Origin of the sequence: Gordonia sp. CPCC 205333, assembly GCF_048537885.1 — a bacterium.
GTDB lineage: Bacteria > Actinomycetota > Actinomycetes > Mycobacteriales > Mycobacteriaceae > Gordonia.
Genome location: NZ_JBCLVI010000003.1, coordinates 863787 through 921457, shown reverse-complemented (window position 1 = coordinate 921457; position 57671 = coordinate 863787). Strand labels below are relative to the sequence as shown.

Below are 57671 nucleotides of genomic sequence, written 5' to 3'. Positions count from 1 at the left end.
ACGAAGGTGATCAACTGCGTGATCAAGTGGCAGAGTTGATACGTGGTCGTGCACTGGCCGAATGGCTGGCATTCGCGGCGGCACATCGGGTATCCATCGGGCCGGCGAATCAGTCGATTGATCAATTGCTGGCCGACGACCAGTTGATCGGCCGCAACGTGTTCTGTGAAACAGAACATCCGAGGGCCGGACCATTCACCGCGGTGGGATCGCCGGCGGTTGTCGACGGGTACCACTTCGCGGTCCGCAGGCACGCACCCGACCTTGGCGAGCACAATGCCGAGTTGGCCAACGGCTGGTAGCTGGCGAACCATCGTCGGAGCTGTGCGACAACGGAATTGGCGTCGCTGAAATCGTCGGGAGTCGAACCGGTGCCGAGTGCCCGGCGGGACGGTAGCGTGAATCGGTGGCGACCGATCGTGGATCGCTCGACGGCCAGACAGGAGTGAGTGGATGCCACGCGAAGGTGAACCGTTGCACAAGCTCGGCTTTTTGACGATCGGCCGATTCAATGCGGACGATCCCCGAGCCGGGCATCTCGAGACACTTCGCATCATCGAACGCGCGGAGCAACTCGGCTACGACAGTGTCTGGTTGCGTGATCGTCACCTCCAATTCGGTATCTCATCGCCGGTCGCGATGCTGGCGGCCGCTGCGGTGCGGACGAGCCGAATCGAGCTGGGGACCGCGGTGATTCCGTTGGGCTTGGAGAATCCGCTGCGGCTGGCCGAGGATCTGGCCACCGTCGACGTGCTGAGCGGCGGACGGCTCAATCCCGGTGTGTCCGTGGGTACTCCGATGCGATACGACGACTACAAGACCGCGTTGTATCCGGATTCGCATGACGTCGAAGACTTCTCCAAGCGGCGCGTGACTAGGCTGCTCGATTGTCTGCGTGGCGAGCCGGTCAGCGCCTTCGAGGGCAGGGTGGGGATCGAAGTCTTCTCCCGCAGGGTGCAACCGCATTCGCGCGGACTTGCCGATCGGGTGTGGTATGGCGGAGGTCGTGAGTCGGCAATCTGGGCCGCTGAGAATGGGCTCAATTACCTGACGTCGTCGGTGGTGAGCATCGAAGGCACTGATTCGCGCGATTTCGCGACAATCCAAGCGGGACATATCGATGCCTACCTGGAACATGTGCCGGATCCGACGTCGGCGCGAGTGTCCCAGGGGTTGGTGGTGATTCCGACCGACTCGGCGACACCGGATCAAATCCGACGATACGAGGCGTATGCGCGAGCACGATTCGACCGGACACTTGAGCCACAGGGACCACGCGGGATGATGTTCGCGCCCGACCTGGTGGGTCGATCGGATGAACTCGCCGAACGGTTATTCGCGCACGCGGGATTCCAGCGCGCTAACGAGGTCGCGTTCGCATTGCCCTTCAGTTTCGAACCGCACGATTATGAACAGATCATCGAGGATCTGGCAGGAAAGCTGGGGCCAGCGTTGGGATGGTCGCCGGCCCACAGCTGAATCATTCAGGGCCACAAGGCTTTAAGTCAGACAGTCAGCAGTACCTTGGTGGCGCGACGCTGGTCCATCGCCGCATATGCTTCGGCAGCCTCTTCCAGTGGCAACGTCAAATCGAAGACGGGTCCCGGGTCGATAGTGCCGGCCATGATCAACTCGATCAGCTCGGGAAGATACTGACGAACTGGCGCGGGGCCGCCGTGCAGGTGAACGGTTGCCGCGAACAACCCGCGACCGTCGATCTCTACGCCATGATTCACCCCGACGAAACCGATATAACCGCCGGGCCGGGTCGCGCCGATCGCCTGTTTCATCGACTCATCGGTGCCGACAGCTTCGATGACCGAAGGCGCGCCGAGGCCGTCGGTCAATTCCTTAATGCGCGCGATGCCCGCGTCGCCGCGCTCTTCGACGATGTCGGTTGCGCCGAATCGTCGGGCGAGTTCCTGGCGGTCGGCGTGGCGACTCATAGCGATGATCCGCTCGGCGCCGAGATGGCTGGCGGCGAGAATTCCGAGCAGTCCGACCGCACCATCGCCGACAACTGCGACGGTCTTACCCGGGCCCGCTTGCGCGGCGATCGCCGCGAACCAGCCGGTGCCCAGCACGTCGGATGCGGCGAGTAGTGCGGGAATCTGCGCCTCGGTCGGCTGGGTCGACGTGGCGACCAGCGTGCCGTCGGCGAGTGGAATACGCGCGAAGGTCGCCTGCGTGCCAATCGCGCCCATCGGGTGCACGTTCACACATCGACTTTGATAGCCGGAGCGGCAGATCTCGCACGTGTTGTCTGAAGCCATGAACGATCCGACGACGAAGTCGCCGATGGCGAGGGTTGCGACGTCGGAGCCGATCTCGGTGACGACCCCGACATACTCGTGGCCCATCGGGGCGTCGGCGGGGAATTTCTGAATTCCGCGGTAGGGCCACAGATCCGATCCGCATACACAGGTCGCGGCCACCCGAATGATCGCGTCGGTGGGTGCGACGATCACCGGATCGTCGCGATCTTCGACGCTGATATCGCCGGGTCCATGCAATATGACTCCACGCATTGGGTGTCTCTCCTTCGCTGGTCGGTCTGGCGGCGTTGTCTCAAACAAAGGTAGGACTCGAACAACGTAAGACTACGCAGTCCGCCCACGTAGTTCCCGACTGTAACTGCTGTACAAACGCGGCGATGATCGACGAACATCTGACCAAGGGGGAAGTGATAACCGTGGATCTCAATCTCTTCGAAGCACTCATGTTCTGGGTAGCAATACTCGCGATATGGACGGTGTGGATCTGGCTGCCTGCTGGCGTCCTCGTGCTGGGCTGGGTTTCCCTAAAGCGATATCGCAACCGAAAGTCGCTCGATCACGACACGGACGCTCGATTCGCCTGCCTTGCCGCGACCAAATCACTGTGGTGCTGGTTGGTGGTCGTCGTGATGACGACGCTGTTCGGCAACGATCAGTTCGGATTGTTGGTGTGGATCTCATGCGCGGTGATGGCGGCCGGTTCGTTAGTGGCGGGAACACTGTTAATCGTCTCGAGGTGGTCGACGCGCTCGGTTGGGCTGACGGTCGTCATGCTCGGGTTGGTGCAAGCGACACGGACCTATTTCTACTTCGTTGCACCGACGCTTGCGACCGATGATGTGTCGCCCCCGATTATCGACAGTTTAACGGTCGTATTGCTATGCCTCGCCACGGCAATACTCATGGTGACCGAACCGCCGTGGCCTGTGCGGGCTGGCGCTCTTCGCGTTGGCGGGCAGCGAGTCGCTGAAGCGTCAGACGGACCCAACGAGGGCATGTGAAATCGACTCGGTTGCCCGACGCAGCGCGGGGATGACGCGTTGCGCGAAATCGTCGTCGACCCGGGGGACCGGGCCGGAGACTCCGATCGCCATCGGTGTCGGTGCGCCGGGAACCGACATCGCGTAGCAGCGGACGCCCAGTTCCTGTTCCTGGTCATCGAGCGCGTACCCCTGGTTGCGGATGCGTTCAACCTCGGCGAATACCGCGGACAAACTGGTCAGCGTATTCGGGGTGGCGGCGGGCAGCCCGGCTTGAGTCAGCAGTCGCGCGATACGCGGGTCGTCGAGTGCGGCGAGTACCGCTTTGCCGACGCCGCTGTTATGCATGTTCACCCGCCGCCCCACTTCGGTATTGGTACGCATCGTGTGGGGTGACGGAACTTGCCCGGTGTAAATGACCATGTCACCGTCGAGAACGGCAAGGCTGGCCGATTCGGATAACTCGTCGACGAGCGAATGCAGCACGGGCGCCGCGAGTGCTCCCAGTTGGCGATTGGCGACTTCGCCGAGTCGGATCAGCCGGGGTCCCAGGGAGTAACGGCGATTCGACAGTTGGCGTACATAGCCGATCCCGACGAGAGTGCGCAGCAGACGATGAATAGTGGGTACGGGAACCGGCGAGTATTCGGCGATTTCGCTCAGTGAGCACTCGCCGCCGGCCCGTCCGATGATCTCGAGAATCTCGAAGGCGCGCTCGACGGACTGGACGCCGGAACTCGACTTCGATTGCGCGGGCATGGGTCTCCTTGTCATTGACTGCGACGGTCCACTGAATGCTGCGAAATCACCCGTCTTTGAAAGAGCATACTTCCGTATCGTGGAATTAGCGAAGCTCGCGTCCACGTCGGCATTGTTGCTTCGAGTGAGTTGACCGGACTAGACTCCACAATGCGGAAAGAAGTTTCCATCATTTTCTCATCGCTGGAGGTTCAGTGTCGTCGACATCAATAAATGTGACTCTGTGCCCGGCTGAGTACCAGACCGTCGACAGCGCGCTGGCCACCTGGGATGCCACTCTGGCGAAAAACTACCCCGGTGACGACGGCCGTCGACAACCAGTGCAAACGACATACGTGTCGGCTGATCGCTTTACTCCAGGGCTCGCCGCCGAATGGGGAACGGCCGCGATGTCGGCTGCTGAAGTGGCCGGTGGACTCGCGGCGGTGGCTCGCGAGGTCGGGCTGGGCGATGGCGACGTCGAGATGCTGGCCGAACTCGTCGCACGGAAACTGTCCACCGAACCGATCGAAGACCTGCGGCTGGACTTCGAAGACGGTTATGGCAACCGTGACGACGAGATAGAAGACGCCGATGTGGCGCGGGCCGTCGAGCGAGTCGTGGAAGCCCAAACCGCGCGAACCGCACCGCCATTCATCGGCATCCGATTCAAATGTTTTGAGGCGCCGACCCGAGCGCGCGGTCTGCGCACCCTGGATCTCTTCGTCAGCGGGTTACTCGCAGCGGGGGAGTTGCCTGCCGGCCTGGTGCTGACCTTGCCGAAGGTGACATCGGTCGCGCAGGTCGAAGCGATGGCAGACGTCGTCGGACGGCTCGAGTCCGCGCATGGCCTGCCGTCGGGACGGTTGCGGTTCGAAGTGCAAGTTGAGACACCGCAGTTGATTCTCGGACCCGACGGTTTTGCGCCGGTCGCCCGAGTTGTCCACGCCGCGCCGGGCCGCGTCTCGGCATTGCACTACGGCACCTACGACTATTCGGCATCGATGGGTATCGCGGCGGCGTACCAGTCGATGGACCACCCCGTCGCCGACCACGCGAAGAATGTCATGCAACTCGCAGTCGCGGGCACCGGAGTACACCTCTCGGACGGGTCGACGAATATTCTGCCGATCGGTGACGCCGAACATGTCGCGTCGGCGTGGCGACTGCACGCTCGCCTCGTACGGCGGCACTTGGAACGCGGAATCTACCAGGGGTGGGATCTGCATCCGGCTCAGTTGGTGACCCGCTACCTCGCGACCTACGCCTTTTATCGCGATGGATTCGATTCTGCCGCAACACGATTGAGAAACTACGTGCAACGGATCGACTCGGCGATCATGGACGAGCCGGCCACCGCGAAAGCGCTGGCGTCGTTCATCCATCGCGGCGTCGTATGTGGCGCGCTGACTGCCGCCGACGTGCTGCGCTCGGCCGACCTTGACGTGCAGACGGTACGCGACATCGCTCTCAACCGGCCGCCTACCTGACTTCCAGCCCGCTTGAGAGGACTCCGGATGACTCGAACCCGATTGCCCGCGACCAGCGCGCCGTATTACGCACCGCACGGTGGACTGCCGACGCAGACGGACCTACTCACCGATCGCGCGATCGTCACCGAGGCGTACACGGTGATCCCGCGCGGCGTCCTGAGCGACATCGTGACCTCGGTCTTTCCGGGCTGGACTGACACCCGCGCCTGGGTACTCAACCGTCCCGTGGCCGGTGGCGCGACGACATTCGCGCAGTCGATCGTGGAGGTCGCGCCGGGTGGCGGTTCGTCGACACCCGAACCGCAAACCGAGGTCGAAGGCTTCGTATTCGTCCTCGACGGCGAGTTAACAGTCACCACCGCCGGGACGGAACACACGCTGACGCCGGGCGGATTCGCGTACGCACCCGCCGGCATCGAGTGGAGCGTCGGAAATAGCGGCGCGCAGCCATCGCGATTTCAGTGGATCCGGAAACGATACGAGCCGTTGGCAGGATTCACCCCGAACGTCGTCGTCGGAAACGAGCGGGACATCGAGCCGACTGCCATGCCCGGCACCGACGGTAAGTGGCGGACCACCCGGATGCTCGATCCGCAGGACCTCGCCTACGACATGCACGTCAATATCGTCACCTTCGAGCCCGGCGCGGTAATCCCGTTCGCCGAGACGCATGTGATGGAACACGGGCTGTACATGCTCGAAGGTAAGGCGGTATACCGACTCAACGACGACTGGGTCGAAGTCGAAGCGGGTGACTATCTGTCGCTACGCGCCTTCTGTCCGCAGGCTTGTTACGCGGGCGGGCCGTCGAATTTTCGGTATCTGCTCTACAAAGACGTGAATCGGCAGATCTTGTTGTAGTTGTGTGTTGCGTTTCTGCACGGCATCTAGCTGTTGGCTACCCGATCTGACTTTGTTAGGTGTGTGTGCAGCTGGCTTGCATTCTTAGCTGTTGAGCGGCCAGCCGGTGATCTTTTTGGGCCGCGGGGTGGCGTAGGTGCGGATCTTCGACGTTGTCAGACGCATTCTTACCAGGCCTTCGGCGATGGTTACCGCGGCGCGCACACCGTCGACTATTGGAACGCCGGTCGCCGTTGCGACCGATTCTTCCAATTCGGCCATGCCCCCACAGCCCAGGCAGATCACCTCGGCGCGGTCGTTCTCGACCGCTTCACGCGACTGGGCGACGATCGCCGCGACCGCGCGCTCGGGATCGGACTCCAATTCGAGCACGCTCATCCCCGAGGCTCGCACAGACGCACAGCGCGCGTCGAGTCCGGCGAGTTTGAGCCGGTCCTCAATCAACGGCACGGTTCGATCGAGGGTGGTCACCACCGAGTACTTGTGGCCGAGATACATCGCGGTCGACGCTGCGGCCTCGGTGATGTCGACGACTGGGACCGCGAGTAGTTCTTGGAGGCCTTCGCGGCCGTGCTCGCCATAACCCGCCTGGATCACGGCGTCGAATGGTTCGGAGTACGAGGTGATCGCGTCCATCACCGCGATGGCCGCCAGATATGACTCGAAGTTGCCTTCGCAGGATTCGGCACCGAATCGTGGTGTGACACCGATGATTTCGGTTCCTTTCGACGCCACCGATCGCGCCGATTCGGCGATGGCCGCAGTCATCGACTCAGTTGTGTTCACATTTGCCACAAGAATGCGCATGAGTTCCTAGTGTTTGCTTGGCACGGCGATCGGCTCTCCCGAGACGTCGCTGAAGGTGCGGTTGCGGTCGGCAACTAGCAGATAGATGATTGCGCCCAGGCCCGCGCCGATGAACCAGGAGAAGGACGACGTTGACTCGAACGCCGGAACGAATGCCAGCAGCAGCGCGACCGTAGCGGTGGGGATGAGTGCGATGATCGCGCGGGGGTTAACTCCCGACGAGTAGTGATAGTCGGCATCCGGTGTTGCCTTGTACAAGTCGGGCACATTGACGCGCGCGCGTCTGACCAGCCAATAGTCAGCCATGATAATGCCGAACAGGGGCCCGAGTATCGCGCCGAGTCCGCCGAGAAAATACGTGATCACCGTCGGAGAGTTGTAGAGATTCCACGGCAGGATGACCAGGCCGATCACCCCGGATACAACGCCTGCGCGCCGGAAGTTCAACTTGGTGGGGAACAGATTGGTTAGGGCGTAAATCGGCGCGACGAAATTGGCCATCAGATTGACCGCGATGGTCAAGATGAGCAGCGCCAGACAGGACAGAACCAGAAGGAGGGTATTGGGCACGGTTTGCACGATGTCGGCGGGGGATTCGATGACTCGCCCGTCGATCTTGAATTGCGCGCCGGCGAGCACGACGACAATGGCTCCGAAAACCAGCATGTTGATCGGGATACCGAAGAAGTTGCCGCGGACAATCGCACGACGCGAGGTGGCGCTGCGGGTGAAGTCGCAGAAGTTGAGTACGAAGGTGCCATAGATGGCGACCCACAGTCCGGCATCGCCGATGATCTTGAGCCACATGTCAATTCCGGTTTTGGAATCCGGCGTCGACCAGGCGATCGAACCGCCCGCTCGGATGAACATCCAGATCGCGAGACTGGCCATCGTGACGAGAATGATGGGTCCGGCGAAGGCCTCGTATTTCCGAATCGTCTCCATGCCGTAGCTCACGATGACCATCTGAACAACCCACAGGATAGTGAAGGCGATCCAACCGAGAGTGGATAGACCGAGGATGCGATTGTCGTCCAGTGTGGCAGCGCTGGGGGCAACTGCCACGATCATCACCCGGAAGACAACCGATGCCAGATAGGTCTGGATGCCGAACCACGCGATTGCGACCGCCCCGCGGATGAGCGCGGGGATCTGTGCGCCTCGGGTGCCAAAGGAAATGCGGCTCATCACCGGGAATGGCACGCCGGTCTTCTCGCCCATGAATCCGGAGAGGTTGAGCAGCAGGAACAAAAACAGTCCGCCAAGTCCGAGTGCGACAAGGATTTGCCAGCCACCAAGGCCGAGAGCGAATAGACCGATCGCGAACGCGTAGTTGCCCAGACTGTGTACGTCGTTGGCCCACAAGGTGAAAATGTTGTACGAACGCCAGGTACGGCCCGCGCGCATCGTCGGGGCAAGGTCCTCGTTGTAAAGCTGGGGGGACAGCCCGGCCGCAGTCGCGGGAGTGGAGTCGGCAGGCGACGCCTTCGTGGTGGCCATCGTGGCATTCTCGGAGGTGCTCATGGGCCATCTTTCATCGATCAGGCCCGAGGGCCGGTACTTATTCCGCATAGTGGAAGTCTGATTCCGTTGTGCTGATTCCAAGTAACCACCATGACCCGGCCAACTGTCAAGCGTTCTCGTATGATGGAAATTCTAAGCCAATATGTGAAAGTTACCGCCATCGACAGCGGTTCCGAGTGGTACCTAGATTTTTCGCATTGAGGAAACTAGATTCCACTTCGGGGCAACGAAGGAGTGATCAGCCGATGAGTGACGAGCGGCGTCAAAACGGTGCGCGACCAGCCGGTGACAACACAAGCATGGACGACACAGGCATGGGCAACACAGCCGGATACGACCTCGTCGTCCGCGGCGAACGGATTCTGACGACGGCAGGTATCGTCGCGCGTGAGATCGGTATCTGGGATGGCCGGATCGTTGCCATCGAACCTCTCGGCAATAACCTCCGGGCGAATGAGGTCATCGAACTTGACGATTCGCAGGTAATGATTCCTGGGCTGGTCGATACTCACGTCCACGTCAACGAACCGGGACGCACCGAGTGGGAGGGATTCGACTCCGCGACCCGCGCGGCCGCGGCAGGGGGCGTAACCACGTTGATCGACATGCCGCTCAACTCCATTCCGCCGACGGTCAACGTCGAGGCGCTCGCGCTCAAACGTGCCGCGGCGCAGAAGAAGTCCTATATCGACGTCGGATTCTGGGGTGGTGCGATTCCCGGAAACAAGGATGACCTGCGTGGGCTCCACGACGACGGCGTCTTCGGATTCAAATGCTTCCTTCTGCATTCCGGCGTCGACGAATTCCCCCATCTCACCGCCGACGAGATGGAAGAGGATATGGCCGAGTTGGCCTCCTTTGATTCGCTGATGATCGTGCACGCCGAGGATTCGCGAGCCATTGATCGAGCGCCGCATGCCGAGGGCGATCAATACGCGCGGTTTCTCGCGTCGCGTCCGCGAGGTGCGGAGAACGTTGCGATCGCCGAAGTCATCGAGCGGGCGCGTTGGACCGGGGTGCGCGCACACATTCTGCACCTGTCGTCGTCGGACGCGTTGCCGATGATCGCGTCGGCCAGACGTGACGGCGTCAAACTCACGGTCGAAACGTGTCCGCATTATCTGACGCTGCTGGCCGAGGAAATTCCTAATGGCGCAACGGCTTTCAAGTGCTGTCCGCCGATTCGCGAAGCGTCCAACAGAGAATTGTTATGGAAGGGGCTGCTCGATGGGACTATTGACTGCATCGTCTCCGACCACTCGCCGTCAACAGTCGATCTCAAGGATGTCGAGAATGGTGACTTCGGTGTCGCGTGGGGTGGCGTGGCGTCACTGCAACTCGGGTTGTCATTGATCTGGACGGAGGCGCGTAAGCGTGGAATCTCGTTGGAGCAGGTAATCGAGTGGATGGCGGTTAGACCAGCACAACTGGCCGGGATGACACGTAAAGGGCGAATAGCTCTCGGATGTGATGCGGATTTCGCGATCTTCGCACCCGAGGAGGGGCAGATAGTCGAGGTCGAGAAACTTCATCACCGCAACCCGATCTCGCCATATGACGGCCGGGCGCTGGCCGGAGTGGTGTCGGGCACGTGGGTGCGCGGACGCAAGGTCGACTTCGCGACTCCACACGGCCGGTTGATACGGAGGGGAGAGGCGTAGCCAACGGTCCCAGTTGCCTGGACCTTTACGTCGACAGTCGTTGTACCGGCATACTCGACGGGTGAACACGCATCGAGTTCGACGCCGCGCGGTCGGTCTCGGGATACTCCTACTGTCGGTGCTGGGAATTATCGCCGGATCTCCATCAGCGGTTGCCCATCCGTCAACGACGCCCATCCAACAAGTCGACACCAGGCTCGCGGTGGGCACAGGTGGTCTCACCCCGACATTGGCCCGCGCGTACACGCGGGCATATAACGAGGCCCGACGACAAGGCGTGACAATGTGGATCACGTCCGGCAAGCGTTCGGTGAGTGAACAACGCGCGTTGTGGCGCGACGGCATCGCGAGATATGGCAGTCCGGCGGCGGCCCGGCGCTGGGTGCTGCCGCCCAACGAATCGACCCATGTCACCGGAGCCGCGATCGACGTCGGTCCGCGCGCCGGTGCGGCTTGGTTACAAGTCAACGGTCGGCGGTGGGGGTTGTGCCGCACCTTCGACAACGAATGGTGGCATTTCGAGCACGCGACGCTGCCGGGACTGCCTTGCCCTCGGCGTGTACCCGACGCGAGTTCGCGCTGATCGGCGAGCACAAACTCGATTGACGGCCGAGGCGAGATTCGAGAACCTCGACCAATGGACGTGACATTCACCAAGCTGGATCGGCGCTACGAGGTGACTATCGAACGGTCGGTATTGCCGGCTCTCGCGCCACGTGTCGGCCCGGGTTTTCACAACTGGGTGCCGCATGATGCCGCACATTTGTTCGTCGAACTGGAAGCCGGGCTGCGCGGCGCCGTATTCGGAAGGCTCGCAACGGGATCCGATGATGGGCTGTTCTGGCCGGCGACGACACGGGATCGTAAGCGGCCCCGTCGTAGTGCGGTCACCGCACAAGACCGGGCCGATGTGGTTCGTTCGGAGAAACTCGCGGGCGTGACCGTGCCGCTGTGGGAGGTCGAGCGAGGCTTGACCGAGAATGACCCGACCTGGCCGGGTACGGCCCGCGACAACGACATCGACCCGCGACTGCTGAATTCGATCTACGCGCGGTATGACGAATTCGCCGGACGGTGGCACGAGTCACGGATCGGCGAATCGATAACCGTCGTGTGGCCCTCGCACCACCGATAGTGTTGAGCCCATGACACTTTCGGTAGCCATGATCACCGTCGACACCACCGATCCACTACCGCTGGCACGATGGTGGGCCGAGCAGACCGGCGGAACGATCCTCGCGGAGAACGATGGATGGTTCGTCACCGTCAAGGTGACGGACGCGGGACCGTTACTCGCGTTCCAGAAGACGTCTGACCCAACACCGGGAAAGAACCGCATCCACCTCGACTTCGTCGCACCGAATCGCACTGCGACGATCGAGCAATTGATCGCGGCGGGCGCGACTCATATCGCCGATCATGAGATGTCCGGTTTCGGCTGGACGATACTCGCCGATCCTGACGGCAATCAGTTCTGCGTGGCGCAGCACGACAACTGATAGCGATGGGGTTCACGCGCGAGCAGCTCGAGTCATTCGCCGGCCGTAGCGTCGATGATTTGATCGGTCCGCAATGCGAACTGCTATTCGTGGGCATCAATCCGGGGCTCTGGACCGCCGCGACTGGCGCACACTTCGCCCGGCCGGGTAATCGCTTCTATCCCGCATTGTTTCGTGCCGGAATCACCCGGATTGAGATCGACGCGTCACGCGGGATGAGCGTCGCCGATCGGGATCACTTGCTGGCACGCGGCATCGGTATCACGAATGTCGTCGAGCGGGCATCTGCCAAGGCGTCGGACTTGAGTGCCGACGAACTTCGTGAGGGCGGACGTCGACTCGTCCGTACCGTCGAGCGAGTTGCGCCGAATGTCGTTGCGATAGCGGGCATCACGGCCTACCGGAGCGCATTCGGCCGACGTGATGCACAAGCCGGGCGGCAAGATGCCCGATTGGGTGACGCGGCGAACACGCAAGTGTGGGTGGTGCCCAACCCCAGCGGACTGAATGCGCATGAGACGGTTGATTCGTTGGCAGCGGCCTACGGCGGTGCCGCGCGGGCGGCCGGCATAGTGCTGTTCTGACCCGCCGCGGTGACGAGGCCCTAGCATTGCGGTCATGCCCATTCTGAACAAAGACATGTCGCTCTGTATCTCGCTGTCCGGGCGGCCATCGAATATCGGAACCCGCTTTCACAACTATCTGTACGACGAACTCGGCGTGAACATGATCTACAAGGCATTCAGCACGGCAGATATCGCCGCCGCGATCGGCGGTGTGCGGGCGTTGGGTATCCGGGGATGTTCGGTCTCGATGCCGTTCAAGGAAGCGGTTATCCCGCTGGTAGATGAGATCGAAGAATCCGCAGCGGCGATCGAATCGGTGAATACGATCGTCAACGAGGACGGGCGGCTGGTGGCGTCGAACACCGACTACGAGGCGATCGCGGCGTTGATCGCCGCGCACCAGCTCGATCCGGCAACGCCGGCTATCGTCCGCGGTTCGGGTGGGATGGCTAAGGCGGTCGTCGCAGCATTCCGGGGCGCCGGGTTCGACGATCTGACGGTGATCGCGCGCAATGCCGAAACCGGCGGCGCGCTGGCCGCCAAATACGGCTACCGACATGTCGTCGCCGAGCCGGCGCCGGGTCCGGCCATCTTGGTCAATGTCACACCGCTGGGAATGGCCGGGGCCGATGAAGACGCGCTGGCATTCTCCCCCGAACAAGTGGCCGCGGCGACGGTCGCGTTCGACGTGGTCGCTTTTCCGGCCGACACACCATTCATCCGGGCCGCCCGCGCCGCGGGCAAACCGACAATCACCGGGGCCGAAGTGATCGCCTTACAGGCGGCGCGGCAATTCGAGCGATACACCGGAATTGCCCTCAGTCCTGACCAGGTAAATCGAGCGTCGGAGTTCTCCCGCGCGGTTTAGGCTTGCGCCAGAGTCGAATTCGACTCGATCGCACCGTGACCGGCCAGTGCCGGGCGCTCAGCACTCACACCGGCTCGACACTCGGCCAGACCGGTTGGTGGACGAAACGGTGTTGTTCGGTAGGGTCGTGCGGGTGAATTCGAGCGCACCCGCGAAGTCTGTCGTTACCCGTCTAGCCGACGAATTATCGGTCGCGGAGCGCCAGGTGGCGGCGGCCGTGCAACTTCTCGACGACGGTTCTACGGTGCCGTTCATCGCGCGGTATCGCAAAGAGGCAACCGGCGGCCTCGACGACGCGCAATTACGCCTCCTCGAGGAACGACTACGGTATCTGCGCGAACTCGATGAGCGACGGGCCGCGGTCATCGCCTCGATCGAGGAACAGGGCAAGCTCACTGATCAGTTGCGATCGGATCTTCTTGCGGCTGAGACGAAGTCGCGTGTCGAGGATATCTACCTGCCGTACAAGCCGAAGCGTCGGACTAAAGCGCAGATCGCTCGCGAGGCCGGTCTCGAGCCGCTTGCGGATCGGTTGCTGGGCGACCCATCACTCGACCCGACGGCCAGCGCTCAGGAGTTCGTCACTAACGGAGTCGTTGACACCGCCGCGGCTCTGGATGGTGCGCGGCAGATCCTGATCGAGCGGGCAGCCGAGGATGCCGGGTTGGTCGGTGCGATCCGCGAGAAGTTCTGGAACGATGCCTCGCTGCGCACGACTCCGCGTTCCGAACAGGTTGCGAATACGGCTGTCGCACAGAAGTTCCGCGATTACTTCGACTACTCGGAGTCGCTGGAGACGATGCCATCGCACCGAGTGCTGGCGGTGCTGCGCGGTGAGAAAGAAGAAGCACTGTCCCTCAGCTTCGACGGGGGCGAGGACGAGGCATATCAGGCCCTGGTCTTAGCCACTTTGGGGATCGACGCAGCGCGCGAGGGGCCGACGACGAAGTGGCTGACCGACACCGCACGGTGGGCGTGGCGAACCAAACTGATGATCATGGCCACCGTCGATGCCCGGATGAAACTCCGCCAGCGCGCGGAAGAGGAGGCCGCAGCGGTATTCGCAACCAATCTCAAGGATCTGCTACTCGCCGCACCCGCCGGAACCCGTACCACCCTGGGGCTCGACCCAGGGTTTCGTACCGGAGTCAAAGTCGCGGTGGTCGATGACACCGGCAAAGTTCTCGACACCTCCGTGATCTATCCGCACCAGCCGCAGAATCAGTGGGCTAAGTCGAAAGCGGCGCTCGCCCAACTCGTTTCCCGGCATAAGGTGCAGCTCGTCGCGATCGGAAACGGGACGGCGTCGCGTGAAACAGATGCTCTAGCAACCGAACTCATCGCCGAGATGGCCAAGGCGGGTGCCGGCACGCCGGCTAAAGCCGTGGTCAGTGAAGCCGGAGCCTCCGTTTATTCGGCATCCGAGTACGCCTCTCGGGAGCTGCCCGACATGGATGTCTCGTTGCGCGGCGCGGTGTCGATCGCTCGCCGCCTGCAAGATCCGCTCGCCGAACTCGTCAAGATCGATCCTAAGTCGATCGGGGTGGGGCAGTACCAACACGACATCACTCCGGGAACTCTCGCTCGAAGTCTCGACGCTGTCGTCGAGGATGCGGTGAACTCGGTCGGTGTCGACTTGAATACCGCGTCAATCCCGTTGCTGGCGAGGGTGTCTGGAGTAACCTCCACCCTCGCGTCGGCAATCGTCGCCTATCGAGACAGTGTGGGTGCGTTCCGGAGCCGCCACGATCTCCTCAACGTCCCGCGCCTAGGGCCCAAGGCATTCGAACAATGTGCTGGCTTCTTACGAATCCGTGACGGAGACGATCCACTCGACTCCTCGGGTGTGCACCCCGAGGCGTATCCGGTGGTCCGCCGTATCCTCGATCATTCCGGATCGAATATCACCGGGCTGATCGGGGATTCCAAGACGCTGAAATCGTTGCGGCCCAGCGATTTCGCCGATGATCGTTTCGGGATCCCGACGATCACCGACATTTTGGCCGAACTCGAGAAACCCGGTCGCGATCCGCGTCCGGCATTCGCGACCGCGACCTTCGCGGCCGGGGTTGAGAAGGTGTCGGATCTGAAACCCGGAATGGTTCTCGAGGGTGTCGTCACCAACGTCGCGGCATTCGGCGCGTTCGTCGACGTCGGGGTGCACCAGGACGGACTCGTCCACGTGTCGGCGATGGCTGATCGTTTCATCTCCGATCCGCACGCGGTGGTGCGGTCGGGGCAGGTCGTTCGGGTGAAGGTGATGGAAGTCGACGTCGATCGTCAACGTATCGGACTCTCCTTGCGCCTGAACGACGAAGTGGGCGGCGATAACCGACGGCCGTCCCGCAGCGGCGATCGTACGGAGTCGAAAGACCAACGCCGCAGCAACGATAGCAGCCGGGGCGATAGTGGTCGCGGCCGAAATCCCCGGGGAAACAACCAGTCTCGCGGTGATCGTAGTGGCACCCGTCAGCCGTCGGGATCGATGGCACAGGCGCTGCGCGAGGCCGGATTCGGTAAGTAGCGAGCCTTATCCGGGCCGAATTCAGGCGTTCGCAGATGTCGGTGCGACGGGGACGTACGCCTGCGCTGATTTCGGCTTCGCGGATCCGATCTGACCCGAATCCGCTAGGAAGGCAACCAGATCGGCGAGGGTCTGCTCAGAGCTACGTGGCTGGTATCCGAGTTCGGCGGTCGCTTTGGAAATATCCACCACCGGATGTGCCTCCAGCGCGCTGATCGACGCCTTGGACACCAAGTCCGACCCGAAGAGCTGGCTGATCGGCTCGATTAACGGGACCACCATCTTGAGCACGCTCAACGGGATGGCGAACAGGGGCCGTGGACGCCCGCAAAGCTCTGCCGCCCGTCGCATCGCGTCGAATAGTCTGACGGGAGCGCCGCCGAGGAGGTAATTCTCGCCGGTCACCCCGCGCTCACCGGCCGCGATCAATCCCAGGACCACGTCACGAACGTCGACCAGGTCGAATGTGCCGTCGACGAATAGTGGCACACGCCCGCGCGCTGCATCACTGAGCATTCCGTTGATTCTGGATAAGCCGTGATCGACGGGGCCGTATACGCCGGTCGGGTTGCAGATCACGGCGTCGAGCCCTTCTGCGACGACGGCTCGCAATTCCTGTTCCCCGGCCCACTTAGACCGGTCGTATACCGGTAGCGCCGCGTCCGTCGACCGAGCTGATGTCTCGTCGACCGTGCCGCTGTCGGTGTACTGGTCGAACGAATGGATCGAACTGCAATGCACAAAACGTCGTACCCCGGCGGCCAGCGCCGCTCGTGCCACCGAAGCGACACCTTCGGTATTGACGCGCCAGGCCAACTCGTCGCGCTGTTTGAGGGTAATCATGGCGACCAGGTGATACACGGTGTCGACACCGTCGAAGGCAGTGGTCATCGCTTCGAAATCGAAAATATCCGTCTGTATCCACGTCGCCGATGTCGCTGAATCAGGCTCGGGCACAACACGATCGATGGCTACTACCGTATGTCCGTCGGCGAGCAACTGGTTGACCAGGTTTGTCCCGACGAAACCGGCCGCACCGGTGACAGCGACTTTCATCTATTTCTTACCTCCGCGGAGCAACGCGAGAATTAGAACACGTTCTAGTAGTCCAACTGTAGCACGCGATCGTCGCAGCCCTCCTCCAGGGAAGGCTGAGGGCAGGAGCGCCGAGAGCTGAGCACATCGCCGGTCCGCGCCGAGGGCGCTCTCTGGCACCGATAGACTCTGCACCGCTGCAAGCCCTACCCGAACGCGGTTAAGGAGACCACTCGTGCGCAACTATGACCCAGCCGATCCCGAGGTTCATATGCATTCGCTGCTCAACGCGGTTGTGCTGCCCCGGCCGATCGCCTGGGTTGGTTCGCGCACTGTCGATGGTGTCGACAATGTCGCCCCGCACTCGTATTTCACCATCTCTTCACTCAATCCGCCGATCGTCCAATTTACGTCGATCGGCACCAAAGACACGCTCCGCAATGTGCGACAAACGCGTGAGTTCACCGTCAGCCTGGCCAACCGCGAATTGATGGCGCAGATCAACATCTCCTCAGCCCCGGTGCCACCGCAAGTCAGTGAATTCGACATCACCGGTCTCACCAGACGGTCAAGTGTGAAGGTCGACGCCCCGTCGGTTGCGGAGTCGCCGGTGTCGATCGAGTGTCAGCTCTTCGACACCATGGAATTCGCCGGGGGAGATGTGGTTGTGTTCGGTGAGGTGGTGTGGGTACGCGTCGACGAAGACTGTCTCATCGACGGCTATCCAGATGTCGAACTTCTCGCGCCGCTATCCCGTCTGGGCGGCCCGTTCTGGGGTGATGTCGGAACCATTTCGACAATGACCCGCCCCACGGCCGAGGAAGCGATGCACACCGGCGGCACCTAACCCAATCAGTGCGAAATAATCAGGGGCACAAGCTGTTCAGCGGGTGTCCACGCACCGTGGTGGCCAGCCATCGTCGATTCGACGGGTTCGGAGACGCCGCGCGTCAAGATCGTATGGCCACGAGCTACCGCTATGACATCGCCGATTCGCGCCGCGACGCCAGCTTCGACGCGGTCGCCGAACCATCCCTCGTCGATCGCCCGACCCCGGGTCACCACGTGGGCGTGGTCGCCGAGTGTCGCGGTCCACGCGTCGTGTACTGCCCCGGCCGCTCCGGGGGTGGCATAAACGTGCCGTACCCGTGCCTCGCCGGCCACCGTGGCAACACCCGCGAGCAGTTCAGGGGTGGACTCGACGTCAATGACGTGACCGGCCGGCACCATCCCGTGATCGCCGGTCACCACCAGGGTGCACGACGACGGCAAACCATCTGCTACCTCGGCTACCAGCGCATCGACTTCGGCCAAAGTCGCCTTCCATTCTGGTGACCCAGGTCCGTGGATATGGCCCCGCAGATCCAACTCGCCGTAGTACGCGTAAACGAAACGCTGTACACCGTCGAGTCGGCTCACTATCTCACGCACTGCGTCTCGAATCTGGCCGGGCGTCGATGCGGGGTGATGAACACCGCGTTCGCGAAACACCGCTCGCGTCAAGGGGGAGTCGCGTTGGTAAGCGGGTGTCACGTAGTTGATCTCGACGCCGGACTCGGAAAGGCTTTGCAGGATAGTGGTATTGGACTGAATCGACTCGGGCGGGTAAATGTGTGCCGCGGTAGGTCCGGCTGCGGTATCCAGGGTCCACCGCAGCGAATTGAGTACCCGACTGCCCGCCGTCGATGCGACTGCTGCATCGGGTACAAAGCTGTAGCCGACGACGCCGTGTACTCCGCACGGCGCCCCGACCGAAAGGCTCGTCAGACTTGTCGCGGTCGTCGCGGGGAAACCCGCACGTAGCGTGGTTGCCGTGAATTCAGTGAGAGTCGGTGCCAGATCCGCATGTGCCGCAAGCAGCTCGGCGCCAAGTCCGTCGATGAGGAGTAGCACCACGGAACTGTCGACCGGAATGCTCACCCCGGTGCGCGACTCACCGGGCAGCCCAAACCCGGCGGCTACCGTGGGTAGTACGTCCGCAATCGACCCGGCCGGCAACGAATCCAATGGATTGGCGATGTAGTTCATTGGGCATCCTCGACGGGCTTCATCACGACGGCGGACAATTGATGGACCAGGGTTATCGCGGTGACCGCGCTGGCAGCCATAATCGAGGCCAGCACGATGATTTGGAATCGACCGGCCTCAACGGGAGACGCACCGCCGAATAATGCTCCGACGAATGCGCCGGGCAGTGTCACCAGGCCGGTAGTCTTCGTCTGGTCGGTTGAGGGAATCAGCGCCTGCCGCACTGTCTTTCGGGCCAGCCTCGAAGTAGCCTGGCGAGCATCGGCGCCGATCGACAGCCATCCCTCGACCTCATCCCAACTGGCCGCGGTGATCGCGACGAAATGTTGTGAGGTCAGTGTCGCGATAGTCATCGTCGCCCCGATCACGATTCCACCTGCGGCGAGCACGTACCGACCTTCGAAACTCAGTGCGCCGCTGGCGAATACGGTCGTCAGAGCGACGCCCGCGCCGGCTCCCATCGACAATCCGGTAACCAGCAAGTGCGGATACGACCAACCCACCCGGCGGGTCGCCGTCACCACGGCCACTGAGAACATCGCGGCCAGAGCGACTCCCACCAACACCCCGTTGGTCAGCACGCCGGACAGGATTAGGCTGAGCGCAACCAACTGTGCCGCACCGCGCGCCAGCGCGACGACCTGATACCAGGGCGCCCGAACTCGATAGGAACGCAGAATCACAACCGTGATCATGGCGAGCACGAGCAGACAGATTCCCGTCCGCATCCAGGTCGAGTCGAGGATCATCGGCACCGACAATCGTTGTCAGACAACGCGACTGCCTTCGGAACGTAGTTCGGCCACGGCTCGTATCTCGGTAAGGTTCGCGCAGATCAATCCCGATTCGACCATGACCATCTCATCTCGCCGGAGGAGCTTTCCTCGACACTAACGCACGCGTGGCACTCGGAACCTGCTCGACAGTCGGTTCGGGTAGATCCGTTCGGCCAACTGCCGTTTGCGCTCGATATTGACGTCGCGAGCGTCTTCGGGAAATCCGCCAGCGGTAGGTTTCGACGGCAGCTGCCCGGGATCGGTGATCAGACTCCACCGAGATCCGGCGTCGACAAGCGACTGATGTTTCGTTGCGTAATAGTCAGGATGCGGAACAATGGCGACTCCGCTGTCACCGGCAGCGGCGGCGAGCAGGTGTGGATGAAACCGGGTGCTGATCCAGGTATTGCCGACGCCGACAGGTAGACCCTCTCGCCATACGTCGAGGAATGGCACCACCGTCGCGCCGTCGAGCCGATCACCCATGAGTTTGGGCACCGTGTAATCGATACCGGGAATGCACTCGATGACGGTGATCTGCGAGCCGGCCACTTCCCAGTCGTCGAGCAATGCGGTGACCAGCGCGGCGATGGCACCGACCCCGGTCTTGCCACGCGCGGCGAAATCGTCGGTCAAGTCAGACTGAAGGCACAGCACAATGCCGCCCGATGGCGGCGCATCCGGTCCTCTGGCCGGCACCGATAGCCACGCATCGTCACCGGAGTGGCTGGGTTCGATGCCGGCGAATGCCGCGGCCGACGCCGAGTCGCGCACGTCGACCACGGTGAACCGACTCAACGCCTCGGTCAAGGTGTCCGCGCGTGGCCCGGTCATGGTCGGCGTCAGTCCCTGCCCGGTCGCGTACGTCGGAGCGCCGCTCCGTTCACCGACGGCGGCGATTGCGGTCGCCAACGAAAGGTGTTGCGGCCATATGTTATTCACATATCCGCCGCCGAGTAGGTGGATTGACGAGGCGCGCAGCAGCAGGTCAACACCCACGTCGAGATGGGATGCGACGCCGAGATTACTGGCGGCGCGCGTGACCCATTCCCACCCTCGGTCTGGATCCAGGCCATCCGGCCGCTCGATGTCGTGCCGCTCGGTGCCCGCGGCGAACAGCGTCAAGCGCCACAGGGTGTCAACGAATAGCACGCGAGGGTGGCTGCGGCGCAACATGATTGACGCCTGACCGGGGGAGTGGCAGTCCAGTACGACAAGAGCGCGTGGTCGCACGCGGGCCAGATACTCCAACCAAGTTTTCGCGATTAACTCATCGCCGAAGTTGGGATTGCCCGATGGCGCGACCAGATAGATGATTTCGTCACGAGTGAGGCGGTTGCGTACCCGCGCGGGAAACTCCGTTAGCTGCACCCGCAAATGCTATCCGGTGCGGCCGACTTTCAGCGTTCGACATCGCCGATCAATGTCGCCACGTGGTTGGGAACATATTTCGACAGGGACCTGGGCGGTCGGTGATAGTTGCCGCTGTGCACCGGTTTCTTGGGAAGCGAGACCGGTGCGTGGTCGACCGGGTGAAAGTCGATAGTCGAGAGAAGATGCGAAATCATGTTCAGCCGCGCGTGCTTCTTGATGTCGGATTCGACGACATGCCAAGGGCATAGCGCGGTATCTGTATGCACCATCATCTCGTCTTTCGCCCGCGAGTAGTCCTCCCAGCGGTTGATGGACTCGAGGTCCATCGGGCTCAGCTTCCATTGGCGCACTGGATCTCTCATCCGCGAACGGAAGCGTCGTAACTGTTCTTCCTCAGATACCGAGAACCAGTATTTGCGCAGGATGATTCCATCGTCTATCAACATCTGCTCGAATTGCGGTGTCTGCCGCAGGAACAAGCTGTGCTCCTCAGGCGTACAGAAGCCCATCACCTTTTCAACCCCGGCGCGGTTGTACCAAGAGCGATCGAACAGCACGATCTCGCCGGGTGCGGGCAAATGTGCGACATACCGCTGGTAATACCACTGCCCGCGTTCACGGTCATTGGGCGCAGGCAGTGCAGCGACCCGTGCGATACGAGGACTGAGGTATTCGGCGATCCGCTTGATCGTCCCGCCCTTGCCTGCGGCATCGCGGCCTTCGAAAACCACGACTACGCGCGCGCCGGTCGCCTTGACCCACTCCTGCAGCTTGACCAGCTCGGTTTGCAGACGGAAAAGCTCGGCCTCGTAGATCTGGTTAGGGATCTTCGCCGGCTTCTTAGCAGCGTCCTCGCCGGACCGACTGTTCTTCGATTTCGAGCCCATCGGTTAGCGATCGGTGCGTGCGATGAAACCCACGCCCTCGGAGTTGACGACCGCCAGTTTCTTGCCGTCGACCACGTAGTTCTGTAGTCCGCTCAGGGCTTTGACGAGTGACTTCTCCACCTGGCGTTTGCCGGGATCTTTGCACGGACGACCGGTGGTCGTTACCGGCCCGAAGACGATCATCGACGTAACCGGAATCGCGGCACCGCTCAATCCGTTGCAGCCGGTAGTACCAAAAACCTGAAAGTTGTTGAACCGCAGAGTCGGCGCGGCTCTCGTCAAGGCAGGGGGAGTCGACGGCGTGCCCTTGGTCAGCAATGCGACCACATTCCACTTGCTGCCGACCAACGACCGATCGGCCGCTTCTTTGCGATCGACGAGCCGGATCCTTACATTTCCGGTATTCAAAGTTAGGTCGGCGTCATCGAGACGCCAGGTTGGCTTTTGCTTGAGAAAGCCGGTGATCCAGCCGTCCGCGCCTTTGACCGCACCACCGCAGGCCTTACGCGTGGAGGCCATCGGTTGCGCGACGCGCAGGCGGCCTCTTGCCAGATCGACGGTCGAACGCAGCTGGTTACAGCCAGCATTGACACTCACCTGATTGGTGGTGCCGAACACCATGGTGATCGGACCGCCGCCCGGTAGTGGATTGTTGCCGCTGACTGTCTCCGAGATGAACGTCCGGCCCGACAGTTGGCTCTTGCCGGGCTTGGCCGGAGCGGCAGTCGCGACCGGCCCAACGGTGAGGGCCGCGATGAGCGTGACCGCCACCGCTGCGGCGACGGCGAGAATTGACCTATTGGCGGTCGAAAAATTGCGCGATAGTCGCGTAGACGCTGGCATGGGAGATAATTTACCTAATCTCCGGCCGGGCGTGACCGCAACACTGCGGTACGTCACGCGCGTCGCATTGTCGACACGGGGTCGATGAGTCGAAATCGCACCGAAGGAGCGGCCGAATGGATTCCGTAACGTGCCGGACCGAGTACCTCACCGCACGCCATGAGTGGGGTGCGCGTGGTGCTTGGACCGCGCTCGTCGCCGGACTCGTCGGATTCGTCGTCCTCAAGATCGTCGGCATCAACGGATCGACGACGGCGATCGTAGTGTTCGCCACAATCGCGGCGTCGTTGATGATCGCGACCTGGGGGCGGCTGGGTGAGCGCGGAGCGGTGCTCTTGTCCGCCGATGGAGCAACCGTCACGCTCGGGAACGAAGGTAAGCGGTTGGTGTCCTATCCACTGGCGACGTTGGTTTCGGTCACCACGGAAGGACCGGCCTCAGCCACATCCCGTGTCGGCCAGAACCTCACCGTCTCGGGCTTGAATTACCTCGTGCTGGAGTTCGCCGACGGGTCTACGCCGGGCAGCCCGACCGATATCTGGCAGATCGCCGTCGTCGAGACCGATCCGGCAGCCGCCGTCCTTATCGATAGACTGCGATCCGCATCGGCCACATCGCCGGTAAATCTCGCGAAGCCGTTCACGCCGGACGTGTACCGCGACACATCACCTCCGAATACCTCCCGGACGACGTCGGCAACTCCACGAGTTGATCTCAGCCGCGAACCTTCGGCTGCGGCGAGCGACTCGGGCTATGATGCCCCGCGAATCGCCAATGCCAGCAGTGACGAAGCCGCGCAACGTCTTTGGGAATCAGCGATAGGTCGACACGACGAGATTCTGCGTGCCTACGGAGCGTATGAATTACAGCCGGACCAAATGTTGCGCTATCCGGCGGTCACCGACGTCACCCTCGAACCAGTGCAAGACTTCCACGACGCGCTCAGCGACGCGCAGGCCCTGCGCACCGAGACCTTTCCGGAGGAGCGTGACGTCGCTGACGATTACCAACAGTCGGTCAGGAAGTTGTCACGCGCCTGGATCGCGTGCGAGGCGAACGGACGCAAAGTGGGTACAGAGTATCTGGGAGTGGACGAACGTGACGGCCTCGACACCGCTCTCAAACTGGTCAATCATGCCCGCGGCAGCGCGACCGGCGAGGAGGAGGCCACCTACTATCAGCGCGCGCATCGCATTGTCGTCGACCTACGGGACAAGGGGGCAATTCACCTGCCGGCCGGTGCCGTCGCACAACTGGAGGCGAGCGCGCGCCGTGCATTGAAGTAGTAGTAGGTCTCTGGAACGTTCCACTGCCTCAACAGGATTCGTCGATCGCCCGATGCGGTGACCGGCAACGTCAGTAGTAACCCGCCAACAGGAAAATGCCGGCCATCGAATACCTGCCGCTGGCCGCCTCAGCTTTCGACATCTTCACCCGAATGAATGGCGGGTCCGCGTCGGATGACGAAGAATTCGTTGCCTCGATATCGATAGCGTTCCGGTCGAAGGATTTCACGTTTCCGCGTGCCATGGCCTGCGCTCGGATCGAGTCGAACACTGTTGAATTGAGTTGGTCGAACGAGAATCCGCCGGTCGGCAATTGTCTGGCAGCCAAATGATTGCTCACTCGTGGGAACTGACCGGGACGAAGGGCGACGTCGCCCCACCGGGTAGTTGTGGTGAAATCGATCAGTACGCCGCCGCTGTTCTGGATAGCGCCGGCGAACATGATCGGCGTCGACGGTGCGGTGCCACGGATCTCGAAGCGGTCGAAAATCTTCATACTCAGTGGCAATCGCTGGGCGATCAGAGCGTCGCGAGCGATGCGGAACGACGTCGCGAAGTCGGCTGGCTCGAAATATTCGGCGACCTTACCGTCGGCGTCGGCCTCCATGTCGTCGATATCTGAATCCTCGAAAGATATTGATATCAAAGGCTTCTCGTAGTCGTAGGGCTTCGTGATCGCGATGTCGTCAACTGTCGTCGGCTTGCCGGCACGCGCCAGCGCGTCTTGCGTCGTTGTGACGACCGCGGCGAGGTCGGTGTTCAGAAACTGAGCGGGATCGAAGGTGTCGTCGTCGCGGGATTGGGTAGCGCGACGAGTGGGCTCGCTGAACTCGCCGTCGGATTGCCGGTAGAGCGAGATCTGCTGACCGGTGTCTGGATCGTAGAAATCGGCGTAGTCCGACCCAGTCTCACCCAGCCGAATGTTTAACGCGGTCCGAACCGTCGTCGGCGCGATGGTCCGTATCTCGTCGACAAGTGCTCTCAGTCGACTGTTGAGGTTTCGGTCCGCCGCAGTCCGCGACGTATCGTCTAGTGAATCCGAACCAGATGACACCGACGGCAATGACACAGTGACGTGCCACGCGGTTGCCGGCACGCCGAAGAGCACGACCGCGCACACCACGAGCGTCACCGCCGGGTAGATGACTGCCCATGCGCCGGGGTAGTCGCCGAATTGCGGCGGCTTGGCCCGTCGTCGGCGGGCAGGGCGGGGCGGCACCGATACCGGCAGAATTTTCGCGTTACCCGTACTCAGTAGGGACTCGGCAAACGATTTGTTCATCGCGGTGATCCACGTCGTCCAGTACGACACATCGCCGGTTGGTGTGATGGTGGCGGTCACCGACGTCGGCTGCACACTGGTCGCATTGATTGCACTGCGAGTAACCGACTCCACCTGCACACGCGTGCCGGGTGCGCTGCCTGCCAGTTCCCAGTGCTGCATCTCGGTGAGTCGAGAGGGTCGTGGGCTGATCGCCAGGCCGGCGACAATCCCGAATCCGCCGAGAATGGCGACCCAGAGCGGATTGTGCGCGCCCAGACCGATACTGACTGCGATGATCACGCCGGCGATGGCGGCGACCACTAGCCGGATCGTCACACGACGTCGCGTGGAGAAGCGGGGGAACATCGCCATCACAGCACCTCCGGGCATCGACACACGGCGCGGCCGCTGGGTGCGCTATTGGATTGCTGCCGCGTCGACACACCCGAACTCTATGTTGACTCCTCGCCCGCCCAGACGGGCAAGTACCGTGGAACCCGTCAGGTGCGCCGACACCGGTAACGTTCCGGTGGCCGCAGCGTCGAATACCGACATTACGTGCGCGACGCGCCCGTCCCGCGACAGGGACGCGCAGGTGAAGAGGAGAAGGTAGCCGGTGGGAAAGCTTTCCAACAGCATGTGGCGATTGCTGGGGTCGCAAACGACCCGCAATCAGTCCAAGTCAGTCAGCCTGATCAAAGATTCGGCTGCGCATGACAAGTGGGCTGCCAAGCTCGACGACGCGGAAGTCGTCACTGAAGCGGAGAAGCTGGACATCGGTGCGGAACTGGGCGATAGGGCGAAGTTCCTGGCCTTGGCGCGCGAAGCTTCCGACCGTGCCCTTGATATGCGGGCCTTCGACGTGCAGTTGCAGGGCGCGCTACGCCTACTCGAGGGTGACATCGTCGAAATGGCGACCGGTGAGGGTAAGACGCTCGCTGGCGCGATCGCCGCTATCGGCCACGTACTCAGCGGACATCGAGTGCACGTCATTTCGGTGAATGACTATCTCGCCACTCGCGACGCGCGGTGGATGAAGCCGCTATTCGACTTATTCGGGATCGATGCCCAATTCATCGAGGAGAAGTCGACCCGCGAGGAGCGTAAGGCCGCGTACGCCGCCGACGTCACCTACGCCTCGGTCAACGAAATCGGCTTCGATGTCCTACGCGATCAACTCGCGCAGACCGAGGATGACCTGGTGTCCCCGAAACCCGACGTCGCAATCATCGATGAGGCCGACTCGGTCCTCGTCGACGAGGCATTGGTTCCGCTAGTGTTGGCCGGCTCTACCGAAGGAGACGTTCCGGACCAGGCGATCCACACGGTCGTCGCGAGCCTGAAGAAGAAGCACTACGACGTTGACTCCGATGGTCGCAATGTGACACTTACCGACGAAGGTGCGGAATTCGTCGAAGCTGAGCTTGGTGGAGTGAACCTCTATAGCGAGCAGCACGTCGGCACCACGCTCGTGCATGTCAACGTCGCGCTGCACGCGCACTATCTGCTCGAGCGAGATGTGCACTACATCGTCCGTGACGGCGGCGTTCATCTGATCAACGCGTCGCGTGGTCGAGTCGCCCAACTTCAGCGCTGGCCCGACGGCGTACAGGCCGCGGTAGAGCTGAAAGAGGGACTGGCGCAAACTGATTCGGGCGAGGTCATCGACACGATGACAGTGCAGGCTCTGATCGGTCGCTACCCCAAGGTTTGTGGAATGACCGGTACCGCGTTGGCCGCGGGTGAGCAGTTCCGCCAGTTCTACAAACTGGCGGTATCGCAGATTCCGCCGAATACGACCAACATCCGCGTCGACGAGCCCGACCGCGTATACGACTCCAAGGCCAATAAGGTCGAGGCGATCGTTTCTTATGTCGCCGAAGTCCACGAGACCGGACAACCCATCCTGATCGGCACGCACGACGTCGCCGAATCCGAAGAGCTTGCCTACTTCCTGGACAAGGCCGGTGTCACCAGCGTCGTTCTCAACGCCAAGAACGACGCTCAAGAGGCATCGATCATCGCTGAGGCAGGCAAGAAGGACGCGGTCACGGTGTCCACTCAGATGGCAGGCCGGGGTACTGACATTCGCCTCGGCGGTTCGGAGGACGACGAGAAGGCCCGCGAGGAGATCGTCGAACTCGGTGGACTGTGCGTTGTAGGTACCGGTCGCCACGACACTGAACGACTGGACAGTCAGTTGCGTGGCCGGGCCGGACGCCAGGGCGACCCCGGAGTCTCGGTCTTCTTCTCCAGCCTCGAAGATCCCGTGGTCACCAAAAACCTTGCGTTCAAACGTGATCCGGTCTCACAAGAAGAGGACGGCTCGATGGGTTCGAAAGGTATCGAACTCATTGAGCAGGCTCAGCGCGTCGCTGAGGGCGTCATGTTGGAGTTGCATGCCAATACGTGGCGCTACAACCAACTGGTCAATCAGCAGCGTGACATCGTGGTGTCCCGCCGGATGGAAGTGCTCACCACCGATGCCGCCATCGATGAGCTCAAGAAGGCCGAACCCGCTCGTTACGCACTGTTGCGCGGCGAAGCGCTGCCAGCCGACGGCAAGGTTGACGAGGCCGATAAGAATGACTCGGACGACGTTGCGGAGCAGGTGGCTACCGAGAAGGCCGGCGCCGCAACCGAATCGGCGGGAGCGGACTCCGCCGCCGCCGACGACGCCGAGGAGTCGACATCGATCGAGCCAGCGGTCGACGCCGAGACTGCTGCTGACCCAGATGCTGAAACCTTCACCGCCGCCGAACCGGTCGATGAGGACGTCCTTGCCGTCGCGGCCCGCGAGATCGTGTTGTTCCATCTCGACCGGGCGTGGGCCGACCACCTGGCCTTCGTCGCAGACGTTCGTGCCAGCATTCACTTGCGGGCAATCGGTAAGCAGAGCCCGCTCGACGAATTCCACCGGCTGATCGTTGACGAGTTCAACAGGCTCCCCGACGAGGCGGTTGCCAACGCGCGCGAGACATTCCGGGAAGCGACGATCACCAAGGACGGAGTCGATCTCGGCACCGCCGATCTGCATCGGTCCACCACAACCTGGACGTATATGGTTCACGACAATTTGTTCTCCTCCGGCGGTGCCAAGACCCTGCAGGGGATCATCGGTGTCTTCCGCTGACAGTTCCCGCGCGCAGCCGCCCGACGCCGCGACCGTCGAAGGCTCGATAACCAAAGACCAGATCTGGACGGTGCCCAACGCACTGAGCGTCGGGCGGCTGATCCTCATCCCGGTATTTATCTACGTGCTGCTGGTTGCGAAGGCCGATGGTTGGGCATTCGCGATCTTGATGGTGTCAGGTTTCACCGACTGGTTGGACGGTAAGCTCGCACGTCTGCTCGATCAGTCCTCGAAACTCGGTGCCTTACTCGACCCGGCGGCTGACCGGCTCTACATCATCGTCATTCCGCTTTGTTTCGGTATCCGGGATTTTGTGCCGTGGTGGCTCATCGGCGTGATTGTCGGCCGCGACGTCTTGCTATTCGCCACGGCGCCGCTGCTCAAATCTCGCGGGCTCGTCGCCCTGCCAGTGCTCTACATCGGCAAAGCGGCGACGTTCGCGTTGATGAGCGCGTTCCCGTGGATTCTTGCCGGACAATTGGATTCAGTTTTCGGCGATATCTGCTATCCGATCGGGTGGGCGTTCATGGTGTGGGGAGTGGGCCTGTATCTTTGGTCCTTCGTCCTCTACTGGATTCAGACTGTGTCGGTGGTAACGAAGATGCCACGGGCGGGCAGTTCGCCTGTGTAGTCCCGGCAAAAGTTGACACAATCATCTGCGACCTACAGGAAGGTTCAATACTCGTGAGCAATGTGCCCGATTCCCTCCGCTATACCGCTGAACACGAATGGGTGGAGAAGATCGACGCCGACACCGTACGGGTCGGGATCACCGCGTATGCCGCTGAGCAACTCGGCGACGTCGTTTTCGTCCAACTTCCCGGCGTCGATGACGAAGTGGCCCCTGGCGAATCGTTCGCCGAGGTGGAATCCACCAAGAGTGTGTCCGATATCTTCGGCCCACTGACCGGCACCATCGCCGAGGTGAACGACGCACTCGACGCATCGCCCGACCTCGTCAACTCCGATCCTTACGGACAGGGCTGGCTCGCGGTCATCCGAGTATCGGGTGACATCGACGCGGAGCTGTCACAAATGCTTGATTCGGCCGGATACCGCGCGCTGACCGAGGGATAGCGGTGTTGGCGCGGAATCGCCGCTCCGCCCGCCGCACGACTATGCTTAATCTGATCACCGCATCCTCACTCGACGGCTGGACGAATCGGCCGCGATACGGTCTAGGTGAATCAGATAAGGCTTAGGAACACAATCGGCGCCGACACGGCAGGGTCTGAAACCCCCTCGCCCGCGTCCGCCGCCCGCAGGTGCGTCCCGACCGGGATGCCCACGCGGATAGTGAATAAAACGATGACGATAGAACCGACGACGACAGGAGACGTGGTGAGCGAGAGCGACAACGGCTACGAAGCACCGGTGGAGACAACTTCGGTATTCCGTGAGGACTTCATCAATGAGGTTGATGGTGCCCCGGCGGCCGCGAGTGAACCCACTGATACGGGCGTCGAGCGACTCGCACCGGGCACAGCGCTGCTGGTGGTCAAGCGGGGCCCCAATGCGGGTTCGCGTTTTCTGCTCGACCAGGCGACCACGTCCGCGGGCCGCCACCCAGACAGCGATATCTTCCTCGACGATGTGACCGTGAGTCGCCGCCATGCGGAGTTCCGACTCGGCGACAACGACTTTCAGGTTGTCGACGTCGGCAGCCTGAACGGAACCTATGTCAATCGCGAGCCGGTCGACACCGCGGCGCTGAGCAACGGTGACGAAGTACAGATCGGTAAGTTCCGTCTCGTCTTCCTGAGCGGTCCGCGCGACGGCGAGAGCGCCTAAAAACCCGTGACGGCAGCGTCGGCCGGGCAGCGCGGCGGCGGAGTCATGTCTATTGGCTCCGTCCTCGGTCGGCTGCGTGATGATTTCCCAGATGTCACCATTTCCAAGATTCGATTCCTTGAATCTGAAGGACTGGTAACGCCGGAACGGGCACCGTCGGGTTATCGGCGGTTCTCGGACTCTGACTACCAGCGTCTGCGTTTCGTGCTGACCGCACAACGTGATCGGTACCTTCCGTTGAAGGTGATCAAGGAACAGCTCGATGAGATGGACGCCGGTTCGTCAACGTCGGGCGCACCGACCCTCCTGTCGAGTGCGCGCGGAGCGGTTGCGCCCGCAACTGATTTCGGTACTCGAGGTTCGCGGGTATCGCGTGACGACCTAATCGAACGCACCGGTGTGGATAGCGCATTCATCACCGAATTGATGCGAAATGGTCTCCTGACTGCCGGGCCCGGCGGATTCTTCGACGAGGACGCCGTCCGTTTGGTCGAGGCAGCCGGATCATTGGCGAGTTATGGCCTGGAGACTCGGCACTTGCGCGCGTTCAAGGTCTCCGCTGATCGCGAAGCCGGCCTGGTTGGCCAGATTGCCAGTCCGATAGCCAAGGGCCGGGGCACCGGCGCTCGCGACCGCGCCGAAGAGTTGGTGCGGGAAATCGCGGCGCTGTCGGTAACGCTGCACACTCAACTGGTGAAAGCCGCGGTCCGCGATATTCTGGACTGAGCCACTTCACTGTTGGTCGGGGAGTCATCCCGACCGCTGTTAGGCGAGCGGAGCGAGTCGAATCCCGCGAGGAAGGTGGAATCATGGGCGAGATGAAAGTCGTCGGCATTCGTGTCGAGCCACCGCAAAGTCAGCCAGTTCTCCTGTTGCGTGAGGTGGATGGCGAGCGCTATCTCGCGATTTGGATCGGCCAGAGCGAAGCGGCATCGATCGCGTTGCGGCAGAAGGGGATTGAACCCCCGCGTCCATTGACGCACGATTTGATTGTCAATCTGGTCAAGGCGCTCGGCCGCGAACTGGTCAAGGTGCGCATTGTCGACATGCAAGAAGGCACGTTCTACGCCGAGATGGTGTTCGACGACGAACTAACGGTTTCGGCCCGGCCCTCCGACGCGATCGCGGTCGCCCTGCGGGCGGGCGTGCCGATCGTCGCCGATGAGGATGTCCTGGTGGAGGCGGGGCTCATCATTCCCGACGAGGACGCCGATGGTGTGGCCGATGGCTCGGCCACCGCCGCCGACGGCGAACTTTCCGAAGACGAAGTCGAGCGATTCAAGGAATTCCTCGACAGTGTTTCGCCCGATGACTTCAAGGCCGGGGAATAGTTAGTCCGTGCGTGGTCGGCGAAGGTCCAGATGACTTCAAGGCCGGGGAATAGTTACTCCGTGCGTGGTCGGCGGAGGTCCAGATGACTTTAGGCCGGGGAATAGGTCACGGTACGGCCACTACCGCATCACGGTAACCCTACATCTCAACTTTAGGTTTAACCTCCAGCGCGTCGCGTTGAAGTAGTTTGTCTGCCCGCATACGGTCTACCTATCACCGCCAGATCTGGCTGGCGATAGGAAAGAATGGCTGACACGGGTACCGTGAAGGTCGGCGCCGAACGTCGCGCGCCGCCTAACGCAGTTTGAGGCCATCCGAGTGCTGCGAGGAGTGTGGAGTGGGCGACCAGCCGATCGACAACGGCGACAACCGTACCGAGGTGGGTGCGGGTGGGCAACAAGCCACCCTCGACGACATCGCGCCGGGACTGTTCCCGAATGACATCGTGCCTGACGAACTCGTCGGGTACCGCGTGCCGAGCGCATGCCAAATCGCTGGCATCACCTACCGACAGCTCGACTACTGGGCGCGTACCTCGCTGGTGGTGCCGTCAATCCGTGGCGCGGCCGGTTCCGGCAGCCAGCGGCTCTACTCGTTTAAAGACATCCTCGTCCTGAAGATCGTCAAACGCCTTCTCGACACCGGTATCTCGTTGCAGAACATCCGCGTCGCCGTCGATCACCTCCGCAAGCGTGGTGTCGAAGACCTCGCGCGGATCACTCTGTTCTCCGATGGCACCACCGTCTACGAGTGCACATCGGCCGAAGAGGTCGTTGACCTTTTACAAGGTGGTCAGGGTGTATTCGGCATCGCGGTGAGCGGTGCTATGCGTGAACTGTCCGGCACTATCGCCGATTTCCCGGGCGAGCGCGCCGATGGCGGCGTCAGCGAAACCGCGCCGGAAGACGAATTGGCCGCTCGCCGTAAGAGTCGGACGCGCAAGACGGGTTAGCAGCCCGCCCGGCGATTATCGGGTACCAGCGTGTCGAGTCTGGTTCGGTACTCCTTTCGATCGTCGAGCGCCGGAGATGCTGATTCTGGTTCGGTCGCCCCTTCGATCGTCGAGTGCCGACGCGAGCTTGCGAGCTTCGGTGTATCGAGACGCCGCGACCCGACCTCGAAACTCAACCAATAGCCTTGCAACGCAGCAACTTTCGCGACCTCTCATACGGTCATCGCTGATTCGGTTCAATGCGATCCGCACTGTCGGACCTACCCGATACCCTTGACTCATGCGAAATCTCGTTCTGTCCGTCATCGGCGACGACCGTCCCGGCCTGGTTTCCGCTCTCGCGGATGCGATCGCTTCTAATGGCGGAAGTTGGGACAGGAGCCAGCTCGCGCAACTGGCGGGGAAATTCGCCGGCATTGTCGTAGTGACGGTGGCTGCGGCCGATGCCGACGACCTCATCTCTTCAGTCACGAAACTCGATGGTCTGCTCGACGTCGTCGTGCACGACGGTGGCGGAGACATTGTTTCCGGCGACGACTGGACTGCATTGCATATCGGATTGTTGGGCAACGACAGGTCGGGGATCGTGCAGGAGATCTCGACCGCGCTGAGTACAACCGGCGCAACCATCGAGAATATGACGACTGGGACACGCGAAGCGCCGATGGCCGGTGGTCTCCTGTTCGAGGCGGACTTCGACGTGCGGATCCCGCCAGGCGTCGAATTGTCCGATGTCCGTGCCCAATTGGAGCACCTGGCGGCCGAGCTGCTGGTCGACCTCGACATCGACGCCACCACCGTTGCGGTTGACTGAGCCCGTTGGCAGCGTCGTGTGACACATCCGACGCCCGGGTAGGTGAGGTACGCCCAGGTGGGCGGTTAGTATTGACACGCATCGCTGCGCTGCGGGAGAGCGCTGGACCGTAACTCGGATCCGGCCGCCGAAGGAGCAACACCTCTCCGTCAATCTCTCAGGCACCCTGGACCGTCGCGTTGACGATGTCTCTGGAAAGTGACGCGCCCACCGCGCGTCCGCCCACGGTGAAAAGTTGTGGTCGTCTGCCCTTACCGGGCGCAGCGGCGCGACCGAAACTCTCAGGCGTCGAGTAGTCGGCATTGACAGAGGGAGAGGGCCCCTTATCGTCGGTGCGCATGGGCATCGACTTCGCGAGAGGTTGCCCTCATGGCGCTCAAGTCCTCCCTCCCATCGTCCGAGTCCGCGATCTTCGCCGACCGTCACGTCGGCCCCAACGCTGGCGAGACCGCCAGAATTCTGGCGGCTGTCGGTGTGGCCGACCTTGATGAGTTGGCTGTGAGGGTTGTGCCGTCCACCATCGCCGACACCGCTGGCGCGAACGGGCTCGGTGCCCTGCCGCCCGCACTTTCCGAACCCCAGGTCGGTGCCACGCTCGCCGCTCTGGCCGCCAAGAACACCGTCGACCGTTCGATGATCGGTCTTGGCTACTACGACACCCACACCCCCGGCGTCATTCTGCGCAATGTCGTCGAGAATCCGGCCTGGTACACGGCCTACACGCCGTATCAGCCGGAAATCAGTCAGGGACGCCTCGAGGCGTTGCTCAACTTCCAGACGATGGTCTCCGACCTCACCGGGATGGAGATCGCGAACGCGTCGATGTTGGATGAGGCGACGGCCGCTGCCGAGGCGATGACCCTGTTGCGGCGGGCCGGGAAATCCAAATCGCCGCGCCTGATCATCGACGCCGACCTTTATCCGCAGACCAAAGCGGTCATCACCACCCGCGCCGAACCGCTGGGGATTGACGTTGTCGAGGCGACTCTGGATCCCACTGCCGCCGACTCGGGCTTGCCCGATGGCGAATTCTTCGGTGTCATTACGCAGGTGCCCGGCGCGTCCGGCCGAATCTTCGACGCCGAACCGATCATCGCCGCGGCACATGACCGTGGCGCGCTCGTTGCCGTCGGCGCAGACCTGCTCGCGATGACGCTGCTTACCCCGCCCGGCGATCAAGGAGCAGATGCCTGCTTCGGCACCACCCAGCGTTTCGGTGTTCCGATGGGCTTCGGCGGGCCGCACGCCGGCTATTTGTCAGTCCACAGCAAACATGCTCGTCAGCTGCCCGGCCGTCTCGTCGGTGTCTCGAAGGACGACGACGGCAATCTCGCCTATCGGCTGTCTCTGCAGACGCGTGAGCAGCACATCCGCCGCGAGAAGGCCACCAGCAATATCTGCACCGCCCAGGTGCTGCTGGCTGTTGTCGCCGCGATGTACGCGAGCTATCACGGACCCGATGGACTCACCGCGATTGCCCGACGTGTCCACGCGCATGCCGATACCATCGCCGCATCTCTCGGCGATGCCGTCGTACATGCAGACTTCTTCGACACGGTTCTCGTATCGGTACCCGGTCGCGCCGACGCCGTTGTGGCTGCTGCGAAGGTCAACGGCGTGAATCTGTGGCGTGTGGATGCCGACCATCTGTCGATCGCCTGCGACGAGACGACCACCGACTCGGATGTGGCCGCGGTTCTGAACGCATTCGACGTCGACCTCGCGTCGGGTGCCACCGATATCGCCAACCGAAGCTCGGAATTTCTCGCCCATCCAGCATTTCATCGCTACCGCACGGAGACCGCGATGCTGCGTTACCTGCGCAAGCTGTCCGACAAGGACATCGCGTTGGACCGCAGCATGATTCCGCTCGGGTCATGCACGATGAAACTCAACGCGACCGCGGAGATGGAGCCAATCACCTGGCCTGAATTCGCCGGACTACACCCGTTCGCGCCAACCGGAGACACCGTCGGCATCCGAGAACTGATCACCACCCTGGAAGGGTGGTTGGCCACCATCACCGGCTACGACCGAATCAGCTTGCAGCCCAACGCCGGATCGCAGGGGGAGTACGCCGGCCTGTTGGCGATCCGTCGCTATCACCTTTCGCGTGGCGACGATCTGCGGACTGTCTGCCTCATCCCATCGAGTGCTCACGGCACCAACGCCGCGTCGGCGGTGATGGCGGGTATGAAGGTCATCGTGGTGGCGTGTCGGGAGAACGGTGACGTCGACACTGCGGATTTGAAAGAGAAGATCGCTGCCCACGGCAATGAACTCGCCGCGGTCATGATCACCTACCCATCGACACATGGCGTCTTCGAACACGAGATCACCGAGATCTGTGGTGCCGTCCACGATGCCGGTGGTCAGGTATATATCGATGGCGCGAACTTGAATGCGCTTGTCGGCGTTGCTCGTCCGGGACATTTCGGCGGTGACGTCAGCCATCTGAATCTGCATAAGACGTTCTGCATTCCGCACGGCGGTGGCGGACCGGGGGTCGGGCCGATCGGCGTCGGCGAACATCTTGCGCCATTCCTGCCGGGGCACCCGCTGGCTGACGAGTTGCCGGGCGACCTAACCATTTCCGCTGCGCCCTACGGCTCGGCGTCGATTCTGCCGATCACCTACGCGTATATCGCGATGATGGGTGGGGATGGGTTGCGTCGCGCGACGTTGACCGCGATCGCGTCGGCCAATTACATCGCCCGGCGCCTCGGTGAGTTTTACCCGGTCCTCTACACCGGGGACAGCGGCTTCGTGGCTCACGAATGCATCCTCGATCTGCGTGGGCTAACCAAAGAGACCGGCGTGACCGTCGATGACGTCGCGAAACGGTTGGCGGACTACGGTTTCCACGCGCCGACGATGAGTTTCCCAGTTGCCGGAACGTTGATGGTCGAGCCAACTGAGAGTGAGAATCTCGATGAGATTGACGCGTTCATCGACGCGATGATCGCCATCCGCGGCGAGATCGAAAAGGTGGGGGCTGGGCAGTGGCCGGTCGATGACAATCCGTTGCGCGGTGCCCCGCATACGGCGGAATGTCTTGTCGCGGAATGGAATCACCCGTACACCCGGGAAGAGGCGGTGTATCCGAACGGGCTGCCGTCGGCCGGTGGTCGAGACAAAGTCTGGCCCGGCGTACGTCGTATCGATGGAGCCTTCGGCGACCGGAACCTGGTCTGCAGCTGCCCGCCGATCGAGGCCTTCGCCGAGTAGGGGTCGCAGGCGCGGCTCGAGGTTTGACGGTCAAATTGGCTGGTCGGTGTATCGAGACCTCGCAACCAGTCATCGCCGACATGCGGTCCCGTTGTCCGCCAAGTTAATCCATGCGTTTGCCGGCGCTCACCTCACATGTTGAACGAGGTGGATTCCGACAAGCGAGGTGGATCGTCGGACGCAAACATCTTCGCGGATTACTCGACGTCGCCTCGGGACGCGCTCGCGTTGCCCACTTCAGCCAAGCAGGGCTGAAACCTGCGCACCGACGTCGACCAAGGGAGATCCTCCCTCGCATCGCGTCGCGCTACAGATTCCAGCCCTGCTCGGCTGAAACTGCCGTATGACGCCAACTAAGGGAGATCCTCCCTCGCAACTGCTCACGACGCAGAGTCGGAAGATCAGCGCTTTCCGTACACCGCATTGTTCACCGCGGCCACCGCACCCGGCTCGGGCACCGGCATCGGATTGGGGATAACCGGGAACGAAACCGTCGAATTCGCTTGCGGCAGCGCGGCATCACCGCGGAACCCCAACGCTGTCAACTCTTTCATCTGCTCAGGTTTACGCACAAAGGCAAAGAATTCCCCAACGCCATCGGCCTGTGCCGTCGACACCTTGTTACCGGAAAGGTGGGTGATGGGGAAGTCGGCTAACGGCGAGATTCCGCCGGGGGACAGTTCCCGCAGATTCGCGCTCTTGCCCGCGCGGCTAAGGATGTACAACTGTGCTTCGGTTATCGGTACGGCGTGGACCTTCGACTTAGCCGGATCATTGCCATTCGCAACGGTTTCAGCGGCCCACGCCGACGTATTCTCGTCGAGTGCGGGTGCCTCGTCGAGCAGTACCTGGATGCTCGATCGCACGCGTGTCGATTCGGCATCGGACGTGGTCAGCAGCGACTGACTGCGGGTCACCTCGGTGGCCACGGCCTGCGACGCCAGTGCGGTCGGGTCGCTATTCGGACCGGTCGGCATGGCGAGTCGTAATGCGCCCCAACCGTTGAGCCCGAACCGAGACAGACTGCCAGCGGTCCGCGCCAGGGTAGGCAACTGGCCCCACTCGATCTTGCCGTCGACCTTTTCCTTGAACTCGGGTGTCACGGCCAGCACGACCGGTGATGTCACCAGCGACTCCGGCGTGCCGTCGAGCAGGGTGGGCTTGGACACCTGCAACTGCGACGTCCACACCGACGACTGCGGCACCCACGCAGCGGGGAACGCACCGAGCGTCGACGAATCCCATTGCGCCTCAGTCAAACCCTGGTACGTGATCCGCGAATCGCCCGGCCGAATATCGACGGTGATGCAATGGTCACGAACTACCGGATGAGTCTTGTTGTACGACTGGGCAATTCCGCGCAAGGCATCGGAGATATCCGGATCGACGATGATCGGCACCACCGTCTTGCCTTCGACACACGTCCCGGCCGCTTGATCACCCTGCTTGTCGACGCGCTCGGCGAGTTGCCACCACACCACTGCGGCGGCGACGATCAAAATAACGCAGAGCGCCGCGAAGACCAGTCCTCGACTGACTCCGCGGCGCCCCGCATCGGTCCGGTGGTGGGCCACCAACTAACTCCTTATAGGCATAAGGCCGTCAGTTGTTGGCAGCCTTGTATTCGCGACGACGGCGATGCAGGATCGGCTCGGTATAACCGCTCGGCTGCTTCGCGCCCTCGAGGATAAGCTCTTTGGCCGCCTGGAATGCGATGTTGGTATCGAAATCCGGGGCCAGCGGACGGTAGTCGGGGTCACCGGCGTTCTGCCGGTCGACCACGGGTGCCATCCGCTTGAGCGCTTCGACGATGTCGTCTTCACTCACAATGCCATGTCGCAGCCAGTTGGCGAGCAACTGACTGGAGATTCGTAGTGTCGCTCGGTCTTCCATCAGTGCGACGTCGTGGATGTCGGGAACCTTGGAACAGCCGACCCCGGCATCGATCCAGCGGACCACGTAGCCAAGGATCGACTGTGCATCATTGTCGAGTTCTTCGCGCTTTTCTGCCTCGGACCAGTTGGTATTGGCCGCGAGCGGGATGGTCAGCACGTCGTCGACCGATGCCGGTTCGCGTTTCGCGATGTCATCCTGGCGCTCGAAAACGTCGACCTCGTGATAGTGCAGCGCGTGCAGGGTGGCGGCAGTCGGCGATGGCACCCACGCGGTGTTCGCGCCGGCCTTAGGGTGAGCGATCTTCTGCTCCAGCATGTCATGCATGAGATCGGGCATCGCCCACATACCCTTGCCGATTTGCGCCTTGTGCTGCAGCCCCGCGTGCAGGCCAGTGTCGACGTTGAAGTCCTCGTAGGCCTTGATCCACGTCTGCTGTTTCATGTCGGCCTTGCGCACGACCGCGCCAGCCTCCATCGAGGTGTGGATCTCGTCGCCGGTGCGGTCGAGGAAGCCGGTGTTGATGAAGACCACGCGGTTCTCAGCGGCCTTGATCGCGGCCTTGAGGTTGACCGTGGTCCGGCGCTCCTCGTCCATGATGCCGACCTTGATGGTGTTCTCGGGCAGCCCGAGCACCTTCTCGACGGAGCCGAACAGATCAGCGGTCAGCGCGACCTCGTCGGGGCCGTGCATCTTCGGCTTCACGATGTAGATCGATCCGGTGCGCGAGTTCTGCAAACCCTCGGCGGACAATCCGTGGACGCCGATCAGCGAGGTGATCAGCGCGTCCAGGATGCCCTCGCCGATCTCGTTGCCGTCGGCGTCGAGGATGGCGTCGGTGGTCATCAAATGCCCGACGTTGCGCACGAACAACAGTGAGCGACCGTGCAGTTCCAGCTCGGAGCCATCGGGCGCGGTGTAGGTCCGGTTCGGATTGAGCACGCGGGTGAAGGTCTTGCCGCCCTTGGCGACTTCCTCGGACAGGTCGCCCTTGTTCAGGCCCAGCCAGTTGTGGTAGCCGAGCACCTTGTCGTCGGCGTCGACCGCGGCGACCGAATCCTCGAAGTCCATGATTGTGGTTATCGCGGACTCGACGAGTACATCTTTGACGCCTGCGGCGTCGGTAGATCCGATCGGCGACGAAGCGTCGATCTGGATTTCCAAGTGAAGGCCATTGTGGCGCAACAGAATCGACTTGGGGGCGAGCGCGTCGCCCTGGAAGCCGGCGAATGCGGCTGGATCGGCGAAGGTTGTCGTATCGGTGTCGTCTCCGAGTACAACGGTGACCCTGTCGCCATCGACCACGTACTTTGTGGCGTCCGCGTGTGAACCATGCTCCAGCGGAACAGCCTTGTCCAGGAACGCCTTTGCGAACTCGATGACCTTATCGCCGCGAATCTTGTTGTACGACTTGCCCTTTTCGGCGCCATCGGTCTCGGGGATCGCGTCGGTGCCGTACAGCGCGTCGTACAGCGAACCCCAGCGGGCGTTCGACGCGTTCAGTGCGAAACGTGCGTTGAGGATCGGCACCACCAGCTGCGGCCCGGCCGTGTTGGTGATTTCGATGTCGACATTCTCGGTGCCGATGGCGAAATCGGCAGGTTCATCGACGAGATAGCCGATCTCCGTCAGGAATGCCTTGTACTCGGCGAAGTCGAGAGTCTGGTGATCCCGATGCCAGGCGTCAATCTTCGCCTGCAGGTCATCACGCACGGCGAGAAGTTCGCGGTTACGCGGGCCGTGCTCGTTGATGACCGATGCGGCACCGGCCCAAAACGCGTCCTGATCTACTCCGGTGCCCGGCAGCGCCTGATTGTTGACGAAGTCGTAGAGAACGGGAGCGACCTGCAGACCATGGACGGTGACGCGTTGCGACATGACAGCCTTTCTGTGCCCGGCGAGCGCGTCGAACCCGACGCCCCGCGCAGCCTTGAAATGATCGACGACGACAGCGTTCCGCCGAGTACACGCTGCGGTGCGCTGAAGCCGCCACTTATGCTACTCGGAACTGTTTCCGCAGTTCCCAACACCTCCCAGTCAGCTACCGGCAAGTAACTTCAGGGGTGTGACATGGCCGATCGCAACTGGGAGATGTGATGTAGCAGCTCAGTCCGCAAACGCGAACCCTGCTCCGCTACAACGGTTTGCGCACGAACATATTCCGCGCGACCGGCCGCAGTCTCGATCGCGATGGGACGGTAGCCGTAGGCGCGCAGATCGTAGGGACTGGCGCGCATGTCGATCTCTCGCGCCGCATAGGCGAGTTCGAAAGTGCGCAAGAGCAGATCCGAATCAAGCAGCGGCATCAACTTCGCCGCCAACCGATATAAGTCCATCGAGGCATGCAGACAACCGGGCTGCTCACGATCGACCTGCGAAGCGCGCGTCAATTCCGCAGCATTACGCCCGACTGCGGGTTCGGTGAAGAACCGAAACGCGTCATAGTGCGTGCACTGCAACGACATCGACTCGACAACCTCGTCCGTGCCGACCGCGCCCAATCGCAGCGGCACCGAATGCCGAGGGGCGGCAACGCTCCCGCCGCCGGTGACATTTGGCCCGCTCGCTGCGCTCCCGGCGCCGGTGACATTTGGCCCGCTCGCTGCGCTCCCGGCGCCGGTGACATTTGGCCCGCTCGCTGCGCTCCCGGCGCCGGTGACATTTGGCCCGCTCGCTGCGCTCCCGGCGCCGGTGACATTTGGCCCGCTCGCTGCGCTCCCGGCGCCGGTGACATTTGGCCCGCTCGCTGCGCTCCCGGCGCCGTAGACCATTGCCCACTCGTGTAAACCAAAACACCCCAACCGTGCCGGCCGAGATGCGGTGGCCGACAACAACTCCCCGGTGTAGGCGATCGTCGTCGATCGTTTGCGCAGATACGCCCGCGAAACGGTGACACCGCCGTCGACGCGCTCATACCCGCGCTGCTCCGCATACGGGTGGCTACGTTCAGGCCCCTCGGCGAGCACCACCCCGAATCCCGGATGCCACCGCTGCAACAGGACCGGCCGGTAGGGGTAATAGGTGAACAGGAAGTCGATCACTGGATGGGTGGCGCCACGACGTCGTGCAGCCAGGTAGTCGCCGATCAATTCGTCGACACGGGCTCGATGCCGCAGTGCGGCGTCGCGCCAGGAATCAGCGGACATCAGCGTCGGGACATCGGTCGTCGACGAGTTCATCTCACAACCGGTTCGTCTCGTCGCGGACGGTGCCGACGACTTCCTCCACCAAATCGGCCAGCGCGACTACACCGATGGTGCGCCCGGAGTCGTCCACCACAGCCCCCAGATGAGAACTGGTTCGCCGCAGTGCGGAGGTGCCCTCATCGATCGGAGTTGTCGCCGATAACACGGGCAGCGGCCGGATTTTGTCGATGCCGATGATTGTGTCCGGGCCGATCTGTTCGTCGAGGATGTCCTCCAGAACATCCTTGAGGTGCAGATATCCCGTGTAGGTGCCATTCGGTGAGCGCACCGGGAAACGAGAGAAGCCGGTGTCAGATACCGCGCGCTCCACCGATCCGAGGCGGGGGCCGACACCACCGGTCGTCGGGTCACGCCGGGCCTGCACCGACCGCAGGCTTTCCAGCGGGATCATCACTTCCGATACCGTCCGGCCCACACTCTCCAGAGCACGCGTGAGTCGTTCATGCTCTTCGGCGTCGATCAGTCCCTCGGCCTTCGATTCGCCGATCATCTGTGCCAGCTCGCCGGTGGAGACCGTGGCGTCCAACTCGTCCTTCGGTTCCACGCGCAACGCCCGCAGACTGATATTCGCCAGCCAGTTATAGAAGGCGATCAGCGGGCGAGCCACCTTGATAAACGCAAGATGGATCGGAACCAGCAGCATCGCCGACGACTCCGGCCCGGCCAGGGCGATATTCTTCGGCACCATCTCGCCGAGCAAGATGTGAAGCACGACGACCAGCGACAACGCGATGGTGAATGCGATCGGGTGCAGGAAACTCTCCGGAATATGCACCCACTCCAGCGGCTTTTCGATCAGATGCGCGACGGCGGGCTCACCGACGCGACCGAGCAGAATCGAGCAGATCGTGATACCCAACTGCGCGGCCGCGAGCATGAGGCTTAAATGCTCAGAAGCGCGAATAACCGTGCGCGCCCGCGCTTTTCCGCTTTCGACCAGCGCTTCGAGCCGGTCCCGTCGCGCCGAAATTAGGGAAAACTCGGCGGCGACGAAAAAGGCGTTGCCCGCAAGCAACACGACGGTCAGAACAACTCCCCACAGGTCGCTCATCGTGTTGCCTTCCCGTCGTCAGCCGAGGCCTCGGGTGTATCGGCTCCGAGCGGCTGGAGCGACACGACATCGATTCGACGTCCGTCCATCGTGGCGACGGTTGCCAGCCAGCGAGGCTGCGCAGGGTCGTGGTCTTCTGTCCCCGACTGCTCGCGGCCCTCGCCATGATCGGCACCATATTCGGCCGTCGGAAGTTCAACGCTGTCGCCGACTGCCGCGATTCGACCGAGGCAGAACATCACCAGACCGCCGAGCGTGTCATATGCCCCTTCGGGAGCGCGGTAGCCGATCGCGTCGGTCAGCTCATCGAGCCGGAGAAGTCCGGCACATTGGTAGCCGGCGCCGTCGCGGGTGACGTCGGCGCGTTCGTTGTCGTGTTCGTCGGTCACATCGCCGACGATCTCTTCGATGACATCCTCGGTGGTCACGATTCCAGCTGTACCGCCGTATTCGTCGATGACCACGCAGACTTCCAGGCCGTCGGCGCGCAACTGATCCATCACCGCGTCGCCGTCGAGGCTGGTGGGCACTGTGGTAACTGGTCGGGCGATACTCGCCAGCGTCGTGCTGCGTTGCGCTTCGGGAGCGACAGTGAACGCCTGTTTGATGTGCACGATGCCGAGCAGGTTATCCAGGTCGCCGTCGATCACGATCGGGAAGCGGGAATGCCCGGTCCGCGCCGATGCAGTGATCAGATCTCGAATGGTCTCGTCGCCGTCGAGGCATTCGACTGTCACCCGCGGGGACATCAGATCTTCGGCAGTTAGTTCGCCGAACCGCAACGATCGGTCGACCAGCGCGGCCGTCGTCGAGTCAATGGATCCGTGCCGCGCCGAATTGCGCACCAGCGAACCCAATTCCTGCGGTGAGCGGGCCGAGCGCAACTCTTCGGCCGGCTCGATCCCCAACCGTCGGACGATCAAGTTGGCGGTGCCGTTGAGGCCGTTGATGGCCCACCGGAAGATCGCCGAGAAAGCCGACATAGCGCCCGCAGTCGCTCGCGCGACATCCATCGGACGGGCGATCGCGAGATTCTTCGGGATGAGTTCGCCGAGCACCATCGACAATGAGGTTGCGATGACCAACGCGATGATCAGTGCCACCGCAGTGACAGCCGCGTCGGGTAGATGCGCGAGTTCCAACAATGGGCGGATCGCCGTCGCAACCACGGGCTCAGCGATATAACCGGTGATCAGGGTCGTGATCGTGATACCCAGTTGGGCGCCCGACAACTGGAACGACAAGGTCTTGTGGGCGCGTTCCACCTGCCGTGAACGTCGATCGCCACGGGTGGCGACGTCGTCGGTGATCGTCGACCGCTCCAACGCGGTCAGCGAGAACTCCGACGCTACGAACAGTGCGGTTCCCAATGTCAGGGCAATGAACCCGACCACGCCGAGGATGTACAGCGCGATGTCCACGATGGTTTTACCAGCCTCCTGGGAGCGGGCGGCCTTCGGCGAAACCGGCGGCGGACTGAATTCCGAGCACAACCTTTTCGTGTAACTCGGCCAGACTGCGTGCTCCGGTGTACGTCGCGGTGCTCCGCACACCGGCGCATATCTGGTCGATGAGGTCTTCGACGCTCGGTCGGGCGGGGTCAAGGCGGATCCGCGACGATGAGATGCCCTCTTCGAACAAGCTCTTACGTGCGCGGTCGAAGGCGCTATCGGAGGCCGACCGTGCCGCGACGGCACGCTTTGACGCCATGCCGAAACTCTCCTTGTAGAAGCCGCGTTCGTCGCGTTTCAGATCGCCGGGGGACTCATAAGTGCCAGCGAACCATGAACCGATCATCACGTTCGATGCGCCGGCGGCCAACGCGAGTGCGACATCACGCGGGTGCCGAACGCCGCCATCAGCCCACACGTGTGCATCGAGTTCTCTTGCAGCAGTGGCACATTCGACGACGGCGGAGAACTGCGGACGTCCGACGCCGGTCATCATCCGGGTGGTGCACATGGCGCCAGGGCCGACGCCGACTTTGACAATCGTCGCGCCGGCATTGACCAGATCGCGAGTTCCCGCCGCTGAGACGACGTTGCCCGCAGCAATCGGCAGGCCCAACTCCAGTGCGGCCACCGATTCCAGCGCGGTGATCATTTTCTCCTGATGACCGTGAGCGGTATCCATCACCAGAACATCGGCGCCGGCATCGGCAAGTGCGCGGGCCTTACCCACGACGTCGCCGTTGATGCCGACCGCCGCAGCGATACGCAGGTGACCGTCGGCGTCGACGTTGGGTTCGTAGATGCCCGCGCGCAATGCGCCGACGCGAGTCAACACTCCGGCGAGGGTACCGTCCTTCGCGGTCAGCACCGCCAGGCCGACGTGGAGTTCGGCGACGGCGTCGAAGATCTCGCGGGCCGGGGTGTCGATGCTCATGCTGACCAGATCGGGATCGAGCACTTCGCTCACCCGAGTGAAGCGGTCCATATCGCGGCAGTGCTTTTCGCTGACCAAGCCGATTGGTTTGCCATCGTCGTCGATGACGACTGCGACTCCGTGCGCTCGTTTGGGTATCAATGCCAGTGCGTCGGCCACCGAATTGTTCCGGGTCAGAGTGACCGGGGTGTCGGCGACGAGGTGCCGTGATTTCACGAAGGCGATCGCCTCGGATGCCGCGGGAATCGGTAGGTCCTGGGGGAGGACCACCAATCCGCCACGGCGCGCGACCGTTTCGGCCATCCGCTTGCCGGCGACCGCGGTCATATTGGCCACCACGATCGGAATCGTGTTTCCGGTGCCGTCGGATGTCGATAGATCGACGTCGAAGCGTGACGCCGCATCGGACCGGTTAGGGACGATGAACAGGTCGTCGTAGGTCAGGTCATGGTCGGGACGATGGCCTTCGAGAAACTGCACTTACTCCGAAACCTCACTTCTGTCTTCGCTCCACAGGGTGTGGAACGTGCCGGGCTTGTCGACTCGCTGGTAGGTGTGTGCGCCGAAGTAGTCGCGCAGCCCCTGAGTAAGGGCGGCGGGTAGCCGCTCGCTGCGCAGGCCGTCGTAGTACGACAGCGACGATGCGAATGCCGGCACCGGAACACCCATGGTGGTTGCGGTGGCGACTACGCGACGCCATGCGTCGATACCGTCTTCCACTGCGTCGCGGAAGTACGGTGCGAGCAATAAACTGGGGAGCTCGGAGTTGGTCGCATATGCTTCGCGGATTCGGTTGAGGAACTGAGCGCGGATGATGCAGCCGCCACGCCAGATGGTGGCAAGCGAGCCGCGGTCGACATTCCAGCCGTATTCGGCACTGCCAGCGGAGATTTCGTCGAATCCCTGGGCGTAGGCGACAACCTTGGACGCGTACAGCGCAGCCTTGATGTCCTCGACGAAAGCCTTCGTATCGGTCGGCGCACCCGACAGTGAACCCGACGCCAGCCCTTGGGCGGCTTTGCGCTGATTAGTGGAACTCGACAGTGCGCGGGCGAAAACAGCTTCGGCGATGCCGGTGGTCGGAATGCCAAGGTCGAGGGCGGCCTTGACCGTCCAGCGACCGGTGCCCTTCTGGCCAGCTTCGTCGACAATCACGTCGACGAGCGGCTTGCCGGTTTCGGCATCGACCTGGGAGAGCACCTCGGCGGTGATCTCGATCAGGTAGCTCTCCAGTTCGGTGGTGTTCCACTCGCGGAAGACGTCGGCGATCTCGGCGACCGGCAGATCAAGCGCGCGGCGCATCAGGTCATAGGCCTCGCCGATCAGCTGCATGTCTGCGTATTCGATGCCGTTGTGCACCATCTTGACGAAGTGGCCCGAGCCGTCAGCGCCGATATGGGTACAACACGGCTCGCCATCTACTTGTGCCGCAACCTTTTCCAGCATCGGGCCGACCGACTTGTATGACTCGGCCGGGCCGCCGGGCATGATCGACGGTCCGTTGAGCGCACCTTCCTCGCCGCCGGATATTCCCGCGCCGATGAAGAGCAAACCGCGTTCGGCAAGTGCTGCCTCCCGGCGGATGGTGTCGGTGTAGAGCGCGTTGCCACCGTCGATGATGATGTCGCCGGGCTCCATTGCGTCGGCGAGCTCGTTGATGACGGCGTCGGTGGCGTCGCCCGCCTTGACCATGATCAGGACGCGTCGTGGGCGTTCGAGTGCGCCGACGAATTCCTCGACAGTCTCGGTCCGAACGAAATCGCCGTCGGCGCCGTGTTTCTCCAGCAGCGCGTCGGTTTTGCCGATGCTGCGGTTATGCAGGGCGACGGTATAGCCGTTGCGGGCGAAGTTGCGGGCGATATTAGAACCCATGACCGCGAGACCGGTGACGCCGATCTGTGCGGTCCCGGTGGGGACGGATGACGGGGTGGCAGACGATGAAGGCGAGTTCATGACAGCTAGCCTATTGCCTCGCATTCGCGTCTGCCCCAGGGAGGTTCACCAAACCGGAAGATCCGGTGGTGGTGGAGAGTCAATTCGCTGCTGCTATCAGTCGGGACAGTTCGGTCAGCCAGGGGATGGCGACTGCCAACGTGGGCACCACCAAGATGGCGGCGGCGGCCAGATAGACCACCAGCGTGAGTCGAGTCGAGGGTGTATCAGCGAGCCGCGTGATGCGTGTGAGCGTGGTAGGTCCGCCGACCGCCATCGCGCCGCGCGGTGCGACTGCATCGGCACAGGCGACCAGTGCACGGCCGAGTGTCGTCGGCGTGGTTGCTTTCACGGCTTGGTCGTCGGCGAGTGCTTCGACGAGCAACTCGACGGCACCGAGCGCTGAACTGCTGCGCACGAACCGTGGGAATGCCTCTTGCAGTGCGATGAATGCTTCGAGAACCAGATCGTGACGGGCGCGTAGGTGAGCACGTTCATGCACGATGACTGCGGTCAGTTCGTCGACCGATAGTCGGGTGACGACGCCTTCGCTGATCACCACACGTTGGCGCAGGCCGGGAAGACAGTAGGCGAGCGGTTGTTCTACCTCGATCATCCGCACGTCGCGCGCGGAGAGCGGATTGGACGCCTCGGCTTCGCGGCGGTCCACCCGGTCGAGCAGATCGATGAGTTGGCGATGTGCGGTGCGGCGGGCGCGAGTGCGGGCACCCACACGGATGGTGGTGTAGAGCATTCGCGCGCCGACTACCAGGGTAAGGATGAAGACACTGACGTAGATCAGCCACAGCGGGAGTCCCAGCCGATTGATTTCGTCGAGTGGGTTGGTTGTCGGAGCGCCATCGGGGCCCGGGGCCAACAGATTGGCTGCGATCGCGAGTCCGCAACTGAACGCGGACAATACTGCGGCAAGTGCGACGGACTGCCAGAGGACCATCGCCGCACGTGGTGTGCGCAGGGGCCAGGCTGCTCTCGACAGCATCTCGGGAACGGGACCGACCAGCACCACGGTAAGGATGCCGAAGAGCAGGGCGGTCATGTGGTCAGTTCCTTGGGCTGGAGAGTCTTGGGTACACGTTGCGGTGTACCCAAGAGACTAGTCGGATTTATAGGGACGTTGCGACGCTTCGAGTTGATCGAGCGCACGACGAAGAGCGGCGGCCTCGTCCGCGCCGACACGGCCGACGAAGGACACGAGTGCGGCATGGCGTGAACCGGGGGCGTCAGCCTCCGACAGAGCGTCGACCATGAGATTGGCGACGAGATCCTCGCGGGGGTGGGTCGCGGCGTATTTGTGAGCCCGATCGTCCCTGATCTGTGTGACCAAGTTCTTCTTGGCCAGGCGTTGCAGCACGGTCATCACTGTGGTGTAGGCGAGTGATCGATCCTGCGACAGCGTCTCGTGCACTTGTCGCACGGTCTGCGCGTCCGGACTGGCCCACAGGGTGTCCATGACCGCGCGCTCGAGCTCACCCAATCCATTCATTCTTCTCATTTTACTGATGTTCTCCGTCTCGGCGAATTCGGTGTGCGTGTGGGGTTGACAGGTTGGTAAGGCTAGCCTACATTAATAACTACGCGGACCGCGAGAGAGTCCTGAGGGCTGCAGAGACCCCCGGTCCACGCCACGGCAGGCCCCACGTTTTCATTAACGTGGGGCCTGCCGATTTTGTGCCCGACGTTTCCGACACCCGTGGCAGACGCCAAGTCCGCCCTGGGTAACTTCACACTATGAGTGCAGACAGTAACGACGGACAGACTTTCTCGGCGGCTGATTTGAAGGCGGTCGGCTTCGACGCGACTCTCGGACTTGAGGTGACATCGGCCACACCCGATGAAGTCGTGGCCCAGATGACGATCGATCCGAAACATCATCAGCCATACGGCATCGTCCACGGTGGCGTCTACTGCGCGATCGCGGAGAGTGTCGCGAGTATTTCGGGAGTCGTCTGGCTGATCGACGCCGGACTCGGCGGCAAAGCCGTGGGTGTCAACAACAGCACCGACTTCCTCAAATCAGTTCCGTCGGGCGTGATCACCGCCCGCTCGACGCCGGTGCACCGGGGTAAGCGCCAGCAACTGTGGCAGGTCGACATGTCCGACGACGCGGGTCAGCTGCTGGCGACGTCGAGGGTACGGCTACAGAACCTGGCCTAGGCGGCGAGTACGCATACAGCGAGTACGCGCACATCACGACAATCGGCTCGTACCCCGGGAAGTTCCCGTCGTACGAGCCGATTGCTGTTGTGCGGACCATCGAGCCCCGGTGAGTTAACTCGCCTCGGACTCTTTCTCGGCGGCCGCTGTCCGCGCAGCTTCCTGCTCGGCGTCGATATCCGCTTCGATCTCGATCTCTGATTTCTTGGCCAACTCACTCAGGTGGCCGAGCGCGGTGCGTGCGTAGACCTGCTGTTCGGTAATCGCCAGCTGCGCTCGACCACGCGTACTGAATGCGAAGAACCAGTTGACGATGGTGTTGAGGCGGTTGCGGAAGCCGACGAGATACACCAGGTGCAAAGCCAGCCAACCGAGCCAGGCGAAGTAGCCTTCGGTCTCGAACTTCTTCTTGGTGCCCGGAATCGGCACCTGCATGACGGCGCTGAATCGGGACACGGTAGCCATCGAACCTTTGTCGAAGTAACTGAATGGCTTGCGCTGATCTGGTGTTTGACCACCGGTCAGTTCAGCTTTGATGGCATCTGCGGCGTACCGGCCACCCTGGATCGCGCCCTGGGCGACACCGGGCACTCCGTCGACGGCCATCATGTCGCCGACGACGAAGACATTCGGGTTGTCGGGAATCGACAGGTCAGGAAGAACTTTGACGCGGCCCGCGCGGTCCAATTCCACCCCGGACTGCTCCGAGAGTTGCTTACCAAGCGGGCTGGCCTGAACTCCGGCCGACCACACTTTGCACTGCGATTCGATACGGCGTGTGCTGCCGTCCTTTTCTTTGACCACCATGCCGTCATAGTCAAGATCGACGACCATCGCGTTCAGCTGAATGTCGACACCCAACTTCTCCAGGCGTGCGGCGGCCTTCTTGCCGAGTTTCTCGCCGAACGGTGGGAGAACGGCGGGCGCCGCGTCGAGCAGAATGACCTTGGCCTGGGTCGGATCGATATTGCGGAAGCTGCCCTTGAGAGTCTTATTCGCCATCTCGGCGATCTGCCCGGCCAGCTCGACGCCGGTCGGTCCGGCACCGATGACGACGAAAGTCAGTAGTTTGTCGCGCTCAGCCGGGTCGTTGGACAATTCGGCCTGTTCGAATGCGCCGAGGATACGACCGCGTAGCTCGAGTGCGTGGTCGATGGTCTTCATGCCCGGGGCATATTCGGCGAAATGATCGTTGCCGAAATATGACTGATCGGCACCGGCCGCGATGATCAGACTGTCGTAGGGGGTCTCGGTGATGCGTTCGAGAAGTTTCGACGTCACGATCTTGTTCTTCAGGTCGAGCTTGTTGACATCGCCCAGCAAAACCCGCGCATTGCGTTGTTTTCGCAATACGATCCGAGTCGCGGGAGCGATCTCTCCCTCGGACACGATACCGGTCGCGACCTGGTACAACATCGGCTGGAACAGGTGCTGAGTAGTCCGCGCGATGATGGTGACATCGACGTCGGCCTTCTTCAGGCGCTGTGCGGCGAATAAGCCGCCGAATCCGGACCCGACGATTACAACGTGGTGCCGGGCGGATGCTTTCTCAGTAGGGGTGCTCATATGGCGAACATCTTCCTATCGCTGGGCGTGGAGAGCCGGGTGGGGCCCATGCGTCAACGGTATCGTTAGGCAGAGTGTCGCGCGTGTTTAGGTGGCCACGATGTCCGATCCGCAGGCGGGCGCGACGCATGACGGGGGAGTCGGTTCAACCAATGCTCACGCATCAATTCGTATTCCACTTCGTCGCGCTCGAAGCCGGACAGAATCTGCTCGTCGCTGATGTGGATCGCCGATAGGCGCATACCGAGCTTTTGCATCACTCGCCGCGAGGCGGTATTCATTGCGAGGGTGCTGGCGAAGATCCGTTGCGTCCCAAGCTGTTCGAAGGACATCGCGACTAGAACACTGGTGGCTTCGGTCGCGATCCCACGGCCCCAACCGTCGCTGCGCAACCGGTAGGACAGCTCCAACTCGCTCCTGTTGCTATGGCGCGGGGTGCGCAGAGAGACCCACCCGACGAAGGCGTCGCCAGCTCGCCTGCGAATAGTCCAGAGTCCGGTGCCGTATGCGGAGAACTCGGCCTCTGCTCGGGGAATCACCCAGTCGGCTACATCACGGCGGGGAGTGGGAATTCCGCCATTGACGAATCGCATCACCGAGGGGTCGCTGTCCAGAATGTGGAGATCGTCGACGTCGGCGTCGGTCACCGGCGCGATACGCAGCCGGGGAGTGCCGATGAACAACGTGCCTCCCAGCGGTCAGGGTGAATGCGTGTCCGCGGCATCGACAAAGGCCGAGCGGGAACCGAACCGTAAGTGTACGACGTTGTCCGGGCTGTGCCCACTATCTTCGCGGCGTGAGTCGGGTGCCAGCCGACAGGCGCGCTGTCGGGCGGCAGTGGCGATGTCCTACTGTCATCAGTCATGGCCGATTCGTCTTCCGCAAGTTCGACTTCCGCCAGTGCGGACCCCGATCAGTTCGAGTTGCTGATCCACCTGCGTTGGGGCGACATGGATTCATTGGCGCATGTCAACAACGTGCAGGTAGCGCGACTCTTCGAAGAGGCACGAGTGCGAGCCTTCGCCGAGTGGTTCGGTGCGCGCCGGGAGAATATTTCGATGTTGGTCGCCCGACAGGACATCGAATATCACTCGCCGTTGGCGTACACCCCCGAGCCGGTACGGATTCTCGGTCGAGTCAGTCGAATCGGCACTGCCTCCTTCCAGTTCGGCTACACCTTGGTCGATCCCACCGGTACGACATGTGCGGTGGCGCAAACGACGCTCGTTGTGATCGACGCGAATTCAGGCCGGCCGACACCGATCCCGGACCCCATTCGCGCGATTCTCGAAGAACATCACGGCGCCCCGGTGAAATTCCGACATTAGTCAGCTCAACCGAGGTGCGGTATTGGGTACCGTTCTTGCTGGTCGGGCGTATGTCGGCGCCCGCGATCGCGTACTTGGCGAAGTGTGGTCGCGGGGTCTCGATACACCTCGTCGCTAGCGCTCCTCGGCACTCGACCAGCGGAAGATCGCCGATCGCCACCGCCGCCGGCTGAGAGCCCGCTTCTGCTGGTCGAGTGCCGAGGAGCGTGTCGAGTTGCCCGCTTCTGCTGGTCGAGTGCCCGGCGAGGCGCGTGTCGAGTTGCCCGCTTCTGCTGGTCGAGTGCCCGGCGAGGCGTTAGCCGAGACGGGTGTATCGAGACCCGGCGACCTGAATTCCCAACGTGCCCAACACTATTAAACTCGCGCTCGCAAACCGACGGACATGCCGCAGTTCCGGCTTCGCGCGCCGACAGTCCCGCTACCATCCAACTATGCTTCTCGCCGAGAAATCAGACGCCGTCCTCACCCTTACGCTCAACCGTCCGGATTCGCGAAATGCGTTGACGCCACAGCTGATTGCCGAGATCCAAGCGCAGATGGCAACGGCCGACGCCGATCCCGAGGTCTCGGTCATCATCCTCACCGGTGCCGACCCCGCCTTCTGCGCGGGTGTCGACCTACGAGTGATCGGCGCCGAAGGCGGGTGGGACAATATGGGTGATTCGGATGGGACCGGTGCCGGGGATGCGCCGACCGGCCACCCGTGGACTCCGATCAGCAAGCCCATCATCGGCGCCATTAACGGTGCGGCGGTCACCGGTGGACTCGAATTGGCCCTGGGATGCGACATTCTCATCGCCTCCGACCGTGCGCGATTTGCCGACACCCATGCCCGCGTCGGAATTATGCCGCTGTGGGGGCTTACCGCACGCTTGCCGGAGGCTGTCGGCTTTGGTTTCGCCCGACGGATGAGTCTGTCCGGCAACTTCGTCGACGCATCGACGGCACTGGCCAACGGCCTGGTGACCGAAGTCGTTCCGCACGACGAATTACTTTCGACCGCAAGGCAATTGGCCTCCGATATCGCGTCGAACAATCAGTCGGCCGTGCGGACTCTCCTCGGCTCCTACCGTCGAGTTCAAGGCCATGTGCTCGCTCCCCAGGTGGATATCGAAGCCGCGACCGCGACGGCGTGGCTGGACAGCCCGGAAGGTGGCAACGTCGCCAAGGATGCGAAGTCAGTTATCGAACGTGGACGCGCACAACTCAACTGAGCCTCGTTACTAGGGCCACAGGACTGATCGCGTCCAGCCATGTGGGGCGCGTTCATAATTGAGCCGGCGGTGGCGACGTGCTGAATCAGCTTGCCAGAATTCGACGCTTTGCGGCCGCACCGCATAGGACACCCATTCAGCGGGTACCAAATCTGGGTCGACTTGTAGATCTCGGTGGGCCTTCTCGACCGCCTCGTCCAGATCGGTGGGAGTGTCTACCGCCTGACTCTGTCGTCGGGTGAGCGCCAGTGCACGTGACTCATTCGAACGTGCCCGAAAGTCTGCTTCGCTCACAGCTCGCCGATCCGGCGTAACTTGCCCTCGAATACGTACTTGCCGGACGAGTTCTGACCAGTAGAAGGTCAGTGCGGCAAACGGATTCGCCGCCAACTCGGCGCCTTTGCGGCTGGCCGTACTGATCGCGAAATGCCACCCGTCCGCATCGATGTCTTTGAGAATCAAGACTCGCGCATCGGGCACACCACACGAATCCGTGGTGGACAGGGTCATCGCATGTGGTTCGCGGACACCGGCTTCGACGGCAGTTCTGAACCACGCACTGAACAGACTGATCGGGTCATCCGGTGCCGACGAGAGGTCGAACTCGGGTGGAATTGCTGCCAACACCGGCAGACCTCTCAGCACGCTTCGAATCGATTCCTGTTGTGCCACTATCCGATTCTGGCATATGCCGTCGATCAAGGGGACCGGGTGAATTCGGATGAGTCAATCTCGCGGATATAGCGCACGTCGGAAGATCTCGCTGACTGTCCGGATGGCCTCGTCGTCGTCGGGACGCGCGAGCTTGAGTTCACCGGCACTGGCGTACCAGGTCCAGCAGAATGATTCCATCATCGACACGATCGCCGACGCGAACACATTGCGGTCCAGTCCGACGTCGATACCCTTGCGTTCCACCGACCGCACCACAGCCAGCACACCGTTGATGCCCTCCATCCTGCGGGTTGACCACCACGCGGCGAATTGCGGATCGGTCATCGACAGCTGAAACGCCCCAATCATCTCGGGAACATATTCGCGGTACGTCTCGAAGTACACGCGAACCGCGGCTTCGATGTCCTGTTCTAGATCGCGAGTGACTTGTTCGCCGGTCCGCGACAGCACATCGTCAGTGAACCGGTCGAGTAGTGCTTCGAGCAGTCGCTGCTTGTTGTCGTAGTAGTTGTAGAACGACGCCGCCGAGCGGCCCGCGACGTCGGCGATATCGGCGATCTTCGCATTCAGGTAACCGTCCCGTGCGAAGACCTCGCGTGCAGCGGCGTGAAATGCTGCCTCGGTTCGACGCCCTTTAGCACCGGCAGCCATGAGGCCCTGCGTTGTCCGATGCCATGTCAGATCACTCCGTCGGTTGCCAACGCGGCTACCTGGTCGGCCGACAGACCCAATAACTGCCCGTACACACCGGCGTTATCCGAACCGGGGGTTGGCGGACCGGCGTTTCGGACTCGCCCAGGTGTCGCCGAGAACTTCGGCACGATGCCCGGCCCGAGTACCTCGCGGCCGGTCCGCTTGTCGAAATGCGGGGTGATCATATCCCGTGCCCGTAGATGCGGATCTGCGAATACCTCGGCGACGGTGTTTACCGGACCCACGACAACTCCTGCGGCACTGAGGATTTCGCTGAGTTCTGCCGCCGAATGCTGAACAGACCACACTCCGATGAGATCGTCGATCTCATCTTGATTGCGCCCTCGCGCAGTGTGATCACAGAAGCGGTCGTCGGTGGCCAATTCGGGCTGTCCCATCGCTGCGCAGAGACGAGCGAAGACACTGTCCTGGTTGGCGGCGATGATGACATGCGTCCCATCGGCGGTGGGGTAGAGGTTCGACGGCGCAATGCCGTTGAGTCGGGTGCCCGACGGCCCGCGTACCACGCCCCCCATCGCGTAATCTGCGATTGTCGATTCCTGAACCGCCACACATGATTCCAGCAATGACGTATCCACGACCTGCCCTTCGCCGGTTACCGTTCGTCGATACAGCGCGGCTAGGGCACCCTGCGCCGCGTACATGCCGGCTAGAGTGTCGCCGAGCGATAGCGACAGCCGCGGCGGCAGTTGGCCGGGATATCCGTTGATATGGCGCAACCCACTGGCGGCTTCGGCGACTGATGCGTAACCGGCGCGAGTTGCATCGGGACCGGTCTGTCCGTAACCCGACACCCGCACCAGGATGATTCCCCGGTTGCGTGCCCGCAGTTGCTCGTAGCCCAGCCCCAGTCGTTCGAGCGTCCCGGGACGAAAGTTTTCGACGATGATGTCGGCATCGTCGACGAGATCGAGTAGCAACTGCCGCCCGCGTTCAGAGCGCAGGTTCAGGGTGATCGCTTTCTTGTTGCGCGCGTGAACAGTCCAATAGAAACGATGGCCGTCGATCTCGGCTTCGCCCCAGGTGCGGATCGGGTCGGGGCGGTCGGGCGGCTCTATCTTGATCACGTCGGCACCCATATCGCCGAGCAGGCGAGCGGCATGCGGTCCGGCGATCAACGTGCCCAGTTCCAGCACGCGAATGCCGTCGAGCGGGCCGGTCGGCATCGCCGACATTGTGGAATCGTCGTGAATCGTCACCGCTACAGACTCGCAAAGTCTCGTTTCACAAGCCAGTCGGTGATGATGCCGACTGCATGAGCCAGTGCCTCCCGTTGACCGTGGCCTGCGTAATAGTGTGTCGCACCGGGGATTTCGTGAATCTCCTTATCTCGATGGCCGATAGCCTCGTAGAGCCGCCGAGTGTGACTTGGCGTGCATGCGTCGTCGGCCATATTCCCGACGACGAGCGTCGGTACCGCGATATCGTGTCCACAAGCGACTCCGTCGGCGCGCGCGTCGTCATAGCTCCACTGTGATAGCCAGCCGCGCAGCGTGGCGAATCGAGCCAGGCCAACCGGTCCCATGTTGACCACTCGCGGATCGCCGAGATAACACGTACCGGGTTGACGGTCGTTGGGGTCAACGCTCGGGTCGAGCCAGCGCGGGTCCGCCATCGTGCCGTGCACGATGAAGCCATACTCGTCCAGTGAGCGGCCGTCGGACTTCAGCTGTGCCAGTTTGGCTTTCACCCACACGGTGATCCTGCGATTGCGTGCGATCTGCGCGGCGCGGTATCGCTGTAGAAATTCCTCGCTATATGGCGGCTGATTGGGATTGTCCGGGTTGTAGAGATCGAGTTCCGGGTCGCGCACTGACGGATCGGATTCGTCGAGTATCGACGGGTCAAGCCATTCGGTAAGAGTTCCATGACGGCTGATATGAGCCGCGAGCAACATGAGGCCGTCGGCCGGGATGAGATCACATCTGGTGAGGTCGGGGCCGTCGCCGGATGGGCTCGCCGTGATCGTCGGGTGCTGGGCCTGCTGCTGATAGAAGATCGATAGCGATCCGCCGCCACTCCAGCCGGCCAACACGATCTTCTTATACCCCAACCGGGTCTTGGCATCTCGCACGCATGCGCCGAGATCCTGGGCCACCTTTTCCATCAGCAGTGCTGAGTCGACGCCGCGATACCGGCTGTTGCAGTAAATGACATGATGCCCGGCCTTGGCCAACCCTGTCATCATCGGTAGGTAGGCGCCGCCACCGATCGGATGCATGAACACGATCGCGGTGTCGCTGTCATATTCGGTCGGCTTGAGCAGAAAGCTTTCCAGCACAACGTGTTCGGAGACGCCGCCGTAAGTGTCTCGGTATGGCGAGGTGTCCTCGAACATCACCAGGTATGGGATGCGCTGGTAGGAGCGGGTGACGGCGTTCGACATCGAAATTCCTATCGGATAGACCTGATGTGGTGGCAGGCGGGTTCAGTTGGCATGCGCCAGCAGGGCCTCCGATGGCGTAAGACGACGTCGGGTATCAATGGAGATGACTTTCCATTCGATCCGTTCGTCCACGTCGAATCGGCGTCGAGCCCGTTCCCGTGCCTTCTCCGGTGCGCCGTGATGCATCCCCTGCGGTGCATGAGCGAGCAGCCCCGGCGGCATGTCGACGCCGGTGATCGCGCCGCCGTGAAAGAAGGCGACTTCGTCGAAATCGACATTGCGGTGGTACCAGGGCGTTCGTTCGGTACCGGCAACTGTTTCCGCGCGCCGGGGCAGGAAGTTCATCACGTAGACACCGGTTGCCTGCATGAACAGATGCACGGTTGGCGGGAGGTGAACCGATTCCGAGCCGATCGAGGTGTAGTCAGCGATGTTGAAGGTGAACGGAACGTTGTCGCCCCGCCAACCGACTACGTCAATGGGGTTGTGCCGGTAGAAGATTGACGACGGTCCGCCGTGGTGCACCAGTCGTACTTCGTATTCTTCGCGACCGTCGTCGTCGACGGGAGCGGGTTCGGGGATGGTTGCCTGTGCGGGGTCGAAAGG

At 62.2% G+C, this 57671-nt stretch carries 53 protein-coding genes and 1 riboswitch (2 of these 54 cut by a window edge); of the genes, 26 read left to right on the top strand and 27 right to left on the bottom strand.

Annotated features, from left to right (window positions below):
• A protein-coding gene (locus tag AAFP29_RS14385; RefSeq protein ID WP_419218027.1) for a CaiB/BaiF CoA transferase family protein crosses the window boundary here: on the top strand, positions 1-302 show its 3' portion. The gene continues 832 nt to the left of window position 1, outside the view; 302 of the gene's 1134 nt are visible here — the last part of the coding sequence; the start codon falls outside the window, past its left edge; it ends in the stop codon at positions 300-302.
• A 151-nt stretch (positions 303-453) separates the two neighbouring features.
• Positions 454-1479: an LLM class flavin-dependent oxidoreductase gene (locus AAFP29_RS14380; protein ID WP_419218026.1), complete on the top strand. Its 1026-nt coding sequence runs from the start codon at positions 454-456 to the stop codon at positions 1477-1479.
• 26 nt (positions 1480-1505) lie between these two features.
• Here the strand turns inward: AAFP29_RS14380 and AAFP29_RS14375 are convergent, their stop codons facing one another.
• Positions 1506-2528 (bottom strand): zinc-dependent alcohol dehydrogenase family protein, encoded by a 1023-nt coding sequence (locus AAFP29_RS14375; protein WP_419218025.1) that lies wholly within the window; start codon positions 2526-2528, stop codon positions 1506-1508.
• A gap of 125 nt (positions 2529-2653) precedes the next feature.
• Here AAFP29_RS14375 and AAFP29_RS14370 point away from each other — a divergent pair, with 125 nt between their 5' ends.
• Complete coding sequence (locus AAFP29_RS14370) at positions 2654-3277, top strand: hypothetical protein (RefSeq protein WP_419218024.1); 624 nt, start codon at positions 2654-2656, stop codon at positions 3275-3277.
• On the opposite strand, the gene AAFP29_RS14365 is transcribed toward AAFP29_RS14370, so the two are convergent.
• Entirely contained in the window at positions 3251-4015 is a 765-nt protein-coding gene (locus AAFP29_RS14365) for an IclR family transcriptional regulator (RefSeq protein WP_419218023.1), read from the bottom strand. The genes AAFP29_RS14370 and AAFP29_RS14365 overlap by 27 nt on opposite strands.
• A gap of 194 nt (positions 4016-4209) precedes the next feature.
• Between AAFP29_RS14365 and AAFP29_RS14360 the strand changes: the two genes are divergently transcribed.
• Both AAFP29_RS14360 and AAFP29_RS14355 read left to right on the top strand, forming a co-directional pair.
• Positions 4210-5484 carry a DUF6986 family protein gene (locus AAFP29_RS14360; protein WP_419218022.1) on the top strand — a complete coding sequence of 425 codons (1275 nt, stop codon included), beginning with the start codon at positions 4210-4212 and terminating at the stop codon, positions 5482-5484.
• Between the two features lie 27 nt (positions 5485-5511).
• Entirely contained in the window at positions 5512-6348 is an 837-nt protein-coding gene (locus AAFP29_RS14355) for a bifunctional allantoicase/(S)-ureidoglycine aminohydrolase (protein ID WP_419218021.1), read from the top strand.
• A gap of 84 nt (positions 6349-6432) precedes the next feature.
• On the opposite strand, the gene AAFP29_RS14350 is transcribed toward AAFP29_RS14355, so the two are convergent.
• A complete protein-coding gene (locus tag AAFP29_RS14350) occupies positions 6433-7155 on the bottom strand; it encodes an aspartate/glutamate racemase family protein (protein ID WP_419218020.1) in 723 nt (240 codons plus the stop codon).
• 6 nt (positions 7156-7161) lie between these two features.
• Positions 7162-8655, bottom strand: coding sequence for an NCS1 family nucleobase:cation symporter-1 (locus AAFP29_RS14345; protein WP_419218115.1), 1494 nt, complete (start codon positions 8653-8655; stop codon positions 7162-7164).
• A 323-nt stretch (positions 8656-8978) separates the two neighbouring features.
• Between AAFP29_RS14345 and allB the strand changes: the two genes are divergently transcribed.
• The 7 genes from allB (at position 8979) to AAFP29_RS14310 (ending at position 15797) form a co-directional block, all read left to right on the top strand.
• Positions 8979-10340 carry an allantoinase AllB gene (gene allB / locus AAFP29_RS14340; RefSeq protein ID WP_419218114.1) on the top strand — a complete coding sequence of 454 codons (1362 nt, stop codon included), beginning with the start codon at positions 8979-8981 and terminating at the stop codon, positions 10338-10340.
• Between the two features lie 61 nt (positions 10341-10401).
• Entirely contained in the window at positions 10402-10923 is a 522-nt protein-coding gene (locus AAFP29_RS14335) for a M15 family metallopeptidase (protein ID WP_419218019.1), read from the top strand.
• A gap of 54 nt (positions 10924-10977) precedes the next feature.
• Positions 10978-11475 carry a hypothetical protein gene (locus AAFP29_RS14330; protein ID WP_419218018.1) on the top strand — a complete coding sequence of 166 codons (498 nt, stop codon included), beginning with the start codon at positions 10978-10980 and terminating at the stop codon, positions 11473-11475.
• A gap of 10 nt (positions 11476-11485) precedes the next feature.
• Positions 11486-11839 (top strand): VOC family protein, encoded by a 354-nt coding sequence (locus AAFP29_RS14325; RefSeq protein ID WP_419218017.1) that lies wholly within the window; start codon positions 11486-11488, stop codon positions 11837-11839.
• 5 nt (positions 11840-11844) lie between these two features.
• Positions 11845-12423, top strand: a complete 579-nt coding sequence (locus AAFP29_RS14320; protein WP_419218016.1) for a mismatch-specific DNA-glycosylase — start codon at positions 11845-11847, stop codon at positions 12421-12423.
• Between the two features lie 34 nt (positions 12424-12457).
• Entirely contained in the window at positions 12458-13273 is an 816-nt protein-coding gene (locus AAFP29_RS14315) for a shikimate 5-dehydrogenase (RefSeq protein WP_419218015.1), read from the top strand.
• A gap of 133 nt (positions 13274-13406) precedes the next feature.
• Positions 13407-15797 carry a Tex family protein gene (locus tag AAFP29_RS14310; RefSeq protein WP_419218014.1) on the top strand — a complete coding sequence of 797 codons (2391 nt, stop codon included), beginning with the start codon at positions 13407-13409 and terminating at the stop codon, positions 15795-15797.
• 21 nt (positions 15798-15818) lie between these two features.
• Here AAFP29_RS14310 and AAFP29_RS14305 read toward each other — a convergent pair whose 3' ends face one another.
• Positions 15819-16853 carry an NAD-dependent epimerase/dehydratase family protein gene (locus AAFP29_RS14305; RefSeq protein WP_419218013.1) on the bottom strand — a complete coding sequence of 345 codons (1035 nt, stop codon included), beginning with the start codon at positions 16851-16853 and terminating at the stop codon, positions 15819-15821.
• 214 nt (positions 16854-17067) lie between these two features.
• Here AAFP29_RS14305 and AAFP29_RS14300 point away from each other — a divergent pair, with 214 nt between their 5' ends.
• A complete protein-coding gene (locus AAFP29_RS14300; protein WP_419218012.1) occupies positions 17068-17679 on the top strand; it encodes a flavin reductase family protein in 612 nt (203 codons plus the stop codon).
• Positions 17680-17684: 5 nt separating this feature from the next.
• Here the strand turns inward: AAFP29_RS14300 and AAFP29_RS14295 are convergent, their stop codons facing one another.
• From AAFP29_RS14295 to AAFP29_RS14275, 5 genes are all read right to left on the bottom strand, one after another.
• Entirely contained in the window at positions 17685-18860 is a 1176-nt protein-coding gene (locus AAFP29_RS14295; RefSeq protein ID WP_419218011.1) for an alkaline phosphatase family protein, read from the bottom strand.
• A complete protein-coding gene (locus AAFP29_RS14290; RefSeq protein WP_419218010.1) occupies positions 18857-19609 on the bottom strand; it encodes an ABC transporter permease in 753 nt (250 codons plus the stop codon). The genes AAFP29_RS14295 and AAFP29_RS14290 overlap by 4 nt, the downstream gene beginning before the upstream one ends.
• 141 nt (positions 19610-19750) lie before the next feature.
• The gene (locus AAFP29_RS14285; protein ID WP_419218009.1) at positions 19751-21007 is read right to left on the bottom strand and encodes a polysaccharide pyruvyl transferase family protein; all 1257 of its coding nucleotides are present in this window, start codon (positions 21005-21007) and stop codon (positions 19751-19753) included.
• A gap of 29 nt (positions 21008-21036) precedes the next feature.
• A complete protein-coding gene (gene ppk2, locus AAFP29_RS14280; RefSeq protein WP_419218008.1) occupies positions 21037-21897 on the bottom strand; it encodes a polyphosphate kinase 2 in 861 nt (286 codons plus the stop codon).
• A 3-nt stretch (positions 21898-21900) separates the two neighbouring features.
• Positions 21901-22740: an META domain-containing protein gene (locus AAFP29_RS14275; RefSeq protein ID WP_419218007.1), complete on the bottom strand. Its 840-nt coding sequence runs from the start codon at positions 22738-22740 to the stop codon at positions 21901-21903.
• Positions 22741-22856: 116 nt separating this feature from the next.
• Here AAFP29_RS14275 and AAFP29_RS14270 point away from each other — a divergent pair, with 116 nt between their 5' ends.
• Positions 22857-24026 (top strand): hypothetical protein, encoded by a 1170-nt coding sequence (locus AAFP29_RS14270; RefSeq protein ID WP_419218006.1) that lies wholly within the window; start codon positions 22857-22859, stop codon positions 24024-24026.
• A gap of 70 nt (positions 24027-24096) precedes the next feature.
• Here AAFP29_RS14270 and AAFP29_RS14265 read toward each other — a convergent pair whose 3' ends face one another.
• The gene (locus tag AAFP29_RS14265; protein ID WP_419218005.1) at positions 24097-25662 is read right to left on the bottom strand and encodes a hypothetical protein; all 1566 of its coding nucleotides are present in this window, start codon (positions 25660-25662) and stop codon (positions 24097-24099) included.
• Positions 25663-25906: 244 nt separating this feature from the next.
• Here AAFP29_RS14265 and secA2 point away from each other — a divergent pair, with 244 nt between their 5' ends.
• From secA2 to gcvP, 9 genes are all read left to right on the top strand, one after another.
• Positions 25907-28423, top strand: a complete 2517-nt coding sequence (gene secA2, locus AAFP29_RS14260; protein ID WP_419218004.1) for an accessory Sec system translocase SecA2 — start codon at positions 25907-25909, stop codon at positions 28421-28423.
• A 46-nt stretch (positions 28424-28469) separates the two neighbouring features.
• On the top strand, positions 28470-29054 hold the full coding sequence (locus AAFP29_RS14255) for a CDP-alcohol phosphatidyltransferase family protein (protein WP_419218113.1): 585 nt from the start codon (positions 28470-28472) through the stop codon (positions 29052-29054).
• Between the two features lie 47 nt (positions 29055-29101).
• The gene (gene gcvH, locus AAFP29_RS14250; protein ID WP_419218112.1) at positions 29102-29500 is read left to right on the top strand and encodes a glycine cleavage system protein GcvH; all 399 of its coding nucleotides are present in this window, start codon (positions 29102-29104) and stop codon (positions 29498-29500) included.
• Positions 29501-29761: 261 nt separating this feature from the next.
• The gene (gene garA / locus AAFP29_RS14245; protein ID WP_040525471.1) at positions 29762-30214 is read left to right on the top strand and encodes a glycogen accumulation regulator GarA; all 453 of its coding nucleotides are present in this window, start codon (positions 29762-29764) and stop codon (positions 30212-30214) included.
• A gap of 45 nt (positions 30215-30259) precedes the next feature.
• Positions 30260-30940 (top strand): MerR family transcriptional regulator, encoded by a 681-nt coding sequence (locus AAFP29_RS14240; RefSeq protein ID WP_419218003.1) that lies wholly within the window; start codon positions 30260-30262, stop codon positions 30938-30940.
• 83 nt (positions 30941-31023) lie between these two features.
• Positions 31024-31545, top strand: coding sequence for a bifunctional nuclease family protein (locus tag AAFP29_RS14235; protein ID WP_419218002.1), 522 nt, complete (start codon positions 31024-31026; stop codon positions 31543-31545).
• Between the two features lie 338 nt (positions 31546-31883).
• On the top strand, positions 31884-32498 hold the full coding sequence (locus AAFP29_RS14230; protein WP_419218001.1) for a MerR family transcriptional regulator: 615 nt from the start codon (positions 31884-31886) through the stop codon (positions 32496-32498).
• 280 nt (positions 32499-32778) lie between these two features.
• The gene (locus AAFP29_RS14225; RefSeq protein WP_419218000.1) at positions 32779-33312 is read left to right on the top strand and encodes a glycine cleavage system protein R; all 534 of its coding nucleotides are present in this window, start codon (positions 32779-32781) and stop codon (positions 33310-33312) included.
• 82 nt (positions 33313-33394) lie between these two features.
• A riboswitch (glycine riboswitch) is annotated at positions 33395-33496 on the top strand.
• A 185-nt stretch (positions 33497-33681) separates the two neighbouring features.
• Positions 33682-36540, top strand: coding sequence for an aminomethyl-transferring glycine dehydrogenase (gcvP, locus tag AAFP29_RS14220; protein ID WP_419217999.1), 2859 nt, complete (start codon positions 33682-33684; stop codon positions 36538-36540).
• 401 nt (positions 36541-36941) lie between these two features.
• On the opposite strand, the gene AAFP29_RS14215 is transcribed toward gcvP, so the two are convergent.
• The 9 genes from AAFP29_RS14215 to AAFP29_RS14175 all read right to left on the bottom strand — a co-directional run bounded on the left by AAFP29_RS14215 (position 36942) and on the right by AAFP29_RS14175 (position 48520).
• Complete coding sequence (locus tag AAFP29_RS14215; protein WP_419217998.1) at positions 36942-38114, bottom strand: hypothetical protein; 1173 nt, start codon at positions 38112-38114, stop codon at positions 36942-36944.
• A 28-nt stretch (positions 38115-38142) separates the two neighbouring features.
• Complete coding sequence (locus AAFP29_RS14210) at positions 38143-40311, bottom strand: malate synthase G (RefSeq protein WP_419217997.1); 2169 nt, start codon at positions 40309-40311, stop codon at positions 38143-38145.
• A 179-nt stretch (positions 40312-40490) separates the two neighbouring features.
• Positions 40491-41612, bottom strand: coding sequence for a 3-methyladenine DNA glycosylase (locus AAFP29_RS14205; protein ID WP_419217996.1), 1122 nt, complete (start codon positions 41610-41612; stop codon positions 40491-40493).
• A gap of 1 nt (position 41613) precedes the next feature.
• Complete coding sequence (locus AAFP29_RS14200) at positions 41614-42690, bottom strand: hemolysin family protein (protein ID WP_419217995.1); 1077 nt, start codon at positions 42688-42690, stop codon at positions 41614-41616.
• Entirely contained in the window at positions 42687-44111 is a 1425-nt protein-coding gene (locus tag AAFP29_RS14195) for a hemolysin family protein (protein ID WP_419217994.1), read from the bottom strand. The genes AAFP29_RS14200 and AAFP29_RS14195 overlap by 4 nt, the downstream gene beginning before the upstream one ends.
• 7 nt (positions 44112-44118) lie before the next feature.
• Positions 44119-45555, bottom strand: a complete 1437-nt coding sequence (locus tag AAFP29_RS14190) for a GuaB1 family IMP dehydrogenase-related protein (protein WP_419217993.1) — start codon at positions 45553-45555, stop codon at positions 44119-44121.
• Positions 45556-47028 (bottom strand): NADP-dependent phosphogluconate dehydrogenase, encoded by a 1473-nt coding sequence (gene gndA / locus AAFP29_RS14185; protein WP_419217992.1) that lies wholly within the window; start codon positions 47026-47028, stop codon positions 45556-45558.
• Positions 47029-47107: 79 nt separating this feature from the next.
• Positions 47108-48064: a M56 family metallopeptidase gene (locus AAFP29_RS14180; RefSeq protein WP_419217991.1), complete on the bottom strand. Its 957-nt coding sequence runs from the start codon at positions 48062-48064 to the stop codon at positions 47108-47110.
• Between the two features lie 57 nt (positions 48065-48121).
• Positions 48122-48520 carry a BlaI/MecI/CopY family transcriptional regulator gene (locus AAFP29_RS14175; RefSeq protein ID WP_419217990.1) on the bottom strand — a complete coding sequence of 133 codons (399 nt, stop codon included), beginning with the start codon at positions 48518-48520 and terminating at the stop codon, positions 48122-48124.
• Positions 48521-48756: 236 nt separating this feature from the next.
• Between AAFP29_RS14175 and AAFP29_RS14170 the strand changes: the two genes are divergently transcribed.
• A complete protein-coding gene (locus tag AAFP29_RS14170; protein WP_419217989.1) occupies positions 48757-49182 on the top strand; it encodes a PaaI family thioesterase in 426 nt (141 codons plus the stop codon).
• A gap of 114 nt (positions 49183-49296) precedes the next feature.
• On the opposite strand, the gene AAFP29_RS14165 is transcribed toward AAFP29_RS14170, so the two are convergent.
• Together AAFP29_RS14165 and AAFP29_RS14160 are read right to left on the bottom strand one after the other, a co-directional pair.
• Positions 49297-50748, bottom strand: coding sequence for an NAD(P)/FAD-dependent oxidoreductase (locus AAFP29_RS14165; protein WP_419217988.1), 1452 nt, complete (start codon positions 50746-50748; stop codon positions 49297-49299).
• 65 nt (positions 50749-50813) lie between these two features.
• A complete protein-coding gene (locus AAFP29_RS14160) occupies positions 50814-51431 on the bottom strand; it encodes a GNAT family N-acetyltransferase (protein WP_419217987.1) in 618 nt (205 codons plus the stop codon).
• A gap of 180 nt (positions 51432-51611) precedes the next feature.
• On the opposite strand from AAFP29_RS14160, the gene AAFP29_RS14155 reads away from it, so the two are divergent.
• The gene (locus tag AAFP29_RS14155) at positions 51612-52076 is read left to right on the top strand and encodes an acyl-CoA thioesterase (protein ID WP_419217986.1); all 465 of its coding nucleotides are present in this window, start codon (positions 51612-51614) and stop codon (positions 52074-52076) included.
• Positions 52077-52507: 431 nt separating this feature from the next.
• On the top strand, positions 52508-53290 hold the full coding sequence (locus AAFP29_RS14150) for an enoyl-CoA hydratase (protein ID WP_419217985.1): 783 nt from the start codon (positions 52508-52510) through the stop codon (positions 53288-53290).
• A 9-nt stretch (positions 53291-53299) separates the two neighbouring features.
• Here the strand turns inward: AAFP29_RS14150 and AAFP29_RS14145 are convergent, their stop codons facing one another.
• The 5 genes in view from AAFP29_RS14145 to AAFP29_RS14125 are tightly spaced (at most 54 nt apart) and all read right to left on the bottom strand, a layout consistent with a single transcriptional unit that may run on beyond the window.
• Complete coding sequence (locus AAFP29_RS14145; RefSeq protein WP_419217984.1) at positions 53300-53962, bottom strand: pyridoxine/pyridoxamine 5'-phosphate oxidase; 663 nt, start codon at positions 53960-53962, stop codon at positions 53300-53302.
• A 54-nt stretch (positions 53963-54016) separates the two neighbouring features.
• Positions 54017-54616 carry a TetR/AcrR family transcriptional regulator gene (locus AAFP29_RS14140; protein ID WP_419217983.1) on the bottom strand — a complete coding sequence of 200 codons (600 nt, stop codon included), beginning with the start codon at positions 54614-54616 and terminating at the stop codon, positions 54017-54019.
• A 26-nt stretch (positions 54617-54642) separates the two neighbouring features.
• Entirely contained in the window at positions 54643-55854 is a 1212-nt protein-coding gene (locus tag AAFP29_RS14135) for a CaiB/BaiF CoA transferase family protein (protein WP_419218111.1), read from the bottom strand.
• A gap of 26 nt (positions 55855-55880) precedes the next feature.
• The gene (locus tag AAFP29_RS14130) at positions 55881-57065 is read right to left on the bottom strand and encodes an alpha/beta hydrolase (RefSeq protein ID WP_419217982.1); all 1185 of its coding nucleotides are present in this window, start codon (positions 57063-57065) and stop codon (positions 55881-55883) included.
• Positions 57066-57107: 42 nt separating this feature from the next.
• Positions 57108-57671, bottom strand: the 3' portion of a protein-coding gene (locus tag AAFP29_RS14125; protein WP_419217981.1) for a homogentisate 1,2-dioxygenase. It continues 519 nt past the right edge of the window; 564 of the gene's 1083 nt are visible here — the last part of the coding sequence; the start codon falls outside the window, past its right edge; it ends in the stop codon at positions 57108-57110.

Excerpts from the sequence above, each read along its gene's own strand:
- AAFP29_RS14380 (WP_419218026.1), top strand. The coding sequence starts at position 454 with ATGCCACGCGAAGGTGAACCGTTGCACAAGCTCGGCTTTTTGACGATC.
- AAFP29_RS14375 (WP_419218025.1), bottom strand. The coding sequence starts at position 2,528 with ATGCGTGGAGTCATATTGCATGGACCCGGCGATATCAGCGTCGAAGAT.
- AAFP29_RS14370 (WP_419218024.1), top strand. The coding sequence starts at position 2,654 with ATGATCGACGAACATCTGACCAAGGGGGAAGTGATAACCGTGGATCTC.
- AAFP29_RS14365 (WP_419218023.1), bottom strand. The coding sequence starts at position 4,015 with ATGCCCGCGCAATCGAAGTCGAGTTCCGGCGTCCAGTCCGTCGAGCGC.
- AAFP29_RS14355 (WP_419218021.1), top strand. The coding sequence starts at position 5,512 with ATGACTCGAACCCGATTGCCCGCGACCAGCGCGCCGTATTACGCACCG.
- AAFP29_RS14350 (WP_419218020.1), bottom strand. The coding sequence starts at position 7,155 with ATGCGCATTCTTGTGGCAAATGTGAACACAACTGAGTCGATGACTGCG.
- AAFP29_RS14345 (WP_419218115.1), bottom strand. The coding sequence starts at position 8,655 with ATGGCCACCACGAAGGCGTCGCCTGCCGACTCCACTCCCGCGACTGCG.
- allB (WP_419218114.1), top strand. The coding sequence starts at position 8,979 with ATGGACGACACAGGCATGGGCAACACAGCCGGATACGACCTCGTCGTC.
- AAFP29_RS14330 (WP_419218018.1), top strand. The coding sequence starts at position 10,978 with ATGGACGTGACATTCACCAAGCTGGATCGGCGCTACGAGGTGACTATC.
- AAFP29_RS14325 (WP_419218017.1), top strand. The coding sequence starts at position 11,486 with ATGACACTTTCGGTAGCCATGATCACCGTCGACACCACCGATCCACTA.
- AAFP29_RS14320 (WP_419218016.1), top strand. The coding sequence starts at position 11,845 with ATGGGGTTCACGCGCGAGCAGCTCGAGTCATTCGCCGGCCGTAGCGTC.
- AAFP29_RS14315 (WP_419218015.1), top strand. The coding sequence starts at position 12,458 with ATGCCCATTCTGAACAAAGACATGTCGCTCTGTATCTCGCTGTCCGGG.
- AAFP29_RS14305 (WP_419218013.1), bottom strand. The coding sequence starts at position 16,853 with ATGAAAGTCGCTGTCACCGGTGCGGCCGGTTTCGTCGGGACAAACCTG.
- AAFP29_RS14295 (WP_419218011.1), bottom strand. The coding sequence starts at position 18,860 with ATGAACTACATCGCCAATCCATTGGATTCGTTGCCGGCCGGGTCGATT.
- AAFP29_RS14290 (WP_419218010.1), bottom strand. The coding sequence starts at position 19,609 with ATGATCCTCGACTCGACCTGGATGCGGACGGGAATCTGTCTGCTCGTG.
- ppk2 (WP_419218008.1), bottom strand. The coding sequence starts at position 21,897 with ATGGGCTCGAAATCGAAGAACAGTCGGTCCGGCGAGGACGCTGCTAAG.
- AAFP29_RS14275 (WP_419218007.1), bottom strand. The coding sequence starts at position 22,740 with ATGCCAGCGTCTACGCGACTATCGCGCAATTTTTCGACCGCCAATAGG.
- AAFP29_RS14270 (WP_419218006.1), top strand. The coding sequence starts at position 22,857 with ATGGATTCCGTAACGTGCCGGACCGAGTACCTCACCGCACGCCATGAG.
- AAFP29_RS14265 (WP_419218005.1), bottom strand. The coding sequence starts at position 25,662 with ATGGCGATGTTCCCCCGCTTCTCCACGCGACGTCGTGTGACGATCCGG.
- AAFP29_RS14240 (WP_419218003.1), top strand. The coding sequence starts at position 30,260 with ATGTCTATTGGCTCCGTCCTCGGTCGGCTGCGTGATGATTTCCCAGAT.
- AAFP29_RS14235 (WP_419218002.1), top strand. The coding sequence starts at position 31,024 with ATGGGCGAGATGAAAGTCGTCGGCATTCGTGTCGAGCCACCGCAAAGT.
- AAFP29_RS14225 (WP_419218000.1), top strand. The coding sequence starts at position 32,779 with ATGCGAAATCTCGTTCTGTCCGTCATCGGCGACGACCGTCCCGGCCTG.
- gcvP (WP_419217999.1), top strand. The coding sequence starts at position 33,682 with ATGGCGCTCAAGTCCTCCCTCCCATCGTCCGAGTCCGCGATCTTCGCC.
- AAFP29_RS14210 (WP_419217997.1), bottom strand. The coding sequence starts at position 40,311 with ATGTCGCAACGCGTCACCGTCCATGGTCTGCAGGTCGCTCCCGTTCTC.
- AAFP29_RS14205 (WP_419217996.1), bottom strand. The coding sequence starts at position 41,612 with ATGAACTCGTCGACGACCGATGTCCCGACGCTGATGTCCGCTGATTCC.
- AAFP29_RS14200 (WP_419217995.1), bottom strand. The coding sequence starts at position 42,690 with ATGAGCGACCTGTGGGGAGTTGTTCTGACCGTCGTGTTGCTTGCGGGC.
- gndA (WP_419217992.1), bottom strand. The coding sequence starts at position 47,028 with ATGAACTCGCCTTCATCGTCTGCCACCCCGTCATCCGTCCCCACCGGG.
- AAFP29_RS14180 (WP_419217991.1), bottom strand. The coding sequence starts at position 48,064 with ATGACCGCCCTGCTCTTCGGCATCCTTACCGTGGTGCTGGTCGGTCCC.
- AAFP29_RS14175 (WP_419217990.1), bottom strand. The coding sequence starts at position 48,520 with ATGAGAAGAATGAATGGATTGGGTGAGCTCGAGCGCGCGGTCATGGAC.
- AAFP29_RS14170 (WP_419217989.1), top strand. The coding sequence starts at position 48,757 with ATGAGTGCAGACAGTAACGACGGACAGACTTTCTCGGCGGCTGATTTG.
- AAFP29_RS14165 (WP_419217988.1), bottom strand. The coding sequence starts at position 50,748 with ATGAGCACCCCTACTGAGAAAGCATCCGCCCGGCACCACGTTGTAATC.
- AAFP29_RS14155 (WP_419217986.1), top strand. The coding sequence starts at position 51,612 with ATGGCCGATTCGTCTTCCGCAAGTTCGACTTCCGCCAGTGCGGACCCC.
- AAFP29_RS14150 (WP_419217985.1), top strand. The coding sequence starts at position 52,508 with ATGCTTCTCGCCGAGAAATCAGACGCCGTCCTCACCCTTACGCTCAAC.
- AAFP29_RS14140 (WP_419217983.1), bottom strand. The coding sequence starts at position 54,616 with ATGGCTGCCGGTGCTAAAGGGCGTCGAACCGAGGCAGCATTTCACGCC.
- AAFP29_RS14135 (WP_419218111.1), bottom strand. The coding sequence starts at position 55,854 with ATGTCGGCGATGCCGACCGGCCCGCTCGACGGCATTCGCGTGCTGGAA.
- AAFP29_RS14130 (WP_419217982.1), bottom strand. The coding sequence starts at position 57,065 with ATGTCGAACGCCGTCACCCGCTCCTACCAGCGCATCCCATACCTGGTG.